The 53572-nt window shown below is 72.0% G+C and carries 56 protein-coding genes (2 of these 56 cut by a window edge); 28 read left to right on the forward strand and 28 right to left on the reverse strand.

Going from position 1 to position 53572, the window contains the following annotated elements; translation table 11 throughout:
- Positions 1-2019, reverse strand: the 5' portion of a protein-coding gene (locus Q7A36_RS20830) for a nitrate reductase subunit alpha (protein WP_305105666.1). 1689 nt of this gene lie to the left of the window's left edge; 2019 of the gene's 3708 nt are visible here — the first part of the coding sequence; its start codon is at positions 2017-2019; its stop codon lies off the left edge, out of view.
- 12 nt (positions 2020-2031) lie between these two features.
- Positions 2032-4770 (reverse strand): nitrate/nitrite transporter, encoded by a 2739-nt coding sequence (locus Q7A36_RS20835; protein WP_305105667.1) that lies wholly within the window; start codon positions 4768-4770, stop codon positions 2032-2034.
- A gap of 223 nt (positions 4771-4993) precedes the next feature.
- On the opposite strand from Q7A36_RS20835, the gene Q7A36_RS20840 reads away from it, so the two are divergent.
- On the forward strand, positions 4994-5677 hold the full coding sequence (locus Q7A36_RS20840) for a cyclic nucleotide-binding domain-containing protein (RefSeq protein WP_305105668.1): 684 nt from the start codon (positions 4994-4996) through the stop codon (positions 5675-5677).
- 115 nt (positions 5678-5792) lie between these two features.
- Here the strand turns inward: Q7A36_RS20840 and hmgA are convergent, their stop codons facing one another.
- From hmgA to Q7A36_RS20855, 3 genes are all read right to left on the reverse strand, one after another.
- Positions 5793-7139, reverse strand: coding sequence for a homogentisate 1,2-dioxygenase (hmgA, locus tag Q7A36_RS20845; protein WP_305105669.1), 1347 nt, complete (start codon positions 7137-7139; stop codon positions 5793-5795).
- Positions 7140-7169: 30 nt separating this feature from the next.
- Positions 7170-8150 (reverse strand): MBL fold metallo-hydrolase, encoded by a 981-nt coding sequence (locus tag Q7A36_RS20850; protein WP_305105670.1) that lies wholly within the window; start codon positions 8148-8150, stop codon positions 7170-7172.
- Positions 8151-8347: 197 nt separating this feature from the next.
- A complete protein-coding gene (locus Q7A36_RS20855; RefSeq protein ID WP_305105671.1) occupies positions 8348-9256 on the reverse strand; it encodes a LysR family transcriptional regulator in 909 nt (302 codons plus the stop codon).
- A 170-nt stretch (positions 9257-9426) separates the two neighbouring features.
- Here Q7A36_RS20855 and Q7A36_RS20860 point away from each other — a divergent pair, with 170 nt between their 5' ends.
- The 8 genes from Q7A36_RS20860 to Q7A36_RS20895 all read left to right on the forward strand — a co-directional run bounded on the left by Q7A36_RS20860 (position 9427) and on the right by Q7A36_RS20895 (position 18022).
- Positions 9427-10263, forward strand: a complete 837-nt coding sequence (locus Q7A36_RS20860) for a 3-hydroxybutyrate dehydrogenase (RefSeq protein WP_305105672.1) — start codon at positions 9427-9429, stop codon at positions 10261-10263.
- Between the two features lie 13 nt (positions 10264-10276).
- Positions 10277-11416, forward strand: a complete 1140-nt coding sequence (locus tag Q7A36_RS20865) for a patatin-like phospholipase family protein (protein ID WP_305105673.1) — start codon at positions 10277-10279, stop codon at positions 11414-11416.
- A gap of 23 nt (positions 11417-11439) precedes the next feature.
- Positions 11440-11904: a hypothetical protein gene (locus Q7A36_RS20870; RefSeq protein WP_305105674.1), complete on the forward strand. Its 465-nt coding sequence runs from the start codon at positions 11440-11442 to the stop codon at positions 11902-11904.
- 58 nt (positions 11905-11962) lie between these two features.
- Positions 11963-13099, forward strand: coding sequence for a transporter substrate-binding domain-containing protein (locus tag Q7A36_RS20875; protein WP_305105675.1), 1137 nt, complete (start codon positions 11963-11965; stop codon positions 13097-13099).
- Positions 13100-13570: 471 nt separating this feature from the next.
- On the forward strand, positions 13571-14662 hold the full coding sequence (locus Q7A36_RS20880; protein ID WP_305105676.1) for an alkene reductase: 1092 nt from the start codon (positions 13571-13573) through the stop codon (positions 14660-14662).
- A 185-nt stretch (positions 14663-14847) separates the two neighbouring features.
- The gene (locus Q7A36_RS20885) at positions 14848-15879 is read left to right on the forward strand and encodes a hypothetical protein (protein ID WP_305105677.1); all 1032 of its coding nucleotides are present in this window, start codon (positions 14848-14850) and stop codon (positions 15877-15879) included.
- Between the two features lie 140 nt (positions 15880-16019).
- Positions 16020-17699: a PQQ-dependent dehydrogenase, methanol/ethanol family gene (locus Q7A36_RS20890; RefSeq protein WP_305105678.1), complete on the forward strand. Its 1680-nt coding sequence runs from the start codon at positions 16020-16022 to the stop codon at positions 17697-17699.
- Positions 17696-18022, forward strand: a complete 327-nt coding sequence (locus Q7A36_RS20895) for a c-type cytochrome (RefSeq protein ID WP_305105679.1) — start codon at positions 17696-17698, stop codon at positions 18020-18022. Before Q7A36_RS20890 ends, Q7A36_RS20895 begins: the two co-directional genes overlap by 4 nt.
- Before the next feature lie 28 nt (positions 18023-18050).
- Here the strand turns inward: Q7A36_RS20895 and Q7A36_RS20900 are convergent, their stop codons facing one another.
- The 7 genes from Q7A36_RS20900 to hisF form a co-directional block, all read right to left on the reverse strand.
- Positions 18051-18434: a type II toxin-antitoxin system VapC family toxin gene (locus Q7A36_RS20900; protein WP_305105680.1), complete on the reverse strand. Its 384-nt coding sequence runs from the start codon at positions 18432-18434 to the stop codon at positions 18051-18053.
- The gene (locus tag Q7A36_RS20905) at positions 18431-18703 is read right to left on the reverse strand and encodes a type II toxin-antitoxin system Phd/YefM family antitoxin (RefSeq protein ID WP_305105681.1); all 273 of its coding nucleotides are present in this window, start codon (positions 18701-18703) and stop codon (positions 18431-18433) included. The genes Q7A36_RS20900 and Q7A36_RS20905 overlap by 4 nt, the downstream gene beginning before the upstream one ends.
- An 82-nt stretch (positions 18704-18785) precedes the next feature.
- A complete protein-coding gene (gshB, locus tag Q7A36_RS20910; protein ID WP_305105682.1) occupies positions 18786-19733 on the reverse strand; it encodes a glutathione synthase in 948 nt (315 codons plus the stop codon).
- A 116-nt stretch (positions 19734-19849) separates the two neighbouring features.
- The gene (locus tag Q7A36_RS20915; RefSeq protein WP_305105683.1) at positions 19850-20701 is read right to left on the reverse strand and encodes a SirB1 family protein; all 852 of its coding nucleotides are present in this window, start codon (positions 20699-20701) and stop codon (positions 19850-19852) included.
- Between the two features lie 95 nt (positions 20702-20796).
- On the reverse strand, positions 20797-21186 hold the full coding sequence (locus Q7A36_RS20920; protein ID WP_305105684.1) for a histidine triad nucleotide-binding protein: 390 nt from the start codon (positions 21184-21186) through the stop codon (positions 20797-20799).
- 205 nt (positions 21187-21391) lie between these two features.
- Positions 21392-21913 (reverse strand): phosphoribosyl-ATP diphosphatase, encoded by a 522-nt coding sequence (locus tag Q7A36_RS20925; protein ID WP_305105685.1) that lies wholly within the window; start codon positions 21911-21913, stop codon positions 21392-21394.
- A complete protein-coding gene (hisF, locus tag Q7A36_RS20930; protein WP_305105686.1) occupies positions 21914-22684 on the reverse strand; it encodes an imidazole glycerol phosphate synthase subunit HisF in 771 nt (256 codons plus the stop codon).
- Between the two features lie 407 nt (positions 22685-23091).
- Between hisF and Q7A36_RS20935 the strand changes: the two genes are divergently transcribed.
- The 4 genes from Q7A36_RS20935 to Q7A36_RS20950 are packed head-to-tail and all read left to right on the forward strand — an operon-like array spanning position 23092 to position 26796.
- Complete coding sequence (locus Q7A36_RS20935; RefSeq protein ID WP_305105687.1) at positions 23092-24045, forward strand: aliphatic sulfonate ABC transporter substrate-binding protein; 954 nt, start codon at positions 23092-23094, stop codon at positions 24043-24045.
- Between the two features lie 11 nt (positions 24046-24056).
- Positions 24057-25199 carry an FMNH2-dependent alkanesulfonate monooxygenase gene (ssuD, locus tag Q7A36_RS20940; protein WP_305105688.1) on the forward strand — a complete coding sequence of 381 codons (1143 nt, stop codon included), beginning with the start codon at positions 24057-24059 and terminating at the stop codon, positions 25197-25199.
- Positions 25196-26029, forward strand: coding sequence for an aliphatic sulfonate ABC transporter permease SsuC (ssuC, locus tag Q7A36_RS20945; RefSeq protein WP_305105689.1), 834 nt, complete (start codon positions 25196-25198; stop codon positions 26027-26029). Before ssuD ends, ssuC begins: the two co-directional genes overlap by 4 nt.
- Entirely contained in the window at positions 26029-26796 is a 768-nt protein-coding gene (locus Q7A36_RS20950; protein WP_305105690.1) for an ATP-binding cassette domain-containing protein, read from the forward strand. The genes ssuC and Q7A36_RS20950 overlap by 1 nt, the downstream gene beginning before the upstream one ends.
- A gap of 11 nt (positions 26797-26807) precedes the next feature.
- Here Q7A36_RS20950 and Q7A36_RS20955 read toward each other — a convergent pair whose 3' ends face one another.
- The 3 genes from Q7A36_RS20955 to Q7A36_RS20965 are packed head-to-tail and all read right to left on the reverse strand — an operon-like array spanning position 26808 to position 28811.
- On the reverse strand, positions 26808-27131 hold the full coding sequence (locus Q7A36_RS20955; RefSeq protein WP_305105691.1) for a HepT-like ribonuclease domain-containing protein: 324 nt from the start codon (positions 27129-27131) through the stop codon (positions 26808-26810).
- 35 nt (positions 27132-27166) lie between these two features.
- Positions 27167-27460, reverse strand: a complete 294-nt coding sequence (locus Q7A36_RS20960; protein WP_305105692.1) for a nucleotidyltransferase family protein — start codon at positions 27458-27460, stop codon at positions 27167-27169.
- A 37-nt stretch (positions 27461-27497) separates the two neighbouring features.
- Positions 27498-28811, reverse strand: coding sequence for an MFS transporter (locus tag Q7A36_RS20965; RefSeq protein WP_305105693.1), 1314 nt, complete (start codon positions 28809-28811; stop codon positions 27498-27500).
- Positions 28812-29028: 217 nt separating this feature from the next.
- Between Q7A36_RS20965 and Q7A36_RS20970 the strand changes: the two genes are divergently transcribed.
- From Q7A36_RS20970 to Q7A36_RS20980, 3 genes are read left to right on the forward strand one after another with little or no spacing between them, the layout of a single operon-like run.
- Complete coding sequence (locus tag Q7A36_RS20970; protein WP_305105694.1) at positions 29029-29898, forward strand: FAD binding domain-containing protein; 870 nt, start codon at positions 29029-29031, stop codon at positions 29896-29898.
- A 5-nt stretch (positions 29899-29903) separates the two neighbouring features.
- Positions 29904-30386 carry a (2Fe-2S)-binding protein gene (locus tag Q7A36_RS20975; protein ID WP_305105695.1) on the forward strand — a complete coding sequence of 161 codons (483 nt, stop codon included), beginning with the start codon at positions 29904-29906 and terminating at the stop codon, positions 30384-30386.
- Positions 30383-32656 (forward strand): xanthine dehydrogenase family protein molybdopterin-binding subunit, encoded by a 2274-nt coding sequence (locus tag Q7A36_RS20980; protein ID WP_305105696.1) that lies wholly within the window; start codon positions 30383-30385, stop codon positions 32654-32656. The genes Q7A36_RS20975 and Q7A36_RS20980 overlap by 4 nt, the downstream gene beginning before the upstream one ends.
- Before the next feature lie 88 nt (positions 32657-32744).
- On the opposite strand, the gene Q7A36_RS20985 is transcribed toward Q7A36_RS20980, so the two are convergent.
- Genes Q7A36_RS20985 through Q7A36_RS20995 form a run of 3 tightly spaced genes read right to left on the reverse strand, consistent with a single transcriptional unit; the run spans position 32745 to position 35402 of the window.
- Complete coding sequence (locus Q7A36_RS20985) at positions 32745-33158, reverse strand: Rieske (2Fe-2S) protein (RefSeq protein ID WP_305105697.1); 414 nt, start codon at positions 33156-33158, stop codon at positions 32745-32747.
- Between the two features lie 4 nt (positions 33159-33162).
- Positions 33163-34275 (reverse strand): amidohydrolase family protein, encoded by a 1113-nt coding sequence (locus Q7A36_RS20990; protein ID WP_305105698.1) that lies wholly within the window; start codon positions 34273-34275, stop codon positions 33163-33165.
- A gap of 59 nt (positions 34276-34334) precedes the next feature.
- Positions 34335-35402 (reverse strand): amidohydrolase family protein, encoded by a 1068-nt coding sequence (locus Q7A36_RS20995; protein WP_305105699.1) that lies wholly within the window; start codon positions 35400-35402, stop codon positions 34335-34337.
- Positions 35403-35557: 155 nt separating this feature from the next.
- On the opposite strand from Q7A36_RS20995, the gene Q7A36_RS21000 reads away from it, so the two are divergent.
- Positions 35558-36403, forward strand: coding sequence for an IclR family transcriptional regulator (locus Q7A36_RS21000; RefSeq protein ID WP_305105700.1), 846 nt, complete (start codon positions 35558-35560; stop codon positions 36401-36403).
- Positions 36404-36583: 180 nt separating this feature from the next.
- Here the strand turns inward: Q7A36_RS21000 and Q7A36_RS21005 are convergent, their stop codons facing one another.
- The 7 genes from Q7A36_RS21005 to Q7A36_RS21035 all read right to left on the reverse strand — a co-directional run bounded on the left by Q7A36_RS21005 (position 36584) and on the right by Q7A36_RS21035 (position 43159).
- Positions 36584-37402 (reverse strand): amidohydrolase family protein, encoded by an 819-nt coding sequence (locus Q7A36_RS21005; protein WP_305105701.1) that lies wholly within the window; start codon positions 37400-37402, stop codon positions 36584-36586.
- Between the two features lie 77 nt (positions 37403-37479).
- On the reverse strand, positions 37480-38217 hold the full coding sequence (hisA, locus tag Q7A36_RS21010; RefSeq protein WP_456306818.1) for a 1-(5-phosphoribosyl)-5-[(5-phosphoribosylamino)methylideneamino]imidazole-4-carboxamide isomerase: 738 nt from the start codon (positions 38215-38217) through the stop codon (positions 37480-37482).
- A gap of 141 nt (positions 38218-38358) precedes the next feature.
- Positions 38359-38949: a GNAT family N-acetyltransferase gene (locus tag Q7A36_RS21015; protein ID WP_305105702.1), complete on the reverse strand. Its 591-nt coding sequence runs from the start codon at positions 38947-38949 to the stop codon at positions 38359-38361.
- Positions 38950-38951: 2 nt separating this feature from the next.
- Complete coding sequence (hisH, locus tag Q7A36_RS21020) at positions 38952-39602, reverse strand: imidazole glycerol phosphate synthase subunit HisH (protein WP_305105725.1); 651 nt, start codon at positions 39600-39602, stop codon at positions 38952-38954.
- An 8-nt stretch (positions 39603-39610) separates the two neighbouring features.
- On the reverse strand, positions 39611-39997 hold the full coding sequence (locus Q7A36_RS21025; RefSeq protein WP_305105703.1) for a DUF2628 domain-containing protein: 387 nt from the start codon (positions 39995-39997) through the stop codon (positions 39611-39613).
- Entirely contained in the window at positions 39997-40623 is a 627-nt protein-coding gene (hisB, locus tag Q7A36_RS21030) for an imidazoleglycerol-phosphate dehydratase HisB (RefSeq protein ID WP_305105704.1), read from the reverse strand. Before hisB ends, Q7A36_RS21025 begins: the two co-directional genes overlap by 1 nt.
- A gap of 58 nt (positions 40624-40681) precedes the next feature.
- Positions 40682-43159, reverse strand: a complete 2478-nt coding sequence (locus Q7A36_RS21035; protein ID WP_305105705.1) for a methyl-accepting chemotaxis protein — start codon at positions 43157-43159, stop codon at positions 40682-40684.
- 129 nt (positions 43160-43288) lie between these two features.
- Here Q7A36_RS21035 and hslV point away from each other — a divergent pair, with 129 nt between their 5' ends.
- The 4 genes from hslV to Q7A36_RS21055 all read left to right on the forward strand — a co-directional run bounded on the left by hslV (position 43289) and on the right by Q7A36_RS21055 (position 45888).
- The gene (gene hslV / locus Q7A36_RS21040; RefSeq protein WP_305105706.1) at positions 43289-43867 is read left to right on the forward strand and encodes an ATP-dependent protease subunit HslV; all 579 of its coding nucleotides are present in this window, start codon (positions 43289-43291) and stop codon (positions 43865-43867) included.
- Positions 43867-45192 (forward strand): ATP-dependent protease ATPase subunit HslU, encoded by a 1326-nt coding sequence (gene hslU / locus Q7A36_RS21045; RefSeq protein ID WP_305105707.1) that lies wholly within the window; start codon positions 43867-43869, stop codon positions 45190-45192. The genes hslV and hslU overlap by 1 nt, the downstream gene beginning before the upstream one ends.
- Positions 45193-45271: 79 nt before the next feature.
- The gene (locus Q7A36_RS21050; RefSeq protein ID WP_305105708.1) at positions 45272-45496 is read left to right on the forward strand and encodes an AbrB/MazE/SpoVT family DNA-binding domain-containing protein; all 225 of its coding nucleotides are present in this window, start codon (positions 45272-45274) and stop codon (positions 45494-45496) included.
- Entirely contained in the window at positions 45493-45888 is a 396-nt protein-coding gene (locus Q7A36_RS21055; protein ID WP_305105709.1) for a type II toxin-antitoxin system death-on-curing family toxin, read from the forward strand. Before Q7A36_RS21050 ends, Q7A36_RS21055 begins: the two co-directional genes overlap by 4 nt.
- 53 nt (positions 45889-45941) lie before the next feature.
- On the opposite strand, the gene Q7A36_RS21060 is transcribed toward Q7A36_RS21055, so the two are convergent.
- Positions 45942-46946 carry a VOC family protein gene (locus tag Q7A36_RS21060; RefSeq protein WP_305105710.1) on the reverse strand — a complete coding sequence of 335 codons (1005 nt, stop codon included), beginning with the start codon at positions 46944-46946 and terminating at the stop codon, positions 45942-45944.
- A gap of 186 nt (positions 46947-47132) precedes the next feature.
- On the opposite strand from Q7A36_RS21060, the gene Q7A36_RS21065 reads away from it, so the two are divergent.
- Positions 47133-47942 (forward strand): EcsC family protein, encoded by an 810-nt coding sequence (locus Q7A36_RS21065; RefSeq protein ID WP_305105711.1) that lies wholly within the window; start codon positions 47133-47135, stop codon positions 47940-47942.
- A gap of 166 nt (positions 47943-48108) precedes the next feature.
- On the opposite strand, the gene Q7A36_RS21070 is transcribed toward Q7A36_RS21065, so the two are convergent.
- The gene (locus tag Q7A36_RS21070) at positions 48109-48825 is read right to left on the reverse strand and encodes a response regulator transcription factor (RefSeq protein WP_305105712.1); all 717 of its coding nucleotides are present in this window, start codon (positions 48823-48825) and stop codon (positions 48109-48111) included.
- 219 nt (positions 48826-49044) lie between these two features.
- Between Q7A36_RS21070 and ribA the strand changes: the two genes are divergently transcribed.
- The 4 genes from ribA to Q7A36_RS21090 all read left to right on the forward strand — a co-directional run bounded on the left by ribA (position 49045) and on the right by Q7A36_RS21090 (position 51396).
- Entirely contained in the window at positions 49045-50211 is a 1167-nt protein-coding gene (ribA, locus tag Q7A36_RS21075) for a GTP cyclohydrolase II (RefSeq protein ID WP_305105726.1), read from the forward strand.
- A complete protein-coding gene (locus tag Q7A36_RS21080; RefSeq protein WP_305105713.1) occupies positions 50211-50723 on the forward strand; it encodes a L,D-transpeptidase family protein in 513 nt (170 codons plus the stop codon). The genes ribA and Q7A36_RS21080 overlap by 1 nt, the downstream gene beginning before the upstream one ends.
- A gap of 111 nt (positions 50724-50834) precedes the next feature.
- Complete coding sequence (locus tag Q7A36_RS21085; RefSeq protein ID WP_305105714.1) at positions 50835-51050, forward strand: hypothetical protein; 216 nt, start codon at positions 50835-50837, stop codon at positions 51048-51050.
- 94 nt (positions 51051-51144) lie between these two features.
- Positions 51145-51396, forward strand: a complete 252-nt coding sequence (locus Q7A36_RS21090) for a hypothetical protein (RefSeq protein ID WP_305105715.1) — start codon at positions 51145-51147, stop codon at positions 51394-51396.
- An 81-nt stretch (positions 51397-51477) separates the two neighbouring features.
- Here the strand turns inward: Q7A36_RS21090 and Q7A36_RS21095 are convergent, their stop codons facing one another.
- Complete coding sequence (locus tag Q7A36_RS21095; protein ID WP_305105716.1) at positions 51478-52152, reverse strand: YggS family pyridoxal phosphate-dependent enzyme; 675 nt, start codon at positions 52150-52152, stop codon at positions 51478-51480.
- A 3-nt stretch (positions 52153-52155) separates the two neighbouring features.
- Between Q7A36_RS21095 and Q7A36_RS21100 the strand changes: the two genes are divergently transcribed.
- Positions 52156-52767 carry a thiamine phosphate synthase gene (locus Q7A36_RS21100; RefSeq protein WP_305105717.1) on the forward strand — a complete coding sequence of 204 codons (612 nt, stop codon included), beginning with the start codon at positions 52156-52158 and terminating at the stop codon, positions 52765-52767.
- A gap of 264 nt (positions 52768-53031) precedes the next feature.
- Positions 53032-53572 carry the start of a porin family protein gene (locus tag Q7A36_RS21105; protein WP_305105718.1) on the forward strand. It continues 917 nt past the right edge of the window, so only the first 541 of its 1458 coding nucleotides appear in the window; its start codon is at positions 53032-53034; its stop codon lies off the right edge, out of view.

Consider the following 53572-nt stretch of genomic DNA (forward strand, 5'->3'; position numbering starts at 1 on the left):
CGGCGCTACGCCCGCCGCCTTCGCCGCCGAAGCGAGGCGCAGCGGGTTCTGCTCGAGCTGCGGCGCGGAGGGCAGCCAGCCCATGCGCTCCGCGCGCACGTTGAGGTCGATTAGCGAGCCGTCGAGCGCCTTCGGCGCGGTCGGCGAGAGCAGCCCCTCCAGGCCCAGCGTCTCGTAGCGGTACTGGCCGGTATGGGCGTAGAAGAAGGAGGTGGAGTTCATCTGCCGCGGCGGGCGCGACCAGTCCGTGGCGAAGGCCAGCGGCACCCAGCCGGTCTGCGGCCGCAGTTTCTCCTGCCCGACATAGTGGCTCCAGCCGCCGCCGGACTGGCCGATGCAGCCGCACATCACCAAGAGGTTGATGATGCCACGGTAGATCATGTCGCCGTGGTACCAGTGGTTCACCGCGGCGCCGAGGATGACCATGGACTTGCCATGCGTCTTGTCGGCATTGGCGGCGAACTCGCGCGCCGTGGCGATGATGTCGCCGCGACGGACGCCGCAGACCTTCTCCGCCCAGGCCGGGGTATAGGGCGCGTCGGCGTCGAAATCGGTACTGCCGTCGCGCGCCACGCCGTAGTTGGCGAGGAACAGGTCGTAGACCGTCGCGGCCAGGCGGGTGCTGCCATCGGCCAGGGTCACGCGCCGCACCGGCACACTGCGGCCGATCACCTCCTCATGGCTGGTCGGGTTGAAGAATTCCGGCGCGCGGCCGCCGAAATACGGGAAGGCGACCTCCGCCTCCTCCTCGCCCAGCAGCGACAGGCGCGGCGTGGTCACCTCCAGCGTGCGGCTGTCGCGGCCCTCGAGGTTCCACTTGCCCTGCTCGCCCCAGCGGAAGCCGATGGAGCCGGTCGGCGCGTAGAGCCGGCCGGTGGCATCGTCCACCGCGACCGTCTTCCAGTCCGGGTTGTTCGCCTCGCCGAGGCCGCCCTCGATATCCGCGGCGCGAAGCTGCCGGCCGGCGACCAGGCGGCCGTCCTTCTCCTCCAGCAGCACCAGCATCGGCATGTCGGTGTATTTGCGGCAGTAGTCGAGGAAGTAGTCGCCCTTCCCCTGCGCATGCCACTCGGACAGGATCACATGGCCCATGGCCATGGCCAGCGCCGCATCCGTGCCCTGCTTCGGGTGCAGCCACAGGTCAGCGAACTTTGACGCCTCGGAATAGTCGGGCGTGACGACCACCGTCTTGGCGCCGCGGTAGCGCGCCTCGGTCATGAAATGCGCGTCCGGCGTGCGCGTCTGCGGCACGTTGGAGCCCCACATCATCAGGAAGCCGGCATTGTACCAGTCGGCGCTCTCCGGCACGTCCGTCTGCTCGCCCCAGGTCTGCGGGCTGGACGGAGGCAGGTCGCAGTACCAGTCGTAGAAGGACATGCAGACGCCGCCGATGAGCGAGAGGTAGCGGCTGCCCGCGGCGTAGCTGACCATGGACATGGCCGGGATCGGGCTGAAGCCGATGATGCGGTCCGGGCCGTGCTTCTTCGCCGTGTGGACGTTGGCGGCGGCGATCAGCTCCTCCGCCTCCTCCCAGGAGACGCGCACGAAGCCGCCGAGACCGCGCAGCTTCTGGTAGGCGCGGCGCTTCGCCTCATCCGCCTGGATGCTGGCCCAGGCCTGCACAGGATCGGCATGCTCGGCGCGCGCGGCGCGCCAGAGCGTCAGCAGCCGCTTGCGCATCATCGGGTGCTTCACCCGGTTCGCGCTGTAGAGGTACCAGGAGTAGCTGGCACCGCGGGCGCAGCCGCGCGGCTCGTGGTTCGGCAGGCCGGGCCGCGTGCGCGGATAATCCGTCTGCTGCGTCTCCCAGGTCACCACGCCGCCCTTGACGTAGATCTTCCAGGAGCAGGAGCCCGTGCAGTTCACGCCATGCGTGCTGCGCACGATCCGGTCGTGCGACCAGCGGGACCGGTAGGCGTCCTCCCAGCCGCGCGGCTCGTTGGTGACGCGGCCATGCTCGCCGGAGAAGCCCTCCACATGACGCTTGAAGAAGGAGAGGCGGTCGAGGAAGTGGGACATCTCAGTGGTTCCTTACTCGGCGGGCTGCACGGCCGCGCGGCCGCGCTCGATCGCGTGCAGCAGGCCGCCGCGGCGGGTGTAGGCCGCCCAGGTCAGGGCGATGCAGGTCAGGTAGAAGATGGCGAAGGCCCAGAGCGCGGCCTGCGGCCGGCCGGTCAGCGCGATGGCGCTGCCATAGGCCTTGGGGACGAAGAAGGCGCCGAAGGCCGCGATGGCGGAGGTGAAGCCGATGATCGCGGCGCCTTCGCGCTCGGCCTGCTGGCGCCGCTCGGCCGCCCCGGCGCCCGGCATCAGCCGCGCCATTTCCTTCGTCATGATCGCGGGGATCATCTGGAAGGTGGAGGCATTGCCGATGCCGGTCAGCAGGAACAGCACGAGGAAGCAGCCGAAGAAGCCGAGGAAGGCGCCGGGCTGGTCCTTGATGCCGAGGAAGTGGACGACGCCCGCGGTCGCCAGCACCATGCCGACGAAGACCCAGAAGGTCACGCGGCCGCCGCCCCAGCGATCGGCGATCCAGCCGCTCATCGACCGTGCCAGGGCGCCGACGAGCGGGCCGAGGAATGCGAGCGAGAGCGCATCCACGGTCGGGAACTCGGTGCGCGCCAGCAGGGGGAAGCCGGCGGAGAAGCCGATGAAGGAGCCGAAGGTGCCGGTATAGAGCCAGCACATCACCCAGGTGTGGCGCCGGCGGAAGATCACCGACTGCTCGGCGAAGGAGGCGCGCATGCTCGCCAGGTCGTCCATGCGGAACCAGGCGGCGAAGGCGGCGATGGCGATCATCGGCACCCAGATCAGGCCGGCATTCTGCAGCCAGAGGGAGGCACCCTGCGCGGTCTGCTGCGGCGCGCCGCCGAGCGAGCCGAAGACGCCCGCGGTGATCGCCAGTGGCACCAGGAACTGCACCGCGCTGACGCCGAGATTGCCGAGGCCGGCATTGAGCGCCAGCGCATTGCCCTTCTCGCGCCTGGGGAAGAAGAAGGCGATGTTGGCCATGGAGGAGGCGAAGTTGCCGCCGCCGAAGCCGCAGAGCAGGGCGAGGGCCAGGAAGATCCAGTAGGGGGTCGCCGGGTCCTGCACCGCCCAGCCGATGCCGAGCGCGGGGACCAGCAGCGACCAGGTGGACAGCGTGGTCCAGAGCCGGCCGCCGAGGATCGCCGGCATGAAGCTGTAGAAGACGCGCAGCGTGGCGCCCGACAGGCCGGGCAGCGCCGCCAGCCAGAAGAGCTGGTCCGTGCCGAAGCGGAAGCCCGCGGCCGGCAGCTTGGCCACCACCACCGACCACACCATCCAGACCGCGAAGGACAGGAAGAGGCAGGGGATGGACACCCAGAGGTTGCGCCGGGCGACGGCGCGGCCGCGCTCCGCCCAGAAACCCGCATCCTCCGGCCGCCAGTCCTCGATCGCCCGCCGGCCGGACAGCGCGCCATGCTGCGCCGGGCCGTGGATCGGCTGCATCTCCGGCAGCTCGGGCAGGGTGCGCAGCACCGGCGCCGCCGCCTCGCGCTCCATCCGCCGGATGGCGAGGTGCATCCAGGCCAGGCCCGCCAGGGCGACGAGGAAGAGCAGCATGAAGCAGCTCTGCCTGAGGCCCGTCAGGTCGTTCAGCAGGCCGAAGGCCAGCGGCAGGACGAAGCCGCCGAGGCCGCCAATCAGGCCGACCACGCCGCCCACCGCGCCGACGCGACCGGGGTAGTAGACCGGGATGTGCTTGTACACCGCGGCCTTGCCGAGGCTCATGAAGAAGCCGAGGACGAAGACCAGGGCGATGAAGGACCAGACGCCGGTCTCGAGGTGGAAGGTCATCGGCCCCTTGATGCCCTGCACCACGTAGTCGGTCGGCGGGTAGGACAGCAGGAAGGTGCAGGCCACCGCGACGCCGAAGGTCCAGTACATCACCCGCCGCGCGCCATAGCGGTCGGACAGCACGCCGCCATAGGCGCGGAAGATGCTGGCCGGCACGGAATAGGCGGCGCCGATCAGGCCGGCGGTGCGGATATCGAAGCCATAGGCATCGATGATGTAGCGCGGCAGCCAGAGGGCGAGGGCGACGAAGCCGCCGAAGACGAAGAAGTAGTAGAGGCTGAAGCGCCAGACCTGGAGGTTCCTCAGCGGCTCCATCATGGCGGCGAAGCTCTCGGCCTGCGCGCCGCGGGCGCGCCGCGCCGCGAGGTCCGGGTCGTCCTTAGTCGTCAGGAAGAACAGCACCGCCGTGACCGCCAGCGCCACCGCCCAGATCTGCGCCAGCGCGTGCCAGCCGAAGGCCAGCATCACGCTCGGCGCCAGGAACTTGGTGACGGCCGAGCCGACATTGCCGGCGCCGAAGATGCCGAGCGCGGTGCCCTGCCTCTCCTTCGGGTACCACTTGGAGACATAGGCCACGCCGACCGAGAAGGACCCGCCCGCGATGCCGACGCCGAGCGCGGCCAGCAGGAAGGTCGTGTAGTCGTAGGCGTAGGAGAGCATCCAGGTGGCGGCCGCGGCCGCCAGCATCACCAGCGCGAAGACCCGCCGGCCGCCGTACTGGTCGGCCCAGATGCCGAGGACGAGGCGGATCAGGCTGCCCGTCAGGATGGGCGTGCCGACCAGCAGGCCGAACTGGAAATCCGTCAGGCCCAGGTCGCGTTTCGCCTGGATGCCGAGGATCGAGAAGATCGTCCAGGCCGCGAAGCAGACCGTGAAGGCCGCCGTGCTGGACCACAGGGCGCGGGTGCGGTCGCCGCCGCTCACCGTATCGCCCGTCATTGAATTCATCTGCCGCTCCCGCTGCATGGAGGCGGCCGGACGGTGACGGCAATCCCGATCCGGTTGCTTGATTCACGTCAAGTTGGCTGGTGGGCCGCAGGATAAATCCGGCATAAGGCGAGCAATAACAAAGCTTGGCTTACGGAAGGTCGCTTCTGGACTTGATGTGAATCAACGGATGGGATGATCGATCCGGCCATGGTCGGCGTCACTCCGGGACAAGGACAGTGTCGTGATCGACCGGCCCCTGAACACCGATCTGCTGCGCCGCAGCCCCTTCTTCGCCGCCGCCGGAGAGGCGTCGATGGCGCGCCTGCTGCGCCCGAGCTTCACCCAGCAACTGCCGCGCGGCACCATCCTGTTCGACCAGCACGAGGTGCCGAACTTCCTCCACCTCCTGCTCGCCGGCAGCGTCGGCCTGCAGGCCAGGGACGAGGCCGGGGCGGAGACGATCGTCGAGATCTTCGGCGCGGGCGAGCTCTTCCTGGCGCCCGCGGCCATCCTCGGCCTGCCCTACCTCGCCTCCGGCCTGGCGCTGACCGATGTGCGGGTCCTGATGATCCCGGCCGATGTCTTCCGGGAAGGGCTCACGCAGGACCCCGCCCTCAGCCGCGCCGCCGTCGAGCTCCTGGCCCGGCACTGGCGGCTGATGGTGGACCAGGTGGTGGACCTGAAGCTGCGCTCGGCCGAGCGCCGCGTTGCGCGCTTCCTGGCGCGGCGCATCCCGGAGGAGGCGGGCGCCGGGCCTGCCGAATTGCCGGAACCGCGGGCCGCCATCGCCGCCCGGCTCGGCATGACACCGGAGACCCTCTCGCGGACGCTCAATGCGCTCGAGGCACGCGGCGCCGTGCGGCTGTCGGCGAAGCGTGCGGACATCGTCGACCGCGCCCTGCTCGCACACCTGGCGTCCCGGTAGCCGCCCTCGAAATCACCTCGAGCGGCAGCCTCTGGACAGCGAATTCCGGATGGCCATCGGCCGAGCCATCCAGTTCCGCCGCTTCGGGACAGAGGTCGCATCGGAGCGCGCCATCTCAGGGCTCGCGCCGGTCCGGGTTGAAGTGGCGCTGCAGCCTGGCGCCATAGGCACCGTAGTCCTGCTGCCGCTCCGGCAGTTCGGCGGCATAGCGTGTCACGCGCTGCGGGAAGCGCGTCTCGAACATGAAGGCCATGGTGCCTTCCAGCTTGTGCGGCTTGAGCGGCGCATTGGAGGCGCCCTCGAAGGCCTCCATGTCCGGGCCGTGCGGCAGCATGCAGTTGTGCAGGCTGAATCCGCCGGGGACGAAGCCATGCGGCTTGGCGTCGTACTGGCCGTAGATCAGGCCCATGAACTCGCTCATGATGTTCATGTGGTACCAGGGTGGCCGGAAGGTGTTCTCCGCCACCATCCAGCGGTCGGGGAAGATGACGAAGTCGATGTTCGCCGTGCCCGGCGTCTCGCTCGGCGAGGTCAGCACGGTGAAGATGCTGGGATCGGCATGGTCGAAGAGCAGCGGCCCGACCGGCGAGAAGCGGCGCAGGTCGTATTTGTAGGGCGCGTAGTTGCCGTGCCAGGCGACGACGTCGAGCGGCGAGGCGGCGAGCTCGGCCGCCCAGAGATTGCCGCTCCACTTCACCACCATGCGGGTCGGGACCTCGCGATCCTCGTAGCTGGCGACGGGCGTCATGAAGTCGCGCGGGTTGGCGAGGCAATTGGCGCCGATCGGCCCGCGCTCCGGCAGGGTCAGGGCGCCGCCGTAATTCTCGCAGAGATAGCCGCGGACCGGGCCGGCGGGAAGCTCGGCGCGGAACTTCACGCCGCGCGGCACCACCGCCATCTCGCCGGGCGCGATGTCGATGGTGCCGAACTCGGTCGCCAGCCGCAGCGCGCCCTGCTGCGGGACGAAGAGCATCTCGGCATCGGCGTTGTAGAAGACCTCGTCCGCCATCGAGCGCGTCGCGACATAGACATGCGCCGCCATGCCGGACTGGGTCGCGGCATCGCCCGCGGTGGTGACGGTGCGGATGCCCTGGAGCAGGGTCAGCCCCTCGGCCGGGATCGGCACCGGGCTCCAGCGCAGCGGCTGGATCGGCATCTCCACCTCGGCGCAGGGCGCGGTGCGCCACAGGCCGGCATCGATCCTCTCGAACCGCCCCCAATGCGCGACGGTCGGGCGGATACGGTAGAGCCAGGACCGCTCGTTGGAGGCGCGGGGCGCGGTGAAGGGGGAGCCGGACAATTGCTCGGCATAGAGCCCATAGGCGCATCTCTGCGGGCTGTTGCGGCCGATCGGCAGGGCGCCGGGCAGCGCCTCCGTCTCGAACTGGTTGCCGAAGCCGGTCATGTAGCCGGGCTCGCCGGTCCCGGCGCGCGCCGGGCTCATGGGCTGGACGACGGTCATGGCATGGCCCTCCGTATCAGGCATTCCACTCTAGCGCTCGATCTCGGCCGACTTCATGGCGTCGCCATGCTCCAGCGCCTTCCACATCTCGACGTCGCGCTCGGCGGTCCAGATGCGCGGGCGGTCGAGGCCCTTGGCCTCGTCATAGGCGCGGGAGACGTTGAAGGGCATGCAGTGCTCGAAGATCACCCAGCTGCCGTATTTCGGGCGCATCGAGCCCATCGCCTCGTCATAGACCTGCTTCAGGGTGGCGCCCTTGGCGACGCCCGCCTTGGCGATGGCGAAGAGGTCGGAGGTGAAGGCGGCGGTGCCGGCCAGGCCTTCCTCGACCTCGGCCCTGGTCACGAGGCTGCGGCCGCGGCCGGGCACCAGCTTCTCCGCGCCCAGCGCCTTCACCGCCGCCAGCGTCGAGGGCCAGTCGGTGAAATGCGCATCGCCGCAATAGGGCGTGGCGCCGAACTCCACGGTGTCGCCGGCGAAGCAGACCTTCTCCTTCGGCAGCCAGACCACCGTGTCGCCCGCGGTGTGGCTGCGGCCGACATGGATGATCTGCACCTCGCGCTGCCCCATCCAGAGCGTCATCCGCTTGTGGAAGGTGACGTGCGGCCAAGTGAGGCCCGGGATGCTCTCCTTGCCGCGGAACAGCCGGGGGAAGCGGCCGATCTCGCTGTCCATGTCCTGCTGCCCGCGCTCCACGATCAGGTCGCGGGTGACGTCGGAAGCGATGATCTCGGCACCCTGGTAGCCGCTCGCGCCCAGCACGCGCACGGCGTGGTAGTGCGACAGCACCACGTGCTTCACCGGCTTGTCCGTGACGGTGCGGATCTTCGCGATGACATCAGCGGCCATCTTCGGCGTCGCCTGCGCATCCACCACCAGCACGCTGTCGTCGCCCACGACGATGCCGCTGTTCGGGTCGCCCTCGGCGGTCCAGCCATAGAGGCCGGGGCCGAGCTCCTCGAAGGAGACCACCTTCTCCGCGAGATCGTTGCTGCTGGCGAAACCTGACATGTCCGTCTTCCTCTGAGCTTCTGATTGTGTGCGGCACCCTGCAGATTACGGGCGGGGCGCCGATAGTCCTGAACCCGGCCATCTCGCCGCTCTCGATGGTGCGCGGCGCGGGGCGATTCTCCTGGCTGTGCGGGCAGGATCCGGCATTGCCCTCCTCCCCGGAAACGCCGAAGCCCGATGCGCAGGATGCCGGGCGGTCATGCGGCCTGCGGCGGCAGGCTCGCCTCGGCCTCCAGCCAGGGATAGCGGCGGATCGCCTGGACGAAGCTGGCAAGCGGCGAGGACCAGCGCCGGCCGGCGACCGTCACCAGGGAGACCTCGCGGCGCACCTCCGGGTCGTGCACCGGGCGCAGCACCAGGCCGGGATGGGTGGCGGAGTATTCGGGCAGGAAGCAGACCCCCATGCCCGCCGCGACCATGGACTGGATCCAGTCCTCCCGCTCGCTGCGGAAGGAGCGCATGATCTGCGCGCCGCAGGCCTCGCACTGCTCCCGCAGCAGGTCGCGGAACTCGCAGTTGATACGCTGCAGGTAGACCTCGCCATCCATGTCGCGCATGGCAACGGCGTTGTGCCGGGCGAAGCGGTGGCCGACGGAGCAGGCCACGACGAAGCGTTCGGAATAGAGCGGGTCGGCCCGCAGCCGCTCGTCGAAGCCCCCCGGCCTTGCCATGACGGCGACATCCAGCTCGCCCTGCAGCAGCGCCTCGGAGAGCCGGTCGGGGACGCTCTCGGTCAGCGTCACCTCGATGCCCGGGTGGTCCGCGCGGAAGCGGTTGAGGAAGCCGACGAAGCGCAACGGACCGATGGTGCACATGACGCCGAGGCGGAAATGCGCGCTCTCCAGCCGCAGGAAGCGGTTCGCCTGCTCCTTCGCAGCCGTGGTGCGGGTCATCACTTCCTCAAGGTGCGGCTGCATCAGGCGACCGAGTTCGGTCAGGTGGGTATTGCCCCTCTCGCGCGAGAAGAGCAGGCCGCCCAGCTCATCCTCGAGCTTCTGGATGGCGCGGGTCAGCGCCGGCTGGGTGACGTTGCACTGCTCGGCCGCCCTGGTGAAGTTCAGGGTGCGGCAGACAGCGAGGAAATAGCGGATCTCATGGATCTCCATGGCGAGCTCCCTCTCCGCCGCAGCTTCGAGCCCCGACGCGGCGAGGTTACATCGTCGCCGCTGGCACGGCCATAAGCGCCGGTGATCGAGACCGTGCCGGGAGGGCATTGGCGCCGCGCCGCAGCCGGCCTGCACCCTACCCCCGCCCCAGCATGGGCGAGGAGACCGCCATGAGCACCATCATGACCACGGCCGGCCTGAACGATCTTGCCGGCCCGCCGCGCGAGTTGGAAGGCCGGGTCGCGATCGTGACCGGCTCCACCTCCGGCATCGGGCTCGGCATTGCCGAGGCCCTGGCGGCGCGCGGCGCGGCGGTGGTGCTGAACGGCTTCGGCCCGGCCGCCGAGATCGGCGGCCTGTGCCGGCGCCTCGCCGAGGCGCATGACGTGCCAGTGCGCCACGACCCGGCGGACATGGGAAAGCCGGAGGAGATCGCCTGCCTGGCCGAGCGTACGGCACGCGCCTTCGGCCCCTGCGATATCCTGGTGAACAATGCCGGCGTCCAGCATGTGGCGCCGATCGAGGACTTCCCGCCGGACCGGTGGAACGCCATCCTGGCGATCAACCTCTCCGCTGCCTTCCACGCCATGCGCGCCGTGCTGCCGCGGATGAAGGCGCGGCGCTTCGGGCGGATCGTCAACATCGCCTCGGCGCATGGCCTGATCGCCTCCCCCTTCAAGTCCGCCTATGTCGCGGCGAAGCACGGCCTGGTCGGCCTGACCAAGGTCGTGGCGCTGGAGGCGGCCGAGCACGGGGTGACCTGCAACGCCGTCTGCCCCGGCTATGTCTGGACGCCGCTCGTCGCCGGCCAGGTCGCGCAGCAGGCCCTGGCGCACGGACTCACCGAGGAGAAGGTGATCCGCGAGGTCTTCCTGGCGGAACAGCCGAGCCGCCGCTTCGCCACGGTCGAGGAGGTCGCCGGGACCGTCGCCTTCCTCTGCTCGCCCGCCGCCGCCTCCGTCACCGGCACGGCGCTGCCGGTGGATGGCGGCTGGACGGCACATTGAGGGGAGCGCGGGAATGGACGGGACGATGGGCCAGGGCGCGCCCCGCGCGCCGCAGCAGGTGGTGCTGGTGCTGCAGGGCGGCGGCGCGCTCGGCGCCTACCAGGCCGGTGTGTTCGAGGCGCTGCACGAGGCCGGTGTCGAACCCGATTGGGTGATCGGCACCTCGATCGGCGCGATCAATGCCGGCATCATCGCCGGCAACACGGCGGAGGACCGGCTGCCGCGGCTGCGGGAATTCTGGGCGCGGGTGGCGCATCATCCTCTGGTGGAAGCCTGGACGGCGCTGCCCGGCTTCGGTGGCGTAGTCCCGCGCTGCGCGACTCTCGCCAGCGGGGTGACGGGCTTCTTCCGGCCGAACCCGGCCGCCTTCCTCGGCTGGCAGGTGCCGCTGACGGCGGAACGCGCGGGCTACTACTCGACCGCGCCGCTGGCCGCGACGCTCGCCGGCCTGATCGATCCTGCGCGGCTGAATGCCGGCGCGCCGCGGCTGACGGTGGGCGCGGCCAATGTGCGGACGGGCGAGATGCGCTACTTCGACAGCCGCGGCACGCCGCTCGGCCTGCCGCACATCCTCGCCTCGGGCGCCCTGCCGCCCGCCTTCCCGGCGGTGCGGATCGAGGGCGAGTTGTGGTGGGATGGCGGCATCCTGTCCAACACGCCGGTCGAGTGCGTCTTCGACGACCAGCCGCGGCGCGACTCGCTGGTCTTCGCCGTGCATATCTGGAACCCGCAGGGGCCGGAGCCGGAGACGATCGCGCAGGTGATGCACCGGCAGAAGGACCTGCAATATGCAAGCCGTGCGGCGACCCATATCCGGCGGCAGCAGCAGATGCACCGGCTGCGGCACGTCATCAATGAGCTCTCGGCCATGCTGCCCCCGGCGCTGCGGGAGGAGCCGCGGGCGCGGGACCTGGCGGCCTATGGTTGCCCGACGGTGATGCATGTGGTGCGGCTGCTCGCGCCCGGCCTCGACAACGAGGACCATGCCAAGGACATCGACTTCAGCCGGGCGGGCATCCGGGCGCGCTGGGAGGCGGGCCTCGTCGATACCAGGCGGGCGTTGGAAGGGCGGCCCTGGGAAAGGCTGGCCGATCCACTGGAAGGCTTCGTGCTGCACGAGCTCAGGCGCGAGGCGATGCCGGTGCCGGGGTGACGGGCGTCGCAGGGAGGATGAGGATGGGCAAGCTATGCAGCGCCCTGGCGCTCTGCCTTGCGGCGGCGGCCGCGCCGGCTGCGGCCGGGCCGGCGGAGGAGGCGGAGCGCCTCTACGCCCGCTTCGTGGCGGTGCAGAATGCGCATGACCTCGAGCGCCTGCGCGGCCTGCTGCTCGACAGCCCGCGCTTCCTCTGGGTCAGCAACGGCCTGTCCCTCTGGGGGCCGGATGCCATGATCGCACGGCTGTCCGGCTTCCAGGCCAATGAGGTCTGGTGCATCGACCCGGACCAGCGCCGGGCGAGCGCGGTCGAGGTCGCACCCGGCGCGGCCTTCCTGCATGTGCCGCTGGTGCTGACCGTCGGCAGCGCCGCCGACCCGCAGCGCTACCATGTCCTGGTCAGCGCGCTCTGTGCCGAGACGCCGGATGGCTGGCGCATCGCGGCGCTGTTCACCACCGACGAGAACCGCGGCGAAGCGGCACGCTGACGTCGCGCGGCGGTCGTTGTAGATGGTGGCATGCGGTACCTGCATGCGGGGGCGGACCATGGCGGTCAGGCATATGCTGGGCGGCCCGCAGAGCCGCCGCGCGCTGCGCCCGTTGAGCGCGGCGCTGGCGCTGGGGGTGGCAGTCGTCAGCGGGGCGCGGGCCCAGCCCGATGCACCCCCGGCCAGCACGCGGCCGCTGCTGCGGGTGGTGACGGGCTATTCCTCACCTTTCGTGACGCTGCCCGGCACGCCCGTCTCGGGCTACAGCGTCGAGGTCTGGCAGGAGGTGGCACGTCGCCTCGGCGCCGAGACCGAATGGCAGGTGCTGCCCGATCTCAGCGAGGACGCGCAGATCGCCGCCGTCGCGGCGGGCCAGGCGGATGCCGCCATCTCGGCACTGGCCATCACGGCGGAACGCGAGGCGCAGGTCGATTTTTCCGTCCCCTATGCCAGTTCCGGCCTGCAGGTCCTCGTGCGGGCCGGGCAGACCGATTCCTTGGGGGCGGCATTGCAGGCGCTGGCCACGCCGGCCATCCTGTGGCTGCTGCTGATCGGGGCCGGCATCGCGCTGGCGCTGGCCCATCTCCTGTGGCTGATCGAGCGCCGCGCCAACCCGGCCTTCCGGCTTTCCTATCCGCGCGCCATCGCGGAGGGAGTGTGGGGCGTGATGCTCATCATCGCCACGGGCGAGCACGGCGACCGCGATGCCCCCCGGCCGCTGAAGCGGTTCGTCGTTGGTGGCATGTGGCTGCTCGGCGTGGTGCTGATTGCGCAGTTCACCGCGACGATCACCGCCGCCCTCACTGTCGAGACGCTGCGATCGGACATCCAGGGGCCGGGCGACCTGCCCGGCCGGACGATAGCGACGGCGCCAGGGAGCGTCGCCGCAACCTGGCTGGCGGCCCGCGACCTGCCTTTCCTGCCCGTCTCCGACACCGAGCAGGCCTATGCGATGCTGGTCCGCGGCGAGGTCCAGGCCATCGTCTACGAGGCGCCGCAGCTTCGCCATTGGCTCGCCACGCGCGGGCCCAGCATGGCCTCGCTGGTCGGTCCCGTGTTCCGGCCGGAGACATACGCGATTGCCGTCCGACTCGGCAGCCCGCTCCGCAAGCAGGTCAACGCGGCGCTGCTGTCGATGCAGGCCGATGGGACGGCCGAGGCAATCGAGCGGCGCTGGTTCGCCATGCCGAGGTGATGTGATGCTGGCGGCGGATGCTGCTGGATGGGGCCTGCCTGGGCCTTCCGGGCGGGGCGGTGTGGAACCGGGCCGGTCATGTTGACAGGTGGAGCCGGGCGCGGTCGCCGGAGCAGCGGGAATCGCATCGCCGGGTGGCGACCGCCGAAGGGGCCGAGCAGGGCTTCCGGTTCCCGGCCCGGGGTCCCCTCCGCTACGAGGACCTTTCCGGCGGAACTCCGATTGTTGAACGGCCAGAGGCCCTGGGCGTCGAAGTATCAGGGCACGGCTTGCGTCGGATGCAATCGAGGCAAGAGCCGCTTGATCGTGTGGCTTCGCGTCGCCAGCGCAATCATAGGTTGCGTGACTCAGGTTCCCATTTACTGAATGAATGACGGGTATGCGGCGGGCCGCCTTGGCGCGACCGCCGGGGCGCCCCAGCTTGCGGGCAAGGCCGCGTCCCGCGGCGCCCCTTTGGGAGTCCCTCCCCGCATGTCCACAGACCTCTTCCAGCCGGCCCGCCTGGGCCCGCTGACCCTCCCCAACCGCATCGTCATGGCGCCGCTGACCCGCAGCCGCACCGGCAGCCGGGGCATCCCCGGCGCGATGAACGCCGAGTACTACCGCCAGCGCGCCTCGGCCGGCCTGATCATCGCGGAAGCGACGCAGATCTCCGGCCAGGGCCAGGGCTATGCCTATACCCCCGGCATCCATGACGAGGCCCAGGTCGAGGGCTGGCGCCGGGTGACGGAGGCCGTGCACCAGGCCGGCGGACGCATCGTCCTGCAGCTCTGGCATGTCGGCCGCATCTCGCATGAGAGCCTGCAGCCCGGCGGCGCCCTGCCCGTCGCGCCCTCCGCCGTGCGGCCCGAGGGCCAGGCCTTCACCGAGGCCGGCTTCCAGCCCCACCCGACGCCGCGCGCCCTGGAGACGGACGAGATCCCCGGCATCGTCGCCGACTACCGCCGCGCCGCGGAGAACGCGAAGCGCGCCGGCTTCGACGGCGTCGAGATCCACGCCGCCAATGGCTACCTCATCGACCAGTTCCTGCGCGACAAGACCAACCGGCGCACCGACCGCTATGGCGGGTCGATCGAGAACCGCACGCGCTTCCTGTTGGAGGTGACGGAGGCGGTGACGCAGGTCTGGGGCGGCGACCGCGTCGGCGTCCGCATCTCCCCGGCCTCGCCGGCCAACGACATCGCCGACAGCAACCCGCAGGCGCTGTTCGGCTACGCCGTGGAGCAGCTCAACCGCTTCGGCCTCGCCTACCTGCACGTGGTCGAGGGCGCGACCGGCGGCCCGCGCGACGTCATCCCCTTCGACTTCCTGGCGCTGCGGCGCGCCTTCAACGGCGCCTACATGGCCAACAACGGCTACGACCTGGCGTTGGCGCAGCAGGTGCTGCGGGAGGACAGGGCGGACCTGATCGCCTTCGGCCGGCCCTTCATCGCCAACCCGGACCTGGTCGAGCGGCTGCGTACCGGCGCACCGCTGAACGAGTTGGACCGGAACACGCTCTATGGCGGCGACGCGAAGGGGTATATCGACTACCCGGCCCTGCAGCGGCAGGCGGCGGAATAGGGCGAGCCAGGGGGAGGTCTCCCCCTGCACCTCCCCTGATGTTTCCGGTCTGGCGCGCGACCGTCCGGACGCGCGCCAGACCGCGAGGCGTCGCGCCGTGCTTGGCCTCGGCCTCGCCGCCGTGCTTCTCTGCGGCGCCTCGCCCAACCGGGAGGCGAGGATCGACACCCTCCGAAACCGCAGCGATGCCCTGCTCGATCGTCGCCGGCGCCGGACGGTTGGCTGCCCTGAGCGCCCTGGCGCTCCTCCTCCTGCCCCCGCCGCCGGCGGAGGCCCGGACCCACAGCAGGCAACTCCGGGCGACCCGGGCGGCCTCGGTCGCCTCCCGCCAGGCGCGGGCGGATGCCCTCGCGCCCCCTGAGGACCCTTCGAACGGCGTCGGCATCGCCCCCACCGCCCCCGTGCCAGCCGAGGCGACGCCGGCGCCCTGGTCGCTGGACCTGCTGCTGCCGCTGCTCTGGAACTCCGATGCCGAGCAGGCGGCCAGCGGCATCGCCTCCCCGGAACTGACGCCCGAGGGACGCCTGACCTGGTCGCGCCGACTCGAGGCGCATCCCGTCCGCCTCTCCGCCCTGCTCGACGCCAGCACCGACCGCTTCGTCCGCGCCCGCGACGCCGATGCCGACCTGCTCTATGGCCGCCTGCGCGCCCAGTACGAGAGCGGCGCGGATGACCAGGAATGGCAGCCCTTCCTCAGCTACGTCCCGACCTTCACCTTCGCGCCGACCTATGCCCGCCGGCTGGACACCTGGCACGACCTTGCGCTCGGCGCCTCGAAATCCTGGGAGTGGGACGGCGCCCTGCACCGCGTCGCGCCCGGCGCGGACACCGATTCCCAGGCGGCCTGGAGCGTCGCCGTCAACGGCGCCGTGCAGCGGCGGGCGCGCGACGGCGGCCCGCCCTCCGTCGCCCTGCTGCTCAATCCCTCCGTCACCTGGGCCATCTCCGCCGCCTGGAATGCCAGCCTCGAACTGGACGTCACCCGCCGCTGGTTCGACAGGTATGACGGCCAAGGCCGCCGCGACTGGCTGCTCACCCCGATCCTGACCGTCGAGTTCCAGCCGCCGGAAGGCTGGCTGCCGCCACAGGACAGCGGCCTCGGCGCGCCGGTGCTGGACCTGCAGGTCTTCCTCACGCGCCAGCACAGCAGCGCCGCAGAGGGCCGGTTCCAGCAATGGGGCGCCGGCCCGATCCTGCGGACCGCCTGGAAATTCTGAGACCGCGGCGGATTGCCTGCCGCGGAGACCGGGCGGTAGGCTGCATACGAACGTCCCTTCAGACCGCGGCCCGTCCGAGGCCGCGGCTGGAGGCGCCACGGGTCAACCCCGGGCGCCACATGAGAGCGGAGGAACATCCCATGAGACTGGCCATCGCCCTGCTCCTCGGGAGCATGGCGCTGCCGCTGGCAGCCCAGGCGCAGACGCGCGAGGACCTGCTGAACGACGGGAAGAACCCGGCGCAGGTCACGACCTACGGCATGGGCTACCACCAGCAGCGCCACAGCCGGCTCGACCAGATCAACCGCTCCAATGTCCGGCGGCTCGTGCCGGTCTGGAGCCTCAGCATGAGCAACGACGTCGGTGAGCAGTCACAGCCGCTGGTCTATGACGGCGTGATGATCGTGACGAACGTGCGCCACACCACGGCGATCGACGTGGCAACCGGCCGCATGCTCTGGCGCACGCCGGTCGAGTGGGATCCCGCCACCGCCCGCGTGGTCTGCTGCGGCCTGTCGAACCGCGGCGCCGCGATCTACGAGGGCAAGGTCTTCCGCACGACGATCGACGCGCATGTCCTGGCGCTCGACCTCAAGACGGGCAAGGAGCTCTGGAACGAGACCTTCGCCGACTGGACGCAGGGCATCTCCTCGACCGTCGCGCCGACCATCGCCGATGGCGTGCTCATCACCGGCATGTCGGGCGCCGAGTTCGGCGTGCGTGGCTTCATTGATGGCTGGGACCCGGCGACCGGCAAGCATCTCTGGCGCCGCTTCACCATCCCCGGCCCGGGCGAGCCCGGCAGCGAGACCTGGCCGAAGGAGACGGAGCACTACAAGCATGGCGGCGGCACCACCTGGATGACCGGCTCCTACGACCCGGAGCTGAACCTGGTCTACTGGGGCACCGGCAATGCCGGGCCGTGGAACCCGACGGTGCGGCCGGGCGACAGCAAGCACGCCGCGAGCGTCATCGCCATCCGGCCGAAGACCGGCGAGATCGCCTGGTCCTACCAGTGGACGCCGGGCGACATGTACGACTACGACGGCGTCAACGAGAACATCCTGGCCGACCTGACGGTGGAGGGCCAGCCGCGCAAGGCGCTGATCCACGCCGACCGCAACGGCTTCCTCTACGTCCTCGACCGCACCAACGGGAAGCCGATCGCGGCCCATCCCTTCGAGAAGGTGACCTGGGCGGAGAAGGTCGACCTCGGCACCGGCCGGCCGGTCGAGACCGAGCTTGCCCAGCGCATGCGGAAGGGCGAGACGCTGGAAGTCTGGCCGGGACTGCGCGGCGGCAAGAACTGGCCGCCCATGGCCTTCAACCCCGACAGCGGCCTCGTCTTCGTCAATACCCTGCACGACCCGCGCAGCTACACCTTCAACAACGAGGAGCAGCCGAAGCCCGGCATGCGCTACCTGGGCCTGACCATCAACACGCCGCCGAAGAAGCCGGGCGAGCCCTGGGGCTTCACCAAGGCGATCGACCCGCTGACCGGCAAGGTGCGCTGGGAGAAGCCCTCCACCGACTACCCGGCCTGGGGCGGCATGCTGAGCACCGGGAGCGGGCTGCTCTTCACCGGCCGCTCCACCGGCGAGTTCCAGGCGCTGGACCAGGAGAACGGCCAGGTGCTCTGGAGCTTCAACACCGGCACCGGCGTCAATGCGCCGCCCGTAACCTACATGGTGAACGGGAAGCAGTACGTGACGGTGCTGGCCGGCCTCGGCGGCCTGCCGGTGATCGCCGGCGCGCCGAACATCCGGGAACGGGTGCCGACCGGCGCCGCAGTTTGGACCTTCGCGGTGATGGCGGAGTGAGGCGGAGGGCCTTCGGCCGGGCGGCAACGGGGCTGCTCGGCCTGGTGCTGGTGGCGGGCCTGGCGGGGGCGCAGGACGCGCCCTCGCCCGAGGCGATCAAGGCCGGCGCGCATACCTATGCCAGCAACTGCTCGCCCTGCCACGGCGCGCGGATGCAGGATCCGGAGGGCGCCTTCGACCTGAAGACCTTCCCGCGCGGCCAGCGCGACCGCTTCTTCCGCTCGGTCCGCAACGGGAAGAATGCCATGCCGCCCTGGGGCGGCGTGCTCTCGACCGAGGAGATCGAGGGCCTCTGGGCCTATGTCTCCTCCGGCGGGGGCTGAGGCGGGCCGCCCGACACGCGGGGCAGGGTCACCAGAGGCGGGCGATGCCGAAGCGGTCGAGCGCGGCATCGGCCGAGACGAGCGTCAGCTCCTCGACCAGGGCCTGCGCCGCCAGCAGACGATCGAAGGGGTCGCGATGCACGGTCGGCAACCGTCCGGCCGTCTCAGCATGGGCGCAGGTGATCGGCAATTCGCGAAAGCCCGCAGCGCGGATGGCCGCGGCGACGTCCCGGGCGACGAGACCGACGCCCGGCAGCTTCCCCGCCGCATGCTTCAGTGCGATCTCGTAGCCGGAGGCGGCGCTGACATGCACCGCCTCGGACCCGTTCAGGGCGGCATGGGCGGTGGCGGAGACGCTGCGCAGCCCCGCCAGCCACCACAGGAAGACATGGGTATCGAGCAGGAGCCTCACGGGTGGCGCAGCGGATCGCCCGGATGCCCCTCGTACCACTCGGCGAGGTCTTCCTCCGGCCAGCCCTCCAGGGCCTCGTCGCCAACCTCGATCAGGCCGCGGTACAGGCCGAAGCTGCTCTCCCGGGGCACGGCCGGCGGCACCAGCGGCACCAGCTTGGCCACCGGCTTGTCGCCACGGGCGATGACGATCTCCTCCCCCGCCTCGGCCCGGGCGACCAGGGCGGAGAGATGCGTCTTCGCGGCATGGATGGTCACGGCATCGGCCATGGGTGGCGCCTCCCGCCAGATTAGCTAAGGCTTGGTCCATCCAGGGTCAAGCAGAATGCCACCGGCCCGGTGACGTCCCGCCTCAGCCGCCGGCGCGCTTCGCCTCGATCGCGTCCCAGATCGCCTTCTCCAGGTGGACGCCGTCGAAGCGGGCGATCTCCTGCAGGCCGGTGGGGGAGGTGACGTTGATCTCCGTGAGAAATCCCCCGATCACGTCGATGCCGACGAAGATCATGCCGCGCCGCTTCAGCTCCGGCCCGATCCGCGCGCAAATCTCGCGCTCGCGCTCGGTCAGCGTGGTCTGCTCCGGCCGGCCGCCGACATGCATGTTGCTGCGCGCCTCGCCCTCGGCCGGGACGCGGTTGATGGCGCCCATGGCGACGCCGTCCACCAGGATGATGCGCTTGTCGCCGCGGCGGACGTCGGGGACGTATTTCTGGATCACCAGCGGCTCGCGCGAGCGCTCGGTGAACATCTCGATCAGGCTGTTCAGGTTGGAGTCGCCGGGCTTGAGGTGGAAGACGCCGGCCCCGCCATTGCCGAAGAGCGGCTTGATGATGATGTCGCCGTGCTTCTCGCGGAACTTCATGATCGTGCCGCGGTCGGCGGTGACCAGCGTCTCCGGCATCAGCTCCGGGAAATGCGTCACAAACAGCTTCTCCGGCGCGTTGCGCACCGAAGCGGGATCGTTGACGACCAGGGTCTTCGGGTGGATGTGCTCGAGGATATGGGTCGCCGTGATGTAGGCCATGTCGAAGGGCGGGTCCTGGCGCATCAGGACGACGTCCATGGTCGAGAGGTCGATCTCCTCCTGCGCCCCGAACTGCCAGTGCGCGCCCTTCTTCCGCTCGACCGTCACCGGCTCGCCCAGCGCCGTCACCCGCCCGCCCTGCAGCGCCAGGTTGCGGACATGGTAGTGCCAGAGGCTGTGGCCGCGCGCCTGGCCCTCCAGCATCAGGGCGAAGGTGCTGTCGGCATTGATGTCGATGTGCTGGATCGGGTCCATCTGGACCGCGACGCGGAGCGCCATGGCTGTGTCTCTCCCCCGGTGGCGGGTGTCTCGGCCACCTGCTTGGCAGAGCGGAGGGCCGGGCGCCAGGGGGAGCCTAGGGCATTCTCACGCTGACCGTTCTGCGGCGATCTGCTCTAGTTCAGCCGGTGCCGGAGTTCCTCGACCACCGAGCGGATGCGCCTCGCGGCCTCGCCCTCCGGCTCGATCTCCAGCGAGCGGTCGAGGCAGCCCAGCGCCGCGCCGATCCGGTCCAGCCGCTGGTTCATCAGCCCGGCCTCCCGCCAGAGCAGCGCGGCATCGGGGGCGAGGCGCAGCATGTCCTCGGTGCAGGCGAGCGCCCCGGCCAGGTCGCCGGTGCGCAGGCGCCGCAACTTGATGTTGTTCTGCAGCCGGAGCAGCACCGCCCGCTTGTCCATCAGCCGCAGCAGGCCGGGGCGGAGCTCGGCCCTCTCGCCCTCGATCCGCTTCAGCAGCGCCCGCAACTCGGGCGCGGCGAGGCCGGTGCCGCCGGCGAAGACATCGACCAGCGCCTGGCCGCGGCTACCCTCGACCGCGAGCAGGAAATGGCCGGGGAAGTCGATGCCATGCGCCGACCAGCCGGCGGCCTCGGCCGCGTGCAGCCAGAGAAGGCCGAGGGCAACCGGCAGGCCGCGCCGCCGGTCCAGCACCCGGATCAGGTTGGCATTGGCCAGGTCGTCATAGGTCTCGGCATCGCCGGCGAAGCCGAAGCGGCCATGGATGACCTCGGCGAGCACCTGCCGGCGCTGCTCGGCATCGCCGGCATCGGCCGCCTCGTTCGCCGTCGCCGCGGCGACGGCGGCCTGGGCGATCTCCGAGAGGGTCGCCGCGGCGGCGCGCCAATCGGCGTCGGGTGCGTCGATGCGCGCGAACTGCAGCGCCACGGCGGCGAGTTCGATCTCGGCGTCGGGAAGCTGGCCGGCGGCTGCGAGGGCGGCACGCGCCTCGTCCTGAGGGGTGGAGGCCATGCGGCCAATGTCGCGCCGCCGGCCCCGGTCTTCAAGCGTGGCGTGGGCGTGGGCGGATCCGCCCGGGGCAGGACTCCGCTCCGCGAACGACCGTCTCAGCCGGCGGGCGCGGGCGGGACCATGCGGCCCAGGCGACGGCCGCCGAAGAGGTGGACATGGAAATGCGGCACCTCCTGCCCCCCGTCCTGGCCCATGTTGGAGAGGATGCGGTAGCCGCTCGCCTCCAGCCCCTGCTCCTTCGCCACGGCCGTGACCATGCGCCAGAAGCCGGCGATCGCCTCGGCCTCGGCGCCCGCGTGGAAGTCGGCGGCGCTGACCCAGCGGCCCTTCGGGATCACCAGGACATGGACGGGGGCCTGCGGGTGGATGTCGTGGAAGGCCAGGGCATGCGCGTCCTCCGCCACCTTCTTGCAGGGGATCTCGCCGCGGAGGATGCGGGCGAAGATATTGGCGTCGTCATAGGGCGGCAGGCCGGTGACGGACATGGCGGCGGGTCCCCTCGCTGGCGTGTGGCGCCGTCATGGCCGGGCCGCCGGCGATCAGCAAGCCCCGTCGAGCGGCGCGGCCCTGGCGCGCCCGCCCGCGTCCCAGGCAGCCCCTCGCGGGTCGGGCCACGCCTGGCGCGGCCCGGATCCCTGGGGCAAAGGCCGGCCCGGGAGCTTGTTGCGGCGCAATCCCCGAGGCGTTCGCTCAGGGCAGCTTCGTCGTCCTCGCCGCCCGCACGATGCCCTTCGGCCGCGCCGCCTTCTCGGCGATGCCGCTGATGCCCTCGCGCCGGCGCAGCTCGGCCCAGACCTCCTCCGGCCGGATGCCGGCATCCACCCAGACCACCATCAGGTGGTAGAGCAGGTCGGCGCTCTCCAGGATCGTCTCGGCCCGGTGGCCCTGCGTCGCCTCGATGACGCATTCCACCGCCTCCTCGCCCAGCTTCTGGGCGACCTTGGCGGTGCCGCGGGCCATCAGCCGGGCGGAATGGGAATGCGCGACATCGCCGGCGACGCGGCGCGCCTCCACCGTCTCCCACAGCCGGTCCAGCACCGTCGCATCGGCCTGGCCGATCGTGACGTCGAGCGGCTTCAGGTGGCTGGACTCGGCCTTCTTCAGCCCCTTCGGCGGCTTCACCGGGACCACCGGCACCCCGGCCGGCACCGGCAGCCCGTTGGCCACCTTGGTCTGCTTCTTCTTCGCCGTCTTTGCCGTCGCCTTCGCCATTCAGGCCACCTCCGCGAGGGGCCGCACCGGCAGGCCCGCCGCGGCCAGCGCCGCCTTGGCGTCCGCGATGCGGAACTCCCCGTAATGGAACACGCTCGCGGCCAGCAGGCCGCTGGCGCCGGCCAGGGCGCCCTCCACGAAATGCCCGACCGTGCCGACCCCGCCCGAGGCGATGATCGGCACCGTCACCCGGCGCCGGATCGCCCGCAGCAGGTCGAGGTCGAAGCCCGCCTTGGTGCCGTCGCGGTCCATGGACGTCACCAGCAGCTCGCCCGCGCCGGCCGCCGCCATGCGCTCCGCCCAGCCCACCGCATCGATGCCGGTGGGCTTGCGGCCGCCATGGGTGAAGACCTCCCACCGGCCCGGGGCGACCTGGCGGGCATCCACCGCGACGACGATCGCCTGGCTGCCGAAGGCCTCGGCGGCGCGGGTAACCAGCCCGGGCTCGGCGACGGCGGCGCTGTTGATGCTGGCCTTGTCGGCGCCGGCCAGCAGCAGGCGGCGCACATCCTCCACGCTGCGGACGCCGCCGCCGACGGTCAGCGGGATGAAGACCTCGGCGGCGGTGCGGGAGACGACATCGTACATCGTGTCGCGGTTCTCATGCGTCGCGCCGATATCGAGGAAGGTGACCTCGTCCGCCCCCTCCCGGTCATAGGCGCGGGCCTGCTCCACCGGGTCGCCGGCATCGCGGAGCGAGACGAAGTTCACGCCCTTCACGACGCGTCCGTCCTTCACGTCGAGGCAGGGGATGACGCGGAGTGCGAGCACGGTGCCACCTTCGAGGGAATGGGCCGCCCGCCCCGGACGCCGCCAGGATGGGCGAGGGTGGTGCGCTTGCGTCCGATCGGGCCGGGGGTCAAGCGCGGAATCGGGGACAGCGGGCGGCGCACCAATGCGCGATCCCGGCCGCATATTCCACCCGTTCCACGATTCTTTGTGGCATGATGATTGACTGACCACGCCCTTGAGTCGTTAATATCCCCGCCGCCGGGGCATTCCGCCCCGGCACCGCGGGATTTGACCCATGCAGCTTGCGCCGCGTCACCAAGGGCTAAAGCGCTCCGTCTCCGGCGGGGCCGCCTCTCGCCCGACCTGTTGTCGGGCCTGATCGCCCCTTCCCCACCGCAGTTCCTGTCCCGAGCCGGCGCGGCCGACGCGCCCGGAGACCCCTTCGCATGTCCATCCTTCCCCAGGCCCCGCGCCGCGCGCTGCTCGCGCTCGCTGCCGGCGCGCCCTTCATCCGCACCGCCCGGGCCGAGGCCCGGCAGTTCCGCATCGGCTTCCAGAAATCCGGCCCACTGCTCTCCGCCCGGCAGAACGGCGATTTCGAGCGCGCGCTCGCGCCGCAGGGCATCGCCGTCTCCTGGGTGGAATTTCCCTACGGCCCGCCGCTGCTCGAGGCGCTGAACGTCGGCAGCATCGATTTCGGCGCGGTCGGCGACGCCCCGCCGATCTTCGCCCAGGCGGCGCGGGCGAAGCTGCTCTATGTCGCGGCAACGCCGAGCCGCGGCGCCAGCCAGGCCATCCTGGTGCCGCAGGACAGTCCGTTGCAGTCGGTGCAGGACCTGAAGGGCAGGAAGCTCGCCTTCGCGCGCGGCTCCTCCGCCCATAGCCTCGCGGTCGGCGCGGTGGAGAAGGCCGGGCTCGCCTGGCGCGACATCCAGCCCGTCGAGCTGCCGCCCGCCGATGCCGGCGCCGCCTTCGCCCGCGGCAATGTCGATGCCTGGAGCATCTGGGATCCCTTTTACGCCCTGACCGAGATCCAGCGGAACGCCCGCGTGCTGGTCGCCGGCGACGCGGTGGAGCCGCAGAGCAGCTACTTCCTGGCCAATCGCGGCTTCACCGAGGCCAATCCGCGCCTGGTCGCGGAGGCCGTGGACCTCCTCGCCGGGGTCGGCCGCTGGTCGGCGGCGCACCAGGAGGAGGTGGCGCGGCTGGCGAGCGAGGCGACCGGCCTGCCGATCGAGGCGACGCGCCGCGCCACCGGCCGCACCGCCTTCGACGTCGTGCCGCTCTCGGACGCCATCGTCGCGCAGCAGCAGCGCGTGGCGGACCGCTTCCACCGCCTCGGCCTCATCCCCCGCGCCGTCACCGTGCGCGACATCGTCTGGCAGAAGCCGGCGGCCTGAAGGGACATCCCATGAGCACGCAGTCCCCCCTCGACCTCTTCTGGTTCGTGCCGACCTCGGGCGATGGCCGCTATCTCGGCACCCGCCAGGGCGCCCGTCCCCAGGATTTCGGCTATCTCCGCGACGTCGCCATGGCCGCCGACCGGCTCGGCTTCGGGGGCGTGCTGCTGCCGACGGGCAACCAGTGCGAGGATCCCTGGATCACCGGCGCCGCCATCGCGCCCTTCACCCAGCGGCTGAAATTCCTCCTCGCGCTCCGGCCCGGCGTGCAGACGCCGGCGCAATGGGCCCGCCAGGCCGCGGCCTTCGACCGCATCACGGGCGGCCGGCTGCTGATGAACGTCGTCACCGGCGCCAACCCGAAGGAGCTGGCGGGCGACGGGATCACGCTGCCGCATGCCGAGCGCTACGCCCAGACCGAGGAATTCCTGACCATCTTCCGCGGGCTCTTCACCGAGCAGGGGATCGACTTCGAGGGGCGCTACCTCTCCTCCCACGGCGGCAAGAACCACTTTCCGCCGGTGCAGCGGCCACACCCGCCGCTCTGGTTCGGCGGCTCCTCCGAGGCCGGCATCGAGGTCGCGGCGAAGCATGTCGACACCTACCTGACCTGGGGCGAGCCCCCGGCCCAGGTCGCGGCGAAGCTCGAGGCCGTGCGGGCCCGCGCCGCGGCGCAGGGCCGGGCGGTGAATTTCGGCCTGCGCGTCCATCTCATCGTGCGCGAGACCGATGCCGAGGCCTGGGCGGCGGCGGAGCGGCTGATCTCGCATCTCGACGACGCGACCATCGCCGCGGTGCAGAAGCGCCGCAACGAGGACAGCGACAGCGTCGGCCAGCGCCTGCAGTCCGAGCTGCATGGCGGCAGGCGCGACCGGCTGGAGGTCTCGCCCAATCTCTGGGCCGGCATCGGCCTGGTGCGCGCCGGCGTCGGCACCGCCCTCGTCGGCAGTGCGGAGACGGTGGCGGCGCGGCTGCGGGAATACCAGGCGCTCGGCGTTTCCACCGTCATCGCCTCCGGCTACCCGCATCTCGAGGAGGCCTATACGGTGGCGGAGCTGCTCTTCCCGCAGCTCGGCATTGGGGAGGCGCCGCAGCCCGCGGTTGCGGCGCGCGACTTCGTCGCGGCCAATTCCTACGGGACGCTGGCGGCATGAGCGACGCGGTCCTCTCCGCGCGCGAGGTGGCGGCGCCGGCTTCCCGCCGGCCCGCGCTCGCCTGGCGCGGCCTCGGCCGCGGCGCGCTGCCCTGGCTGCTGCCCGCGCTGCTGCTGCTGGCCTGGCAGGCCGGCAGCATGGCAGGCTGGATCGAGGAGGACATCCTCCCCGCCCCCTCCGCCGTGGTCGCGGCGGGATGGGATCTGGCGCGCTCGGGCGAGCTGCTGGAGAATATCCGGGTCAGCACCTGGCGGGCGCTGGCGGGCTTCGCCATCGGCGGCGGCCTCGGCCTGGCCTTCGGCTTCCTCACCGGCCTCTCGCGCCTGAGTGAGCGGCTGCTCGATTCCAGCGTGCAGATGCTGCGCAACATCCCGCATCTCGCGCTGATCCCGCTGGTGATCCTGTGGTTCGGCATCGACGAGGCGGCGAAGCTCTTCCTCGTCGCCCTCGGCAGCTTCTTCCCCGTCTACGTCAACACCATGCACGGGGTGCGCTCGGTCGATCCGCAGCTCGTGGAAATGGGCCGCGCCTATGGCATGGACGGCGCGACGCTGTTCCGCCGCGTGGTGCTTCCGGGCGCGCTACCCTCGATCTTCGTCGGGCTGCGCTATGCGCTCGGCATCATGTGGCTGACGCTGATCGTCGCCGAGACGATCGCGGCGAATTCCGGCATCGGCTACATGGCCATGCATGCGCGGGAGTTCATGCTGACCGACGTGGTGGTCTTCTCCATCCTGGTCTATGCGCTGCTGGGGAAACTCGCCGACAGCGTCGCGCGGCTGCTGGAGCGGCTCTGCCTCTCCTGGAACCCGGCCTACAGGAGCGCGTGATGGACGGCATGGTCCTTCCGGCGCGCGCCGGGGCGGCGGCCGCGGTGCGCATCCGCGGCCTGCGCAAGGCCTTCGACGGTCCGGCGGTGCTGCAGGGCATCGACCTCGACATCCCCGCGGGGCAGTTCGTCGCCATCGTCGGCCGCAGCGGCTGCGGCAAGTCCACCCTGCTGCGGCTGATTGCCGGCCTCGATGTGCCGAGCGGCGGCACCCTGGCGCTGGAGGGCGCGGATGGCGCGCTGCCGCCCGCCGCGGCGGTGCGGCTGATGTTCCAGGAGCCGCGGCTGCTGCCCTGGTCCTCCATCCGCGGCAATGTCGAGGTCGGCCTCGACCGCGGCACGCCGCTGGCGCTGCGGGAGGAGCGGGCCCGCGCCGCGCTGGCCGAGGTGGGGCTGGCCGAGCGTGCGGCGGAATGGCCCTCGGTCCTCTCGGGCGGGCAGAAGCAACGCGTGGCGCTCGCCCGCGCCCTGGTTAGCCGCCCGCGCCTGTTGGCGCTGGACGAGCCGCTCGGCGCGCTGGATGCGCTGACGCGCATCGGCATGCAGGCGCTGGTCGAGGAGGTCTGGCGCGCCGAGGGCTTCACCGCCGTGCTGGTCACGCATGACGTGGGGGAAGCGGTGGCGCTGGCCGACCGGGTGATCCTGCTGGAGCAGGGGCGGGTGGCGATGGATGTCGCCGTGGACCTGCCCCGGCCGCGCCGGCGCGGCGACGCCGCGCTCGCGGGGCTGGAGGCGCGGATCCTGGAGCGGCTGCTGGACGGGCGGTAGCCAGCGCCGGGTCAGCCTTCCGGGCCGGCCCGGATCGCCGCGATCTCGGCCTCCACGGCATCCCGCAGGGCCGGCAGGTCCTGCTGCAGCAGCGCCCAGAGGATGGGCGGCGCGACCCGGTGGTACTCGTGGCGGAGCACGTTGCCTATCCCGGCGACCTTCCGCCACGGTACTGCCGCATGGCGTGCCTTCATGGCCGGCGGGAGATGGCGGCTGGCCTCGGAGACGATCTCGAGTCCGCGCTCCACCAGCCAGCGGCTGCGCCAATCCGCCTCGAAGGCGTCCGGCGTGACGCCGGCGATGGCCGCCTCGATGTTCCGGATTGCCTCGGCCATGTCCAACAGGCGTGGCAGGGGCGACGCCTTCGGCATCAGAAGACCTGGATCGCCGCGGCCTCGACCCCTGGCCGGATCACCGGGTGCAGCGCGTCCCGTGTCGTGACATCGGCCTTTCGCCCCAGCGCCGCCGCGGCGAGGTCCTGCGCCTCCATCAGCCCGAACAGCCCGAGCCGGCCTTTCTCGTAGTCGAGGAAGAGGTCGACATCCGACCGCGGCCCGGCCTCGTCCCGCGCCACGGAGCCGAAGAGCCAGAGGCCGGTGACGCCGAGGCGGCGCAGCGCCGCCTCCTGCCCCTTCAGCCGCGCGATCGCCTCGTCCCGCCGCATCGGTCCCGTCCTTCCGGGACCATCATAGCATAACGTCTCACCCCTCCAGCACCCGCCCGCGGCTCTCCGGCAGGGTCCACATCGCCACCGCCGTCACCAGGCTGGTCAGCGTCACGTACCAGGCGGGGGAGGTCGGGTCGCCCGTCGCCTCGATCAGCCAGGTGATGACGAACTGCGTCGTCCCGCCGAAGAGCGAGACGCCGACCGCATAGCCGATCGCCATCCCGGTCGCCCGGATCGAGGCCGGCAGCAGCTCCGGGACCACCACCAGCGCCGCCGTGCTGCTGGCCGAGGTCAGGCCGGTGATCGTCACCGTCGCGGCGAAGAGCGTCGCCATGCTGGGGTGCGAGGTCAGCAGCAGGAAGAGCGGCACGGCGATCACGGCCAATATGATCCGCGGGACCAGCATGACCGGCCGCCGGCCGTAGCGGTCGGCCAGCCAGCCGCCGAGCAGCGAGAAGACCAGCGTCCCGGCCCCGCCCATCACCGTCGCCGCGAGCGCGATGGAGGGCGGGAAGTGCAGCGTGGCGATGGCATAGGTCGTCATGTAATTGCCGACATAGGTCGCCACCGTCCCGCCGAGGATCAGCAGCACCGCCATCCCGATCAGCCCGGCATGGCGGCGGAGCTGCCCGCTCGGCGCCGCCTGCGCCTGGCCATGCTCCAGCGTCTCCGGCATCGCCCGCCGCAGGAAGATGGCGACCGGGACGAGCGCGAGGCAGAGCAGGAAGGGCACGCGCCAGCCCCAGGCGACGAGGTCGTCGTGGTCCAGCAGCAGCGACAGCACCGTCCCGACCGCGCCCGCGGACAGCGCCGCGATGCCCTGGCTGGCGAGCTGCCAGCTTCCATAGAAGGCGCGCCGGCCGGGCGGGGCGATCTCGATCAGGAAGGCGGTGGCGGGCCCTACCTCCCCGCCGAGCGCCAGGCCCTGCACCAGACGGCAGAACACGACAATGAGAGGCGCGGCGATGCCGATGCTGGCATAGGAGGGGGTGAGGGCGAGGCCGATGGTGCCGACCGTGATCATGACGATGGTCAGCAGCATGGCGGGCCGCCGCCCGGCGCGGTCGGCATAGGCACCGATCAGCACGCCGCCGAGCGGGCGGAAGACAAAGCCCACGCCGAAGACGCCGACCGAGAGCAGCAGGCTCATGAAGGGCGTGGAGGCCGGGAAGAAGGCCTGGCCGATATAGACCGCGAAGAAGGCGTAGGTGACGAAGTCGTAGAATTCCAGGGCGTTGCCGGCGACGGTCGCGGCCACCACCCGGGTCGGCACGCGCCGCGCGGTCCCTGCCCCGTCGCGTCGCGCCTCCGTTCCCGCCGCGGCCGGGGCCACTGCTTGCGATTGCATCCTGCCATGTCCTCCTCGGCCGGCGCGCGCCGGGCCATGCGGCAACAACTCGGCAGGGCGCCGGGCGGATCGTCCCGGCAGGCGAAACGACCCACCCGCGCCCGAGGGGGGCTTTGCCCGCCGGCCATGCCAGCGTAGCCTTCGTTCCGACCTCTGCGCCTGACCAGGGGCGGTGTCCCGCCCGCGGGACGCGGGGGAACGGACAACGGAAGCGAGCATGACGGACATCCGATATCTGGCGCCGCAGTCGCTGGAGGAGGCGGTCAGCGCCTTCGCCGCGGCGCAGGGCGCGGCGCGCATCCTGGCCGGCGGCACGGACCTGCTGGTCCAGATGCGCAACGGCATGGTCAGGCCCGGCCTGATCCTCGACATCAAGAAGATCCCGGCGCTGACCGAGATCGCCGAACTGCCGGATGGCGGCCTCCGGATCGGCGCGGCCGTCTCCGGCGCGACGCTGGCCGAGCATGCCAGCTTCGGCCGGGCCTGGCCGGGCGTGCTGGAGGCGATCAACCTCATCGGCTCGAAGCAGGTGCAGGGCCGCTGCTCGCCGGGCGGGAATCTCTGCCACGGCTCCCCGGCGGCCGACAGCGTGCCGGCCATGGTCGCGGCCGGGGCGGTGGTGACCATCCAGGGCCCGAAGGGGCGGCGCGAGTTGCCGGTGGAGGCCGTGCCGGTCGGGCCGGGCCGGACCGCCCTGCAGCCCGGCGAGATCCTGGTCAGCTTCACCCTGCCGCCGCGCCCGGCGGGCTCGGGCGATGCCTATCTGCGCATGATCCCGCGCACCGAGATGGACATCGCCGTCGTCGGCTGCGGCGTGAACCTGACGCTGCAGGGCGGCGTGGTCGCCGCGGCGCGCGTGGCGCTCGGCGCGGTCGCACCCACCGTGCTGCTGGTCGAGGACGCGGCCAGGGCGCTAATCGGCTCGCGGCTCGAGGATGCGGCGCTGGCCGCGGCGGCGGCCGCCTGCAGCGCCGCCTGCAAGCCCATCAACGACAAGCGCGGCACCATCGCCTACCGCACCAAGGTCGCCGGCGTGCTGCTCAAGCGCACCGCCGCCATCGCCGCGCAGCGCGCCGGGGGGAATTGAGCGCCATGCCGAAGGTCCATGTCACCACCACCATCAATGGCGAGCCGGCGGAGTTCCTCTGCGACCCCGACCGGAGCATGCTCGACGTGCTCCGCAACACGCTTGGCCTGACCGGCACCAAGGAAGGCTGCGGCACCGGCGATTGCGGCGCCTGCAGCATCACGGTGGATGGCCGCCTGGTCTGCGCCTGCCTGATGCTGGCGGTCGAGGCCGAGGGCCACGAGGTCGCCACCATCGAGGGCATGGCGCAAGGCGAGCGGCTGCACCCGCTGCAGCAGAAATTCCTGGAGATGGCGGCACTGCAATGCGGCATCTGCACGCCCGGCGTGCTGGTCGCGGCCAAGGCGCTGCTCGACAAGAACCCGAACCCGACCGAGACCGAGGTGCGCTTCGGCCTGGCCGGCAATCTCTGCCGGTGCACGGGCTACGACAAGATCGTCCGGGCGGTGCTCGACACCGCCGCCGAGATGCGGGAGGCCGTCCAATGAACGTCATCAGCGACAGGCTGCAGGTCGAGAACAACAAATGGATCGGCACGCGCACCATCCGCCCGGACGGCGCGGACAAGGTGACGGGACGCGCCACCTATGCCGCCGACAACACCATGCCCGGCATGATCTGGGGCAAGGTGCTGCGCAGCCCGCATGCGCATGCGCGGATCCGCTCCATCGATACTTCGAAGGCCGAGGCGCTGCCGGGCGTGAAGGCGGTAGTGACGGCGAAGGACATCGTGGAATTCCCGCTGGACAAGTCCGTGATGCTCGGCATCCAGGACATGCGCTGGATGTGCCGCAACGTCATGGCGCGGGAGAAGGCGCTGTTCCATGGCCATCCCGTCGCCGCGGTCGCGGCGATCAACGAGGAGGTGGCGGCCGAGGCCTGCCGGCTGATCGCGGTGGACTACGAGGTCCTGCCGCATGTCATCGAGATCGAGGACGCGATCAGGCCCGACGCGCCGATCCTGCATGACTTCCTGAAGTTCGAGGACAAGCCCTCCAACATCTCCGCCACCATGGTGGCGAAGCTCGGCGACGTGGAGGCCGGCTTCGCCCAGGCGGACGTGATCGTGGAGCGGACCTTCCGTACCCGCCCGGTCCACCAGGGCTATATCGAGCCGCAGGCCTGCACGGTCAGCTATGCCGCGGACGGCCGCGCGACGATCTGGTCCTCCTCCCAGGGCCAGTTCATGGTCCGGGCGATGACCTCGCTGCTCACGGGCGTGCCGCAGAGCAACATCAAGGCGATCCCGGCCGAGATCGGCGGCGGCTTCGGCGCCAAGACCATCATCTACCTCGAGCCGCTGGCGCTGATCCTCTCGAAGAAGTCCGGCCGGCCCGTGAAGATGGTGATGTCGCGGGACGAGGTGATGCGGGCGACCGGCCCGACCTCCGGCTCCTTCAGCACGGTGAAGATCGGCGCCAAGAAGGACGGCACCATCGTCGCGGCGCAGGGCACCTTCTACATCCAGGCGGGCTGCCTGCCCGGCGGGCCGCTGCGCGGGCCGGTCGGCTGCGCCTTCGCGCCCTACGAGATCCCGCACGTCCTCTCGGTCGGCTACGAGGTCGTCTCCAACCGCTCCAAGGTCGCGGCCTATCGCGCGCCGGGCGCGCCGCTCGGCGCCTATGCGGCCGAGAGCGTGCTGGACGAGGTCGCGGCGAAGCTCGGCATCGACCCGCTGGAGATGCGGCTGAAGAACAGCGCGAAGCCCGGCAGCAAGGCCGCCTATGGCGCCACCTTCGGCAAGGTCACCTTCGAGGAGACCATCGAGGCGATCCAGAACCACGAGCACTACAAGGCACCGCTCGAGCGCAACCCGCGCCCGGGCGTGAAGCGCGGCCGCGGCGTCGCCTCCGGCTTCTGGTACAATGCCGGCGGCGAGTCCTCGGCGCAGGTGAACATCACCGAGGACGGCAATGTCCTGGTGACGACCGGCCATCCGGACGTGGGCGGGTCGCGCGCCTCCATCGCCAATGTCACGGCGGAGCTGCTGGGCATCGAGCACGGCCGCGTCTCCGTGCAGATCGGCGACACCTCCTCCATCGGCTTCTCCAACCTCACGGGCGGCAGCCGCGTCACCTTCGCCTCGGCGATGGTGGTGACGCAGTCCACCGAGAAGGTGATCGGCCAGTTGAAGGAGCGCGCGGCGAAGATCTGGAAGATCGACCCGGAGGCGGTGACCTGGGAGAATGGCGAGGCACGGCCGGCCGGCGCCAATGCCGGCCAGTTCCCGCCGCTGACGCTGCAGGAACTGGCGGCGAAGGCGAACGAGATGGGCGGGCCCATCGGCGCCGGCGTGCAGCTCAACACCACCGGCGCCGATCCCGGCTTCGCCACGCATTGCGTGGATGTCGAGGTGGACACCGATCTCGGCATCGTCCGGGTGCTGCGCTACACCGCGGCGCAGGATGTCGGCCGCGCCCTGCACCCGAGCTATGTCGAGGGCCAGATCCAGGGCGGCGTGGTGCAGGGCATCGGCTGGGCGCTGAGCGAGGAATACCTCTACGACAGCCTCGGCCGCCTCGACAATGCCAGCTTCCTCGACTACCGCATGCCGGTCTGCTCCGACGTGCCGATGATCGAGCCGGTCATGCTCGAGATCCCGAACCCGAAGCACCCGCAGGGCGTGCGCGGCGTGGGCGAGGCGCCGATCGTCCCGCCGCTCGCGGCCATCGCCAATGCCGTCCATGACGCGCTCGGCATCCGCTTCACCGCGCTGCCGATGTCGCCGCCGAAGGTGCTGGAGGCGCTCGAGGGCTGACGCCCTCCGCGCCGGTCATCGCAGGACGCCCCGCGCGGGATGCCGCGCGGGGCGTCCGTCATCCGATGCCTGAATCCGCCCGGGCCGGCTAGAGCGTCAGCACCACATAGTCCTGCTCGACGGAGACGCTCACCGTCTCCGCCTTGAAGGGGCCGCGGGCCAGCGCCTCGCCCGGTTCCACCGCGACATCGTAGGTGCGCGCCTTCACCTCCTCGGGCTCGCACCAGGACTGTCCCGTCCGGATGTCGAACTCCCAGCAATGCCAGGGGCAGCGGATCATGGTGCCGGGCCGGCCCAGCCGGTACTCGCCGGGCAGCGGCGCCTCCAGCCGGCTGACGATGGCGCCGGTGCAGAGCGCCGCGCCCTGGTGCGGGCAGCGGTTGACCAGGGCATGGAACGCGCCGTCCAGGTTGAAGACGCCGATCTCCCGCCCGCGGATCGTCACCAGCTTGCGGCCGCCGGGCGGGATCTCCGCGACGGCCGCGACGACGTGCTTGGCCATTCCCTCAGTCCAGCCGGTACAGCGCCATGGCGTTCTCGCGGTAGATCAGCCGCGCCCAGTCCTCCGGCAATGGCACCTTGAAGGCGTAGCGCGGGTCGTCCTGGTCCCAATGCGGATAGTCGGTCGAGAACAGGATGCGGTCGGGCCCGATCCATTCGATGGTCCGCAGCATGTCCTCGGGCCGCTCCGGCTCCTCCATCGGCTGGGTGGAGACCCAGAAATGCTCGCGGATGGTCTCGGAGGGGGCGCGCTTGAGATGCGGCACCTCCGCCTTCAGCCGCGGCCAGTGCCTGTCGAGCCGCCAGGCGAGCGAGGGCAGCCAGGCGAAGCCGCCCTCCACCAGCACCACCTTCAGGTCGGGGATCTCCTCGAACACGCCCTCGCAGACCAGGCTGGTGACCAGCGTCTGCATGGACTGCACGTAGCTCGGGTGCTCCTCGTGGTAGAAGCTCGGCCAGCCGCCGCCGGTGCTGGCATGGCCGCTGGTGCCGCCGAGATGCAGCGAGATCGGGAAGCCGTTCGCCGCACAGGCCGCCAGGATCTTCCGGTAGCGGTGCCGCCCCAGCGGCTCCAGCCCGCGCGGTGGGATGTTCACCTGGGCGAAGCGGGGATCGCCGGCGCGCGCCTCGATCTCGGCGATCGCGCTCTCCTCGTGCTCGATCGTGACCTGCACGCTCGCCTTCAGCCGCGGCTCCGGGTCGCAGAAATGGGCGCATTGCCATTCGTTCACCGCCGTCGCCATGGCGGCGCCGAACTCGACATTGCGCTCCGCCGCCGCGCCGCCGACCAGCGGCGCCAGCAGCCCGGCCCTGACGTCGAAGAGGTCCAGCAATTGCTCCCGCATGAGCTGCAGGTCGGAGCCGGGCGGGCTGCCGTCCTTCGGCCAGGCATCGCCGCGCATGCCATTGCCCGGCGACATGCGGGGATAGAGCGAGGTGCGCCCCAGCCCCTGGCGGGACCGGCCGCCGATCGTCCGCCGGTGCTCCCGCCAGCGGGCGGAGAGGAAGGGGTCGAAATCGGCCGGCGTGCGGAAGTAGGGGTGCACGTCGCAATCGACGAAGCCCAGGTGCTGCTGGGCCGGCCGCTCGATCCTCGGGTCACGGAGCGCCACGTTCATCGCAGGTCTCCTCCTGTGTTGTCAGACGGGCTGGTTGGCCCCGCGGCCATCGGGCCGCATCAGCCGGCCGCCAGCCGCGGATAGGTGGCCAGCGGGTTCTCCACCGTCATCTTCCGGACCAGCGCCGGCGGCAGGCCGGCGGGCAGCGGCCCGTCCTCCCGCTCCCAATGCCAGTGCGGGTAATCGGTCGCGAAGAGCAGCAGCTCGTCCGAGCCCAATTGGTCCAGCAACACCTCCAGCGACCGCGCACCGGGCGGTGCGTCGAAGGGCTGCGCGGTCAGCCGCACATGCTGCCGGACGAGGTCGGCCGGCAGGCGGTTCAGCCAGGGCACCTCGGCCCGCACGCCGCGCCAGGTCTTGTTGATGCGCCAGAGGCTGGCGGGCAGCCAGCTCACCCCGCTCTCGATCAGCACCACGCGCAGGCCGGGGAATTTCTGGAACACGCCCTCCGCCAGCAGGGAGTTCAGCGCGGCGGCGAAGCCCTGGGCATAGGAGACATAGTCCTCCAGGTAGAAGGACCCCCAGCCGCCCGCGCTCGGCGGGTGGCGGAAGCTCGATCCGGCATGGATGCCGATGGGTAGCCCATGCTTCTCCGCCGCGCGGTAGATGGGCCACATCAGGCGGCGTCCCAGCGGAATCTCCGCCATCGCCAGCAGCAGCACCTGCACGAAGCGCCGGTCGGGCGCGAGGCGCTCGATCTCCTCCGCCGCCAGGTCCGGGCTGTGCACCGGCACGACGATGGAGGCGCGCAGCCGCGGGTCGCGCTCCAACCACTCCGCAGCCAGCCAGTTGTTCAGCGCACGGCAGAGCGCGGCGGAGAGGTCCTCGCTCATCACCATCTGTGCGCCATGGATGACGTTGCAGATCGCCGCCGCCGGCCGCAGCGGATCGAGGAGATGCGCCTGCAACGCGGCCAGGCTGCTGCCGGCCGGCGCGCCCTCCAGCCGCCAGTCCGGCCTCGCGGCGATCGGCGCGCCGGACGGATAGGCGCTGGTGTCGAAATTCTCCCGCTCGAGGCCCCGCCGCTCCACATGCTCTCGCCAATAGGGGTCGAGATGCGGCAGCAGCGCGCGCATGCCGGGCGGCACCACATGGATGTCGCAGTCGATCGTCCCGGCCGGGATCATGCCCTGCCCCGATGCCGTCCGGCCTGGTCCGTCATCCACCCTCCCCGCGCGTGAGGCGGTTGCTCCCGCGCCTGTTTTCCGCTAACAGGAAATAGCTTTCCGTGAAGCGAAACATGGGCGGGGTTCCGGCGTCAACCGGCAAGCCCCGACATCGCATGGCTGTGGAGGAGGAGATGGACGGGCATGGCAGCGTGGCGCGCGGCGTCACGCCGGGCGAGCGCGGGCTGGAGCAGAGCTTCGGCCGCACCGCGGCGATCCTCGACGCGCTATCGGATGCCGGCGAGACCGGGCTGCGCTTCGTCGACCTCGTCCGCGCCACCGGCTTCAGCCAGACCACGGTGCACCGCCTGGTCGCGGCGCTCGCCGAGCACGGCTTCATCGAGCAGGACCGCGGCGGCGGGCGCTACTTCCTCGGCCTCCGCCTGGCCGGCTGGGCCTTCGCGGCCGCCAACCGCTTCGGCATCGCCGAGGTCGCGCAGCCCGTCATGCAGTCGCTCTCCGACGCGACGGAGGACACGGTCTATCTGACGCTCCGCTCCGGCGACATGGCGATCTGCGTCTCGCGCATCGAGGGCGCCTATCCGATCCGCGCGGTGGTGACCAAGCCGGGCGACCGGCGCGTCCTCGGCCTCGGCGCCGGCAGCGTGGCGCTGCTCGCCTTCCTCGAGGACCCCGCGGAGATCGAGCGGCTGCTGCGCCTGCCGGAGCAGCGGGCCGGCCGCGCCGCCCGCGGGGTGGACGAGGCGCGGGTGCGGCACTGGATCGAGACCTCCCGCCGGGACGGCTACACCCTGGTGCAGGATCTCGTGCCGGGCACCAGCGGGCTCGGCCTGCCGCTCTTCGGGCCCGGCGGCGATCCGGTCGCGGCGCTCAGCCTCGCCGCCATCTCCGGCCGGCTGGAGCCGCCGCGCCTCGGGCAGGTGCTGCGCCTGCTGCGGGAGGCGACCGCCGAGATCCAGGCGCGCATGCGGCCGATGCGGAAAACCCAACCGCCGCGGTGACGTTGACGCTTGACCCGCAGCGGTTCCCGTGCTTCTCTTCAGAGGAAGGCGATTTCCTCTCAAAGGAAACACCTTCCGGACCGGCCGAAGGCCGGCCGCGGAGTGGAACGTCCCTCAAAAACAACGCAACGGGCCGCGGCCGGCAGGTCGCGGCCCGAACTGCATCGCGGGGCTGGCAGATCATTCGAAGCGGAGGTTCCAGCCGAGCCAGTCGCAGAGTGCCCGGCCCATGACGAGCTCGAGATCGCGCCCCGTCAGCCAGGGCAGCTCCTCCGTGAAGAAGGTCACGCATTGCCGCCAGCTGCAGGGCATGCGGGTGATGTCGGTGCCCCAGAAGAAGCGCTGCGGACCGAAGGTGTCGAAGATGCGCCGCAGCCCGTCCTGGATGTTCCGGTAGGGATAGGGCTGCGTCGAGTAGTGCGGCGCGCCGGTCGCCTTCACCGCGACATTGGGCAGCCTCGCCAGGGCCAGCAGCTCGTCCAGCCGGGCGAAGGCGGCCTCGTCCTGCGCGGTGCGCACCAGGCCGCAATGGTCGATGATCAGCTTGAGGTTTGGATGCGCCTCGGCGATCCGCCGGAACTCCGGCAGGAAGAGCCCGGCGAGGGTGGCGACCGGAATGCCCGCGCGCTCGGCGGCCGGCCAGACCCAGTCCAGCGTGCCGTCACGCAGCCATGCCTGCTGGCGCGGGTCCAGCAGCGCCCAGCGCAGGCCGAGCATGCCGGGCTGGTCCTTCCAGCCCTCGATCAGACCGCGGCTCTCAGGCCGGTCGGGCGGGAACTGGCCGAGCACGGCGAAGCGGTCGGGGTGGCGGCGCGCCGCCTCCACCGCCAGGGCGTTCGAGTCGGGGTCCCAGCTCGGCGGATGGATCAGCGCGGCATGGACGCCCGCCTCCTCCATCCCGCGCAGCGCCTCCTCCGCCGTGAAGGCGGGCAGCCTGCGATGCGACCCGGTCGGCGTGCCGCCGGACCAGAGATGGATCTGGGCATCGACGATCTTCATGCGGCCGTTCCTCCCATGGCGTCGGGGGAGGATGCCGCGCGCGGCGGGCCGCCCTCAAGCCGGGGGCAGCCGGTGCCCTATCGCTGCTGCACCAGCGCCAGCGCCGCCGCGGGGTCGATGCGGCCGTCATAGAGGGCGCGGCCGATGATCACGCCCTCGATCCCCTCGCCCGTCACGCCCGACAGCGCCGCGAGGTCGTTCAGCGAGGCGACGCCGCCCGAGGCGATGACCGGCAGCTTCACCGCGCGCGCCAGCGCCAGCGTCGCCTCCAGGTTCACCCCGCCCAGCATCCCGTCCCGCTCGATATCGGTGTAGATGATGGCGGCGGCGCCGGCATCCTCGAAGCTCCGGGCCAGGTCGGTGGCCGGCACGGTGCTGACCTCCGCCCAGCCTTCGGTGGCGACCAGCCCGCCGCGCGCATCGATGCCCACCGCGACGCGGCCGGGCCAGGTCCGGCAGGCGGCCTTGGCGAAGTCGGGGTCCTTCACCGCGGCGGAGCCGAGGATGACGCGGCGCACCCCGCGGTCAAGCCAGGCCTCCACCGTCTCCATCTTGCGGATGCCGCCGCCGAGCTGGACGGGCACGCCGGGGATGGCGGCGAGGATCGTCTCCACCGCCGCGGCATTGGCCGGGCGGCCGGCGAAGGCGCCGTCGAGGTCCACCACATGGATCCAGGGAAAGCCGAGCGCGGCGAAGCGCCGCGCTTGCGCCCCGGGCTCGGAGGAATAGACCGTCGCCTTGGACATGTCGCCGCGCTTGAGGCGGACCACCTGCCCGCCCTTGAGGTCGATGGCGGGATAGAGCGTCAATGCCATTGGACCAGCGTCCCGATTCCGAAGTTTGCCGCCAGCAGCGGCGCCCTTCGGATCGCGCCACCAGCCTTTGTTGTCAGTGGCCTGCCGGTCCGCGGCGACCGCAGCCGATGGCTGCGGGGTTCGCGGTCAGGGCAGGGGACACTAGCGACCCATCACCTTCCCGGTGCTGCGGCCGCGGCCGGGCTCCAGAAGCTTGTAGTAGTAGTGCCCGGCGACCGTGCGCCCGTTCACCCGGGCATAGGCGGGGTGCGTGCCCCAGCGCTCATAGCCGAGGGTCTCGAAGAGCGATATGGCGGTGGTCTGCGTCTCCCGCACATCGAGGTTCACGACCCGGTGGCCGAGGGAGGCGGCGCGCTCCTCGACGCGCCGGATCATCAACCGTGCCAGGCCATGGCCGCGGGCATAGGGCGCGATATAGGCGTGGGTGAGGGTGGCGCCGAAGGCCTGCGCCTCGTTGTTCCGGGGCGGCCGGACGAGCTGCGCGCTGCCGACCACCAGGCCGTCGAGCCGGGCGATGAACAGCTCGCGCTCCGGCACCAGCATGACGCCGCGGAAATGGCGCTGCAGCGCGGCGCGGCCCTGCGGCTCGATCCAGCCGAAGCCGCCGCCCTCGATGATGGCGGCATCCGTCGCCTCGCAGAGCTCCGCCATGTCGTGGTCGTCGAGCTCGGTGACGCGCTCGACCGACAGCTCGGGCTCGCGGATGACCGGCGGGTCCGTGAGCTCCTTCATGCTCATGGGGTCCACCGGAGGAAGTTGGCGAGGATGCGAAGACCCACGGAGGCGCTCTTTTCCACGTGGAATTGCGTGCCGGCGATGTTGCCGCGCCCGACGATGGCGACGACCGGTCCGCCGTAATCGGTGGTCGCCAGCACCTCCTCGGCATGATAGCCGCTCAGGGCATAGGAATGCACGAAATAGGCGTGCTCGCCGGGAGAAATTCCCGCAAGAAGCGGGTGCCGGCCCGCCGGGAAGTCCAGCGTGTTCCAGCCCATCTGCGGCAGCGGCAGCGGGGCGCCGTCCGGCCCCTTCGGGGCCATCGGCGCCATCTCCCCCCGGATCCAGCCGAGGCCGGGCGTCACGCCGTGCTCGAGCCCACGCTCGGCCATGATCTGCATCCCGACGCAGATGCCGAGCAGCGGCGTGCCTGCGGCGACCCGGCGTTCCAGGGTCGCCACCATGCCGGGCAGCGCCGTCAGGCCGCGCATGCAGGCGGCGAAGGCGCCCTGGCCCGGCAGGATCAGGCGGTCGGCCGCCGCCGCCTCCGCCGCCTCCGTGGTGACGGCGGCGGCGATGGGGATGCCGGCATCGGCGGCCGCGCGGTCGAGCGCCCGCAGCACCGAGGCGAGATTGCCCGAGCCGGGATCGACCACGGCGATGCGCATCGGCGCGCTCATGCGCGGAGCCCTCGGGCAAGCTCTGGCCGGGCGTCGAGCAGCCGCGCGAGCGCGAGGTCCTCGTCCGGCGCGGCGAGGACATGCGCGGCGGGGCGGCCCTGCCGGGCCAGCGCGGCGCGGCGCAGGTCCCGGGCATGGGCGCCGAGCAGGAATTGCAGCGCGAGGGCGATGGGGAAGGCCGCCTCCTCGGGCACCAGGGCGGCCAGCAGCAGGACGATGCCGATATAGGCGACCGCCTCAAGCCAGAGCCTGTGCCAGAGCAGCCAGGGCAGGGCGAGGAGGAAGGCGCCCCAGGCGAAGCCTTCCGGCACGAGCACGGGCGCATGCCGGGATCGCGCGGCGTCGCCTGCGCCGCGCGGCAGGTGGACGGTCCAGATGCGCATCAGGCCTCCAGGACCCCCTTCGTGGAGGGCACCGCATCAGGGGAGCGCGGATCCGTCTCCACCGCCATGCGGAGGCTCCGGGCCAGCGCCTTGAAGCAGGCCTCGGCGACATGGTGCGCGTTGGTACCCGCCTTCAAGGCCACATGCAGGGTGATGCCGGCATTGAAGGCGAAGGCGCGGAAGAACTCCTCGAATAGTTCCGTGTCCATCTCCCCCACCTTGTCGCGGGCGAAGGGGACGGACCAGGCGAGGAAGGGGCGGCCGGAGATGTCGATTGCCGCCTCGGCCAGCGCCTCGTCCATCGGGATCAGCGCCTGGCCGTAGCGCCGGATGCCGCGCTTGTCGCCCAGCGCCTTCCGCAGGCACTGGCCGAGGACGATGCCGACATCCTCCGTCGTGTGGTGGAAGTCGATATGCAGGTCGCCCTTGGCCTCGACCACGAGGTCGAAGAGGGCGTGCCGGCCGAGCGCGGTCAGCATGTGGTCGAGGAAGCCGATGCCGGTGGCCACCTGGACCTGGCCGGTGCCGTCGAGCAGCAATTCCGCGTGGATGGCGGTCTCGGCGGTGCGGCGGTCGATGGTCGCCTGGCGTGGCGGAGTCGGCGCGCGGGTGCCTGGAGCGTCCATGGCCGGGATGTAGCCGCCTCCCTCGGCCTTGGCGAGAGCCAGGCCGCGGGAGGATGGCTCAGGCGGCCGCGCGTGCCGCCCCGGCCGGGCCGAGGCAGGCGGTCAGCGCCGCCGTCACGGCAGGATCGGGGGCATCGAAGCGGAGCCGCAGCCGGAGGCTGCCCTCCACCCCCGCCGCGTCGAGGCCCGCGGCGGTCACCGGCACCGGCAGGCCGACCCCGTCGATTCGCAGGCTCGCCCGCTCGCCCGGTTGCGGCGGCTGGCTGCCGGCCGGCAGCAGCAGCGCCGCGCCACTGGCCGAGATGTCGCCGATCTCCCCGACCAGCGGCGGCCGGCCCGGCGCGGCGGGATCGAGCTGCGCCCGCCGTCCCTGCCCGGGATAGCGCGGCGCGAGGCGGCGGTCGGTCTCCGGGCTCGCGCCGCGGATGAGGCGCACGATCGCGGTCTGCAGGGCGCTGGAGGCGCCCTCGGCCGCGACGGCGGCCTCGCGGACCGAGTTCGCCCGCTCGCCGGCGCTGGCCACCGCGGTGCTCACGGTGCGGATCTGGCCGGTCACTTCACGGGCGGCGGCGGCGGTGCGCGCCACCGTCTGGGCGATCTCGCTCGTCGCATCGGCCTGGTGCTGCATGACCGTGGCGATGGTGGCGGAGGCGGCGTCGGTCTCGCGGATGGCCGCCGCGATCTCGCCGACCGCGGCGATGGTGCCGGTGGTAGCCTCGCCGATCTCCTGCACCTGGCGGGCGATCTCCTCGGTCGCCGCGGCGGTCTGGCTGGCGAGCGCCTTGACCTCGGTGGCGACCACGGTGAAGCCCTTGCCCGCCTCGCCGGCCCGCGCCGCCTCGATCGTCGCATTGAGGGCGAGGAGGTTGGTCCGGCCGGCGATGTCGGTGATCAGCCGCAGGACATCGGCGATCCGGGCGGCCGCCTCGGAGAGGCTGGCGATCCGGGCCTGGCTGGCTTCGGTGCGGGCCACCGCCCGGCGCGCGGCGGCCGTCGCGCCATCCACCTGGGCGGTCACCTGGCGGATGCTGGTGGCGAGTTGCTCGGCCGAGGCGGCGCCGGCCTGGGTATCGGCCAGCACCTGCTCCGTGGTGGCGGTGACCAGGGCGGCGCTGCGGGCGATGCCGCCGGCCATCTCGGCCAGGGCGCCGGCATCCGCCATCATCGCCGTGGTGCGCTGGTTGATGTCGGCCACGGCGCTGCGGGCGGTGGTCTCGACCTGTTCGGCCATGTGCCGGACCGCGGCGCGCGTCTCCGCCTCGGCCCGGGCCTGGGCGCCGGCCTGCTCGGCCTCCATCCGCGCCTTCTCGGCCAGGCCCGCGCGCAGCACCAGGATGGCGGCGGCGAGGCGGCCGACCTCGTCCTGCCGGGCGGCACCCGGGATCGCGGCACCGAGATTGCCGGCCGCGAGCTGCTCCGTGGCCAGTTCCAGCCGCCGCAGCGGCCGGGCGACGCGGCCGATGACGACCCAGCCCGCCGCGCCGGTGACCGCCAGGCTGAGGGCGAGCAGGGCGAGGGCGATGGTGAGGCTGACCCGGTGGTCGGCGACCAGCGCCGCGGCCCGCGCCTCGCTGACCCGCCCGGCGGCGTGCATGATCCCGAGCAGCGCGTCGATCTGCGGATTGGTGGTGGCGACGAAGGCGGGCGCCGCCATCGGGTACTGGCCGCCGGGCGCGGCCGCACCGGCGGCCACCATGCGGTCGACCAGGGCGCGGAAATCCTCGAAATACCCGCGGCGGCCCTCGGCCATGGCGGCGCGCAGCGCGGGGTCGACCGCCTGGTCCGCCTCCGGGACGAGGTTGCGCAGCTCGTCCCACAGCAGGTCGACGCGCGTCCGGTTGGCGGCATTGGAGGCCAGCTTCTCCGGGGCGAGCGGCCGGCCGGCGGCGATGGCGGCGGCGGCGTCGGAGCGTTCGATGCCCGAGGTCTCGCGCAGCCGCCAGCCCAGCTCTTTGATCACGGCGAGGCGGGCGAGGACCGGGTCCTGGCCGGCGATCGCGTGCACCGCGGCGTACCAGAGCCTGAGCGCGGCATTGACCGAGGCGGTGATGGTCGGGAGGTAGTCCTTGAGCAGCGCCGGGTCGCGGGCCTCGCGCGGCTGCGGCAGCGCCGCATCGGCGCGCCGGCGCATCTCCTCGGCGCGGACCAGGGCGGTGTCGAGCTCGGCCAGCAGCGCCTCCCGTCCGGGGAAGGCAGCGGTCGCCAGCGCCGCCCGGCCGGGCAGGAAGCTCTCCCGCACCGCGGTGCGCCGGCGCTCGATCTCCTGGCGGGCTTCCACGCTGGCCGGATTTGCCGCCTGCAGGGCGTTGTTGGTCGCCAGGCGCTCCAGCAGCACCTCGAGCACCCCGGCGACGAACCGGTTGGCGCCGGCATTGGCCGCCTCGCCGGCGCGGGCGAGCCGCAATTCCTGCCAGTCCGCGGCGGACTGCCAGCCGAGCGCCGCCATGCCGAAGGCGGCCAGGCAGGCCAGCGCGGCGAGGAGACTGGCACGGATGGTCAGGGCGAAGCCGGGCTTCGCCGTGTCACGGGAGGTCATGCTCGCGGCATTCCTGGGTTTGGGTTGCCGCATCGCAGCGAATGTTAAACCGTAAATGGATCGGGCGGCGCGGCCAGCCCGCCGGACGGGGGCATTGCGGGCCGCGCGGCCCGTGGCCACATCCGCCGGATGCACACGCATTCGCATGCCCCGCAGGGGCATGACCCCCTCGGCTGGCACGGCACCACCATCCTCTCGGTCCGCAAGGGCGGCCTCGTCGCCATGGCGGGCGACGGCCAGGTCTCGCTCGGCCAGACCGTGGTCAAGGGCAATGCCCGCAAGGTCCGCCGCATCGCCAATGGCCGCGTGCTGGCGGGCTTCGCCGGCGCGACCGCCGATGCCTTCACCCTGCTCGAGCGGCTGGAGGCCAAGCTCGAGCGCTTCCCCGACCAGCTCGAGCGCGCCTGCGTCGAGCTCGCCAAGGACTGGCGCTCCGACCGCTACCTCCGCCGGCTGGAGGCGCTGCTGGCGGTCGCCGATTCCCGCCGCTCCCTGCTGCTGACCGGCCAGGGCGACGTGCTGGAGCCGGAGGATGCGGTGATCGGCATCGGCTCGGGCGGCAATTACGCGCTCGCCGCCGCCCGCGCCCTGCTGCCCGTCGACGACCTCTCGGCCGAGGAGATCTGCCGCCGCGCCATGCGGATCGCCGGCGACATCTGCGTCTACACCAACGGCAACATCGTCCTCGAAACCCTGGAAACCGCGTAATGGCCGTCGAAGCCGTCAACCTCTCCCCGCGCGAGATCGTCTCCGAGCTCGACCGCTACATCGTCGGGCAGAAGGACGCCAAGCGCGCCGTCGCCATCGCGCTGCGCAACCGCTGGCGCCGGCAGCAACTGCCGGAGGGCCTGCGCGAGGAGGTGGTGCCGAAGAACATCCTGATGATCGGCCCGACCGGCTGCGGCAAGACCGAGATCGCCCGCCGCCTGGCCAAGCTCGCCAATGCTCCCTTCCTGAAGGTGGAGGCGACCAAGTTCACCGAGGTCGGCTATGTCGGCCGCGACGTCGAGAGCATCGTCCGCGACCTGGTCGAGGTCTCCATCACCCAGACGCGGGAACAGTCGCGCAAGGGCGTGCAGGCCAAGGCGGAGCTGGCCGCCGAGGAGCGGCTGGTGACGGCGCTGGTGGGCGAGGGCGCCTCCGGCGAGACGCGGATGAAGTTCCGCCGCATGCTGCGCGAGGGCAGCCTCGAGGGCCGCGAGATCGAGGTGCAGGTGGCCGATGCGGGCGGCGGCCTGCCGATCGGCATGATCGACCTGCCGGGCAACCAGGGCATCCAGATGCAGAACATGCAGGAGATGCTCGGCAAGATGTTCGGCGGCCGCACCAAGCCGCGCAAGATGACGGTGGCCGAGGCACGGCAGGTCCTGCTGAAGGACGAGGCCGACAAGCTGGTGGACCAGGAGGAGCTGACGCGCTCCGCCGTCGCCAATGCCGAGAACAACGGCATTGTCTTCCTCGACGAGATCGACAAGATCGCGCGGGGATCCGACAACGGCGTGCGCGGCGGCGATGTGAGCCGGGAGGGCGTGCAGCGCGACCTGCTGCCGCTGATCGAGGGCACGACGGTTACCACCAAGCATGGCCCGGTGAAGACCGACCACATTCTCTTCATCGCCTCCGGTGCCTTCCACCTGAGCAAGCCGTCGGACCTGCTGCCGGAGCTGCAGGGTCGCCTGCCGATCCGCGTCGAGCTCTCGGCGCTCACGCGCGACGACTTCCGCCGCATCCTGACCGAGCCGGAGCACAGCCTGATCAAGCAGTATGTCGCGCTGCTGGGGACGGAGGGCGTGACACTCGAGGTGGGGGGCGACGCGGTGGACGCCATCGCCGACCTTGCCGCCGACATCAACGCCAAGGTCGAGAATATCGGCGCGCGGCGCCTGGCGACGGTGATGGAGCGGCTGCTGGAGGAGATCAGCTTCACCGCCAGCGACCGCCCGGGCGAGCGGGTGCCGGTGGACGCCGCCTATGTGCAGGAGAAGGTGGCGCCGCTGGCAGGCAGCGCGGATCTGAGCCGGTACATCCTGTAGCACGGATGTTATAACAGACTTGTGGACAGCCCGGCGGCACAGGCGTTATAACGCCTGTGCCAACCTGGGGATGATCACCATGGCCACGCTGAAGCTGCGCGCGATCGGGAACTCGGTGGGCGTGGTGCTACCGAAGGAGCTGCTCTCGCGCCTCGACTTGCAGGAGGGCGACACGCTGCATGCAGTGGAGACTCCGGAGGGCCTCACCCTGTCCCGGCTCACCCCGGACCAGCAGGAGCAGCTCCGCATCGGCCGCGAGGTGATGCGGAAGTACCGCAACGTGCTGCGCGAACTGGCGAAGTGAGCAGCGAGCCGGTTTGGCTCGACGACCAGGTCCTGCGGCTCCTGCACCGGGCGGCGCTCGCGGAGCATGGCGGGCTGGAAGGCCTGCGCGACCCCGGCCTGCTGGAGAGCGCCCTCGCCCGCCCCCGGAACCTCCAGGCCTATGAGGGGGAGAGCGACCTGTGCCGGCTGGCAGCGAGCTATGCCGGCGGGATCGTGCGCAACCACCCCTTCGCGGATGGCAACAAGCGCACGGCCTTCATCGCCGCCGTCGTCTTTCTCGAGCTGAACGGCCTCGTCCCCGATTTGGCGGAAGGCGAGGCGATCGCCGCTGTCTTCGACCTCGCCGCCGGCGACCTCCCCGAGGAGGGCTTCGCCGCCTGGCTGCGCGACAACACCCGCACCCGCGGCTGACCCGCTGCAGCGGAGTCACGCTCCCGGACGTGCACGCCCGTCCGCGACCCGCTCTACTCCGCCGCCCGCGCCGCGTCCCACCAGGGGCAGACGCCCGCCATCCGCTGGTAATTGCCCTCCATCACCTGCAGCGGCGCCCGCGGGAAGGCCGGGCGCATGAAGGGCGGCGGCTCGGCCGGCATCGGGCCGTCGCCGCCCAGCGCGTCGAACAGCCCCTTGTGGCCCCAGAGGCTGCCGAGGCTCGTCAGCTCCTCCGGCTGCCAGGTGGCGTCGTCCACCTCCCGCCCGCCCCAGCCATACTCGACCAGGATGGGCGAGGGCGTGCGCATGTAGAAGGAGGTCATCAGGTCGTTCGGGTGCCGCCCCAGCGTCGCCGCCACCCGCGCCGGGTCGGCCGAGACCATGTCATAGGCGCGGCCGACATCGTCGAAGGCGTAGAGCTCCATCATCAGGTGGTGCAGCATCCGCTGCGGCCCCTCCACCAGGGCTAGGGTATGGTGGCGGGCATTGACGTGCAGGAAATAGGCCGAGACCGGGCCGCGCATGTAGTCGCTCACCTTGAAGCCCAGCAGGCCGCAGTAGAACTCCAGCGCCGGGCCGAGCTGCGGCACCATCAACAGCACATGCCCCATGCCGAGCGGCCCGGCGCGGAAGCCGGCGATGTCGCGGCCGGGCCGGAAGGGCTCATCCGCCACCTGCCCACCATGGAAGGCCTCCAGCCGGTTGCCGGCGGGGTCCTGGAAGCTGATCAGCCCGGCGACGCAACGCTGGTCCGCGAGCGCCCGGCCCTCCCAGCGGACAGGCGTGCCGGCGGCCTCCAGCCGCGCCGCCAGCGCCTCCAGCGCCGCGGCATCGGCGACCTCCCAGCCCAGCAGGTACTCGCCCTCCGCCCAGGCGCTGTCCACCAGCAGGCGCTGCTTGCGGTCGTCCATGCGGAAGGCCCGGTAGCCGCCGCCGCGGTCCACCGCCTGCAGGCCAAGCTCGCGCGTCGCGAAGTCGGACCAGGCCCCGGGCTGCGCCACGCCGAGACCGAGATAGCCGAGTGCCTGGACGGCCATGCCTCTTCTCCCTGAAACCGCCGGCCCTGGCCGGCACCATGTTGCGGGCGCGGCTATGCAACGGTACGACGGCAGCGGCTGTGCCGGAGCGCACAGGCCCCGTCACGTTGCAGTGACAGGCGGGCGCGGCATCCCCATCCTTCCGGCAGGCGAACTCCCGCCGCAGCCACGGGTTGATCCCCCGCCATGAGCGACACCGACCGCAGCCTCCCCACCCCCGCCCTGCCCGCCGAGGCGCTCGCCGAGCTCGACGCCGCCGTGGTGGTGTTGGAGGGCACCTCGCTGCCCGTCCGCCTCGCCGCGCTGGTCGGCGGCTCGGTCGAGGCGCTGAAGCGCCGCCTGCCGGAGGTCGCGCAGCGCGGCCTGGACGGCGCCGTGCGCCGCGCCCTCGGGGCGGCGATGCAGGCCGCGCTCCGCAGCGGCCCGGACCGCCGGCCGGGACGCCTGCCGAAGGAATGGCTGCATCGCGGGCTGCTCGCCGCCTCCGGCGCCGCGGGGGGCGCCCTCGGCCTGGTGGGCACGCTGGCGGAACTGCCGGTCTCGACCACCCTGCTGCTGCGCCAGGTCGCCGCCATCGCCGCCGAGCAGGGGGAGGACCTGACGGATCCGCAGGTGCAGGCCGAATGCCTGAAGGTCTTCGCCCTCGGCGGCCGCAGCCCCTCGGACGACGAGGCGGAGAGCGGCTATTTCGCGCTCCGCCTGGCGCTGGCCGAGGCGGTGCAGACCGCGGTCGGCCGCGGCGTGGCGCAATTCCTGCCCGGCTTCCTCGGGGCCATCGCCGCGCGCTTCGGGGCGCCCGTGGCCCTCAAGCTCTCGGCCCAGGCGGCGCCGGTGGTGGGCGCGGCCGGCGGCGCGGCGATCAACCTCGCCTTCCTCGAGCATTTCCGGGCCATCGCCCGGGCGCATTTCACCGTCCGCCGGCTGGAGCGCCGGCACGGCCCCGCGCTGGTCCGCGCCGCCTATGAGCGGCTGCGGCAGCACCCCGTCGCGGCCTGAGCAGATCCCCCGGGCGTCGCGTCCGCACCAGGACCCAGGCAGCCCCTCGCGGACATGCCAGGGCCCGCGCTATGCAGGCGGCGCCCCGGGTGTCGGGCGGACCGGCCCAGACTCCCGGGCCGTCCGGCGCCTCGGTCGTCGGCGTGCCTTGTATGTTTGGCGCGCCTCAGGCCGCCGCCTGGCCCGCCGCCGGGTCCAGCCGGTAGCCGCCGCCCTCGGTCAGCAGCAGCCGGGCGTTGCTGGGATCCGGCTCGATCTTCTGCCGGAGACGGTAGATATGCGTCTCCAGCGTATGGGTGGTGACCGCGCTGTTGTAGCCCCAGACCTCGTTCAGCAGGACCTGCCGCCCCACCGGCCGCCCGCCGGCGCGGTAGAGGTATTTCAGGATCGCGCTCTCCTTCTCCGTCAGCCGGATCTTCCGGTTGCGCGCCGGCTCCATCAGCAGCTTGGCGGAGGGGCGGAAGGAATAGGGACCGATGATGAAGACCGCGTCCTCCGAATTGTCGAAGACGCGGAGCTGGGCGCGCAGCCGGGCCAGCAGCTCGTTCAGCCGGAAGGGCTTGGCGATGTAGTCATTGGCCCCGGCATCGAGGCCGCGGACCACATCGGCCTCGGCATCCGCGCCGGTCAGCATGATGATCGGGATCTTCAGCCCCTGCCGCCGCAGCCGGGCGCAGAGCTCCCGCCCGTCGCCGTCCGGCAGGCCGATATCGAGCAGCACGGCGTCGAAGCGGGCCTGGCCGGTGGTCAGCATCTCCTCGGCCTCGGAGGCGGTGCCCGCCTCCTCCGGTGCGAACTCGCCGTCGAGCGACAACTGCTCCGCGAGCGTCGCGCGCAGCGCGGCGTCGTCATCGACGATCAGCAGGGGGCGCGGACCGGCCATGCCTTCTCCGGGGATTGTGTATGCGAATCGGCCAACGCAACTAGCCTAGCCCGATGGCGAAGCTGGGGCAGTGCTGTCAAGACCCCACATGGGTTTGCAGCCCCGGGTGGCGCAAGCGGGTACGGCTCTCGTTTATTTCGTTCACCCTCCTGTCAGGCGCCGTTTCGGTGCCACATTCGGGGCGCGCCATGCCCTGGCGTAGGACCTACAGTCGTGAGCATGACGATCCCAGTGCCCTCCGATACCTCTGCCGTTGCATCGCCGGCGATCCCGGACGCTGCGGCGCTCGCGCTCCGCGCCGTCCACCGGGCTGCCTCCGAGCTGCGGCGGGGCACGCCCGTCCTGCTGCGCGGCGGCGAGCAACCGCTGGTCGTCGCCGCGGCCGAGGCGGTCGGGGCCCGTGGCCTCGCGGAACTCGCCGCGGCGGCCCGCACGCCGCCGGTCCTGCTGCTCGCCCCCGCCCGCGCTGCCGCGGTCGCGCCCACCCCGGCGCTGCGCCCGGTCCAGGGGGCGGAGGCCAGCGCGGTCGCGCTCCGCCTGCCGCCCGGGCTGCTCGACCCCGCGGCGCTGCGCAGCCTCGCCGACCCGACCGCGGAGCGGCTGCTGCCCGAGGGCACGCGGCCCGAGCGGGTGCCCGTCCCCGCCGGCGCCGCGGCCGCCCTCGCCCTCGCCAAGCTCGGCCGGCTGCTGCCCGCCCTCGTCGCCGCCCCGGCGCGGGAGGGGCCGGGCCTGCTGCGCCAGGACCTGCTCTCGGTGGAGGCGGCGCAGGTCCTCGCCTATCCCGCCACCGCCGCGACCAGCCTGCGCAAGGTCGCCGAGGCCGCCGTGCCGCTCGAGGCAGCGCCCGATGCCCGCATCGTCGCCTTCCGCGCCGCCGATGGCGGGATCGAGCACCTGGCCATCCTGGTCGGCCGGCCGGAGGCGCAGGAGGCCCCCCTCGCCCGCATGCATTCCGAATGTTTTACGGGTGACCTGCTGGGGTCTCTCCGCTGCGACTGCGGCCCGCAATTGCAGGGCGCCATCGGCCGCATGGCGGCGGAGGGCGCGGGGGTGCTGCTCTACCTCGCGCAGGAGGGGCGGGGCATCGGCCTCGTCAACAAGCTCCGCGCCTATGCGCTGCAGGATGCCGGGCTCGACACGCTGGACGCCAACCGGGCGCTGGGCTGGGGCGCGGATGAGCGCAATTTCCTGGTTGCCGCCACCATGCTGCGCCAGCTCGGCATCGGCCGGGTGCGGCTGCTGACCAACAACCCGGAGAAGCTGGCCGCGCTCGCCGCCTGCGGCATCGCCGTGGAGGGGCGGGTGGCGCATGCCTTCGCCCCCAACGGGGTGAACGACGGCTATCTCGAGACCAAGGCCCGGCGCTTCGGGCATCTGCTGGCCTGATGCCACCGCCCGATCCCGGCCGCGCCACGGTGGGGCCGGAAGGGATCCTCCGCCTCGGGCCGCAGGCTTGGCGCTGCGCCCTCGGCAAGGGCGGGATCCGCGCCGACAAGCGGGAGGGGGACGGGGCGACGCCGGTCGGCCTGCTGCCGCTCCGCCGGCTGCTCTACCGCGCCGACCGCCTCGCGGCGCCGGCCTGCCGGGTGCCGGTCGAGCCGCTCTCGCCGACGGATGGCTGGTGCGACGACCCGGCCGATGCCGCCTACAACCGCCGGGTCCGGCTGCCCCATCCGGCCCGGCACGAGCATCTCTGGCGCGAGGATGCGCTCTACGACCTCATCGGCGTGCTGGGCTGGAACGACGATCCGGTGGTGCGGGGGCGGGGCAGCGCCATCTTCCTCCACCTCGCCCGGCCGGACCTGGCCCCGACCGAGGGCTGCATCGCGCTGCCCGAGCGCGACCTGCGGGCGGCGCTGACGGCCGGCCTCACCGCGATCGAGGTGCAGGCGGGCTGAACCCTTTCGATTCCGCTGGACCGCGGCGCGCGCGAGGGGCAGGGTGCGCGCGGTCGGATTACGATCCGGCCATGTCCAGGCAAGAACTTCGCAAGGGGAGGATTCCGGATCATGGAAGCCCTGTTCACGCGCATCCTGCAGAATGCCTTCGTCGTCGCCGGCCTGCTCGTCCTGGCCGGGCTCGGCTTCGCCGCCCTGCGGTTGGCCGAGCCCGCGGTCGCCTGCTTCCTCGCCTGCGGCGTGCTGTTGATGTTCAAGTCGAGCATGGCGCCTGACCCGAAGGTTGGGACCGCGCCGCAGGATCGCCCGCTGGCCGGCCGGGCCTGACGGGGCGGAAAAGCGCCGCGCCTGTGGCGCAGGCCACGGCGGCGGGGCCAGGCCGCGGCAGGATGGGCCGCCACCTGCCGAAAGGACCTGTCCCATGCTCCGCCTCGCCCTCGCCGCCGCGCTCCTCGCCCTCGGCACCGCCCCGTCCCTCGCCGCCGGCAACCAGTTCGTCCCGGCGGGCCGCGGCGGCTATGCCATGCTGAACCCGCAGCCCCTGCCGCCCGAGCCGCCGCCGGAGAAGCTGTTCAGCCGCGGCATCCTGACCAGCCCGGGGATGCTGAACACGCTGAACCCGCAGCCCCTGCCGCCGGGCGGCGGCATCGGGCTGCAGCAGCAGCGGCGCTGAGGCGGCAGGCCCCGGCGCCGGGCGCGCACCGGGGCGTCCCGCATCGGCCGTCTGGGCGCCTCCGCCCCGCGCCGGCCCGCCCTACCCCCGTGTCCCGAAGATCGCCGACCCCACGCGCACATGCGTCGCGCCGCAGGCGATCGCCGCCTCGAAATCGCCGCTCATGCCCATCGAGACCACGGGCAGCCCGTGCCGGGCCGCGCGCTCGGCCAGCCATGTGAAGTGACGCCGCGGGTCGCCCTCGGCGGGCGGGATGCACATCAGGCCGCTCACCGGCAGGCCGTGGACCTCGAGGCATTCGCGCAGGAAGGCGTCGGTCTCGGCCGGCGGGATGCCGGCCTTCTGCGGCTCCTCCCCCACATTCACCTGCACCAGCACCTCCGGCCGCCGGGCCTCCTTCGCCATGGCCTCGGCCAGCGCCGCCGCCAGCTTCGGCCGGTCCAGGCTCTCGATCGCGTCGGCGATCCGCACGGCCTCGCGCGCCTTGTTGGTCTGCAGCGCGCCGATGACATGCAGCCGGAGATCCGGCCAGTCCGGCCGCAGGCCAGGGAACTTCGTCGCGGCCTCCTGCACCCGGTTCTCCCCGAACACCCGCTGGCCGGCGCCGAGGGCGGCGACGACCGCCTCCGCCGGATGGGTCTTGGAGACGGCGACGAGCGTGACCGAGCCGGCCGGGCGGTTGGCGCGGGCGGTGGCCTCGGCGATCCTCTCCCGCAGGCGGGCGAGGTTGAGCGCGATGTCTTCGGCGGGGGTCATGGGATGCGGACGCTAGAGGGCGCGGCGCGCCGCCTCAAGCCGCCTCCGGGGCTGCCCCGCCTCTGGCTGCTCGGCGACCCCGTCCGGCTGCCGGACCCGCGGACGGCCGCCGCCCGCCTGCCGCGCGGCGCGGCGGTGCTGGCGCGCGGCCTGGCACCCGCGGTCACCGCCGGCCTCGCCGCCCTTGCCCGGCGGCGGCGCCTGGTGCTGCTGGTGGCCGGCGATGGCCGCGGCGCGCTGCGCCATGGTGCCGGGCTGCACCTGCCGGAGCGCCGCGGCAGCGCGGGGCTGCTGCCCTTCCTGCTCGCCCGCCGGCGGCGGCGCCTGCTGCTGACCGCGGCGGCGCATGGCCGGGCCGGGCTCGCGCGGGCGCGGCGCCTTGGCGTCGATGCGGTGCTGCTCTCACCGGTCTTCCCGACCGCGAGCCATCCGGGGGCGCCGGCGCTCGGCCCCTTCCGCTGGATGGCCCTGGTGCGCCGGGCCGGGCGGCCGGTGGTGGCGCTGGGCGGGCTCGACGGCGCCGGCGCCGCCCGGCTGCCGCGCCGGACGGCGGGCTTCGCCGCCATCGGCGCCCTGGCCGGCGCATCGCCCGGGCGGCACTCCGGCGCAGGCTGAGGCCCGCCGGATGGCGGGCGGGTTACGCGCCCGGCACGTAACTGGTCCGCATCACACGCATGTGGCCAGCCCGCCACAGTGTTTCGGCGAAGTCGCGGTCAATGCGCGCGGGCGGTTGCCGGCAATTGTTCCGCTGCACCATAGTTGGCCGGGACCCGAATGCATCCGTCCATGGCGATCGCCTGAAGCGGGGGTTGGCTTCCTGTCAGGGGGCAGGTGGGTCGGGGAAACTGCCGGTCCGGCCGGCGCGTGAGGAGGATTGAGATGCGTAAGATTCTGCTGGGCACGACCGCGGTGGTCGGCGCGGCGCTCCTGGCCCCGTCCTTCGCGGCGGCGCAGGAAGCCCCGACCGTCCGTATCGGCGGCTTCTTCCGGGCCTATTACGGCTACACGCAGCAGTCCGGCCGCAACTCGACGACGCCGTCCGGCCTCGCCAACAACACCAACGGCCAGGGCGGCAACCTGACGCAGTCGAACACCGCCGTCGGCGGCGTGAACGTGCCGACCACCGAGTCGCTCGGCGTCACCAGCGCCACCAGCACCGCCGGCGCCGGCGAAGTGGGCCGCCTGTCGAAGAACGACTTCTCGACCGATGGCGAGGTGCATGTCTTCGTCAACGGCAAGACGGCGAACGGCCTGTCCTACGGTGCGGTGATCGAGATCGCCTTCAACCAGCAGGAAGGCCGCAACATCGTCCAGCAGCGCGCCAGCACGGGCAAGACGACGGCCTCGATCGACGAGTGGTACACCTTCATCGCCTCCCCCACCTGGGGCCAGATCCGCTTCGGTGACGAGGACGGCCCGG

Source organism: Paracraurococcus lichenis, assembly GCF_030657435.1.
Taxonomy (GTDB): domain Bacteria; phylum Pseudomonadota; class Alphaproteobacteria; order Acetobacterales; family Acetobacteraceae; genus Paracraurococcus; species Paracraurococcus lichenis.

Bases quoted from the DNA above. Each gene is read 5' to 3' on its own strand.
- Q7A36_RS21095 (WP_305105716.1), bottom strand. From the start codon at position 52,152: ATGACCCCCGCCGAAGACATCGCGCTCAACCTCGCCCGCCTGCGGGAG.
- ssuC (WP_305105689.1), top strand. From the start codon at position 25,196: ATGAGCGACGCGGTCCTCTCCGCGCGCGAGGTGGCGGCGCCGGCTTCC.
- Q7A36_RS20995 (WP_305105699.1), bottom strand. From the start codon at position 35,402: ATGATCCCGGCCGGGACGATCGACTGCGACATCCATGTGGTGCCGCCC.
- Q7A36_RS20950 (WP_305105690.1), top strand. From the start codon at position 26,029: ATGGACGGCATGGTCCTTCCGGCGCGCGCCGGGGCGGCGGCCGCGGTG.
- Q7A36_RS20905 (WP_305105681.1), bottom strand. From the start codon at position 18,703: ATGGCCGATGCCGTGACCATCCATGCCGCGAAGACGCATCTCTCCGCC.
- Q7A36_RS20885 (WP_305105677.1), top strand. From the start codon at position 14,848: ATGCCCTGCTCGATCGTCGCCGGCGCCGGACGGTTGGCTGCCCTGAGC.
- Q7A36_RS20935 (WP_305105687.1), top strand. From the start codon at position 23,092: ATGTCCATCCTTCCCCAGGCCCCGCGCCGCGCGCTGCTCGCGCTCGCT.
- Q7A36_RS20980 (WP_305105696.1), top strand. From the start codon at position 30,383: ATGAACGTCATCAGCGACAGGCTGCAGGTCGAGAACAACAAATGGATC.
- Q7A36_RS20870 (WP_305105674.1), top strand. From the start codon at position 11,440: ATGGGCAAGCTATGCAGCGCCCTGGCGCTCTGCCTTGCGGCGGCGGCC.
- Q7A36_RS21070 (WP_305105712.1), bottom strand. From the start codon at position 48,825: ATGGCCGGTCCGCGCCCCCTGCTGATCGTCGATGACGACGCCGCGCTG.
- Q7A36_RS20865 (WP_305105673.1), top strand. From the start codon at position 10,277: ATGGACGGGACGATGGGCCAGGGCGCGCCCCGCGCGCCGCAGCAGGTG.
- Q7A36_RS21100 (WP_305105717.1), top strand. From the start codon at position 52,156: ATGCGGACGCTAGAGGGCGCGGCGCGCCGCCTCAAGCCGCCTCCGGGG.
- hisA (WP_456306818.1), bottom strand. From the start codon at position 38,217: ATGGCATTGACGCTCTATCCCGCCATCGACCTCAAGGGCGGGCAGGTG.
- Q7A36_RS20860 (WP_305105672.1), top strand. From the start codon at position 9,427: ATGAGCACCATCATGACCACGGCCGGCCTGAACGATCTTGCCGGCCCG.
- hmgA (WP_305105669.1), bottom strand. From the start codon at position 7,139: ATGACCGTCGTCCAGCCCATGAGCCCGGCGCGCGCCGGGACCGGCGAG.
- Q7A36_RS20955 (WP_305105691.1), bottom strand. From the start codon at position 27,131: ATGGCCGAGGCAATCCGGAACATCGAGGCGGCCATCGCCGGCGTCACG.
- Q7A36_RS20960 (WP_305105692.1), bottom strand. From the start codon at position 27,460: ATGCGGCGGGACGAGGCGATCGCGCGGCTGAAGGGGCAGGAGGCGGCG.
- Q7A36_RS21025 (WP_305105703.1), bottom strand. From the start codon at position 39,997: ATGCGCATCTGGACCGTCCACCTGCCGCGCGGCGCAGGCGACGCCGCG.
- Q7A36_RS20890 (WP_305105678.1), top strand. From the start codon at position 16,020: ATGAGACTGGCCATCGCCCTGCTCCTCGGGAGCATGGCGCTGCCGCTG.
- Q7A36_RS20975 (WP_305105695.1), top strand. From the start codon at position 29,904: ATGCCGAAGGTCCATGTCACCACCACCATCAATGGCGAGCCGGCGGAG.
- Q7A36_RS20835 (WP_305105667.1), bottom strand. From the start codon at position 4,770: ATGAATTCAATGACGGGCGATACGGTGAGCGGCGGCGACCGCACCCGC.
- Q7A36_RS20855 (WP_305105671.1), bottom strand. From the start codon at position 9,256: ATGGAGATCCATGAGATCCGCTATTTCCTCGCTGTCTGCCGCACCCTG.
- Q7A36_RS21035 (WP_305105705.1), bottom strand. From the start codon at position 43,159: ATGACCTCCCGTGACACGGCGAAGCCCGGCTTCGCCCTGACCATCCGT.
- Q7A36_RS21080 (WP_305105713.1), top strand. From the start codon at position 50,211: ATGCCACCGCCCGATCCCGGCCGCGCCACGGTGGGGCCGGAAGGGATC.
- Q7A36_RS20920 (WP_305105684.1), bottom strand. From the start codon at position 21,186: ATGTCCGTCACCGGCCTGCCGCCCTATGACGACGCCAATATCTTCGCC.
- Q7A36_RS20915 (WP_305105683.1), bottom strand. From the start codon at position 20,701: ATGGCCTCCACCCCTCAGGACGAGGCGCGTGCCGCCCTCGCAGCCGCC.
- Q7A36_RS20875 (WP_305105675.1), top strand. From the start codon at position 11,963: ATGGCGGTCAGGCATATGCTGGGCGGCCCGCAGAGCCGCCGCGCGCTG.
- Q7A36_RS21065 (WP_305105711.1), top strand. From the start codon at position 47,133: ATGAGCGACACCGACCGCAGCCTCCCCACCCCCGCCCTGCCCGCCGAG.
- hslV (WP_305105706.1), top strand. From the start codon at position 43,289: ATGCACACGCATTCGCATGCCCCGCAGGGGCATGACCCCCTCGGCTGG.
- ribA (WP_305105726.1), top strand. From the start codon at position 49,045: ATGACGATCCCAGTGCCCTCCGATACCTCTGCCGTTGCATCGCCGGCG.
- ssuD (WP_305105688.1), top strand. From the start codon at position 24,057: ATGAGCACGCAGTCCCCCCTCGACCTCTTCTGGTTCGTGCCGACCTCG.
- Q7A36_RS21060 (WP_305105710.1), bottom strand. From the start codon at position 46,946: ATGGCCGTCCAGGCACTCGGCTATCTCGGTCTCGGCGTGGCGCAGCCC.
- hisH (WP_305105725.1), bottom strand. From the start codon at position 39,602: ATGCGCATCGCCGTGGTCGATCCCGGCTCGGGCAATCTCGCCTCGGTG.
- hslU (WP_305105707.1), top strand. From the start codon at position 43,867: ATGGCCGTCGAAGCCGTCAACCTCTCCCCGCGCGAGATCGTCTCCGAG.
- Q7A36_RS20880 (WP_305105676.1), top strand. From the start codon at position 13,571: ATGTCCACAGACCTCTTCCAGCCGGCCCGCCTGGGCCCGCTGACCCTC.
- Q7A36_RS20970 (WP_305105694.1), top strand. From the start codon at position 29,029: ATGACGGACATCCGATATCTGGCGCCGCAGTCGCTGGAGGAGGCGGTC.
- Q7A36_RS20965 (WP_305105693.1), bottom strand. From the start codon at position 28,811: ATGCAATCGCAAGCAGTGGCCCCGGCCGCGGCGGGAACGGAGGCGCGA.
- Q7A36_RS21085 (WP_305105714.1), top strand. From the start codon at position 50,835: ATGGAAGCCCTGTTCACGCGCATCCTGCAGAATGCCTTCGTCGTCGCC.
- Q7A36_RS21015 (WP_305105702.1), bottom strand. From the start codon at position 38,949: ATGAAGGAGCTCACGGACCCGCCGGTCATCCGCGAGCCCGAGCTGTCG.
- Q7A36_RS20925 (WP_305105685.1), bottom strand. From the start codon at position 21,913: ATGGCGAAGGCGACGGCAAAGACGGCGAAGAAGAAGCAGACCAAGGTG.
- Q7A36_RS21090 (WP_305105715.1), top strand. From the start codon at position 51,145: ATGCTCCGCCTCGCCCTCGCCGCCGCGCTCCTCGCCCTCGGCACCGCC.
- gshB (WP_305105682.1), bottom strand. From the start codon at position 19,733: ATGGCGCTCCGCGTCGCGGTCCAGATGGACCCGATCCAGCACATCGAC.
- hisB (WP_305105704.1), bottom strand. From the start codon at position 40,623: ATGGACGCTCCAGGCACCCGCGCGCCGACTCCGCCACGCCAGGCGACC.
- Q7A36_RS20850 (WP_305105670.1), bottom strand. From the start codon at position 8,150: ATGTCAGGTTTCGCCAGCAGCAACGATCTCGCGGAGAAGGTGGTCTCC.
- Q7A36_RS21050 (WP_305105708.1), top strand. From the start codon at position 45,272: ATGGCCACGCTGAAGCTGCGCGCGATCGGGAACTCGGTGGGCGTGGTG.
- Q7A36_RS21000 (WP_305105700.1), top strand. From the start codon at position 35,558: ATGGCTGTGGAGGAGGAGATGGACGGGCATGGCAGCGTGGCGCGCGGC.
- Q7A36_RS20990 (WP_305105698.1), bottom strand. From the start codon at position 34,275: ATGAACGTGGCGCTCCGTGACCCGAGGATCGAGCGGCCGGCCCAGCAG.
- Q7A36_RS20985 (WP_305105697.1), bottom strand. From the start codon at position 33,158: ATGGCCAAGCACGTCGTCGCGGCCGTCGCGGAGATCCCGCCCGGCGGC.
- Q7A36_RS21005 (WP_305105701.1), bottom strand. From the start codon at position 37,402: ATGAAGATCGTCGATGCCCAGATCCATCTCTGGTCCGGCGGCACGCCG.